We start from the raw sequence: 57,671 nt of genomic DNA on the forward strand, positions 1-57,671 counted from the left end.
GTCTCCACGCGGTCGAGCGCTGCGACTCGCGGCAGCCCCTCACCCCACCCCTCTCCCCGCAAGAGCGGGGCGAGGGAGCGCGCTGCCGGTGTGGCCGCACGTCGCCACGAACTCGTTCACCTGCATTCGTACCTGATCGAGGTGGGTGAACAGGCTGACGTGTTCCCCGCCGGCGATCGCCAGCAATTCGCCGTGCAAAGCCTCGCGAGCGACGCGCTCGGCGTGGGCGAACGGCACCACGGTGTCGCTGGTGCCGTGAATGGCCAGCAACGGCGGCGACAGGGCCGAGACGTCGATCGGCTCCATCGCACCGAAGTAAGCCGTGTCGCTGAGCGTGCCGGGCAGTCGCTCGGCCATTCGGGTGAACACGCTGGCCTGCAGTTCGCGCAGCATCGTGCCTGCGACCGGATCGGTCAGCGTCTTTGTACGCAGCGCCGGGTCGCGGATCGAGCGGCGGGCGGATTTTTCCGGACTGCGCAGCGCTGCCCAGCGCAGCAGCGCGACCAGTGGTGGCAGGCGGGCGATCAGTCGCATCATCGGCAGCCGCGTGCGAACCTGCTCGGGCACGTCGAGGGTGCCGGTGCAGCAGGAGATCAGCACGATGCCGGCGCAGCGCGTCGGGTGGCGCAGCGCAAAGTGCAGCGCCGATGGGCCGCCGGCGGAGACCGCGACGACCATCGCTTTGTCGATCTTCAGCGCATCGAGCAGCGCCGCGTAGAGGTCGGCTTGCGCCTCCGGCATCGCGCCGCTGGCTTGCGGTGTGCCGAGATAGCCCGGCCGCGACAGCGCCAGCACGCGAGTTGGCGGATCGTCGCCGAGCGCAGCGCGGGCGAGCAGCAGGCTCTGGTCGCATCCGCCCATGCCGCCGTGCAGCGCCAGCACGGCGGGGCCGGTGCAGCGGTCGATCAGTTCGATCGGGCCTCGATGAGTGGAAACAACGATGGGAGTGAGCGGGGATGCGCGCAAAGCCGCGCGCCCGCCGGAGACGGGAGCAGACATGATTGCCTCTTCAGAAAAGCGCGTGCGGCGTCAGGCGGCGAGGCGCGGAGCGAGGTGGCGGATCAGGGCCAATGCCTCGGCCGGCGGGCGTTGCTCGATGCGGCGATAGATCCGGCCATCGGGCCTGCGCGTCATCAGGCCGTGGTCGCACAATGCGCGGCGCAGCAGCGCGTGGTCGCCAAAATTGTGATGGCCGGCGAGTAGCGCCGTGAGTTGCTTCTCGCTGAGCTCGCGGCCGCGTGGGATCCGCGACCACAACACCCACAGCCCGAGTTCGGCGTGGCTCGCCTTCGACGGCCAGCGCAGCAGGCTGCCGGCGGCATCGAAGTGCCGTGCGACGCGCTCGATGCGCTGATGGTCGATCACCGGTGCCGGTTCGGGCGCACGCGCCAGACGATCGCCGGCTTCATGCTGGGCGCGAAAATGCTGGAAATTGCGGAAGCCTGCCGAGCGCGCCAACAGGTTCAGCATCTCGACATGGCCGAGCTTGTGGCCCTGCGCGTCGAGTTCGCGATTGAGCGCGCGCGCCAGCGCGGAGACATCCTGGGCGGCGTAGGGGAAAACAGTGCGGGTCATGACCTCATCCTCGATCGTGCCGAACGGACAAGTCGATGGTCGCTGACTTTCGACGCGGCACGGGACAAGTGTCTGCCGATCAGGAAACGTGGCAGGTTTAGCTCCCCTCGCGGGGCAGCGACGCCTTGGTGAACTGCCGACCAGTGCGCGGGGAAATACATCGGTCACGCCGACATTGCAAGCATCGCGTGTAAACGCGCGCTGAGCAGCGCTGCGTCGCGCGCTGCTTGACGGCGCCGGGCACCGCAAGTATCAACTCGCCGCATGATCAACGCGACCACCATCGCCAAAGCCCGCCGTCGCCGCATTCCCGCGGCTCGGGCCAACGCGCGCGTCTGACAGCGTTGCCCCTGCCGCCGGTCTCGGTCCGCGGCAGGTTGATCTCTCCCCCTCCAAACGCGAACTGATCCCGGCGGCTCCGCCTTCAACCAGGAGCCAGCCATGTACGTGCCGCCCGCCTTCAAGCCCGATCGATCCGCCTGCCTCGCCTTCGCGGCGGCGCGCGGCTTCGGTCTCGTCTGCGCCCATGACGGCCGCAAGCCGGTGGCGTCGCCGCTGCCGTTCGCGATCGACTATTCCAGCGACGGCACGCCGCTGCTGTCGTTCCATGTCGCGCGCGGCAATCCGCTCGCGGCGCTGGCCGACAGCCGCACGCCGTGGCTGATGGCGGTGAGCGGGCCGGGTGCCTATGTGTCGGCGGACTGGTACGCCTCGCCGGATCAGGTGCCGACCTGGCTGTATCAGAGCGTGCATCTGACAGGTCCGGCGGCGGTGATGTCGGAGGCGGAACGCGACGCGCATCTTGACGAGGTCAGCGCTGTCTTCGAAAGCTCCCTGGCGCCGAAGCCGTCGTGGCGGGCGTCGAAGATGACAGCCGGACGACTGAACGCGATGAAGAAGGCTATCGTGGGCGTGATGATGCGGGTGGATGTGGTGGAGGGCAGCTTCAAGCTGAACCAGCACAAATCCGACGCCGATCACATCGCGGTCGCAAATGCACTGGCGGCGCGGCCCGATCCGGCCTCGCAGGCGATCGCCGCGCAAATGATCGCGCTGCGGCCGCAACTCGATTACAACTCCGCGGCGCTGATCGCCGAGCCGGCCCTGTAAGGAACCGAAGATGACCCTGACGGATACCCCGACCACCAACGCCGCCACCGCCGGCAAGCCGGCCGTGTTCATCGACGGCGCCGCCGGCACCACCGGGCTCGGAATCCGCGAGCGGCTGGCGCGCGACGGCCAGGTCGTCGTGAAGGACATCGCCGAGGACAAGCGCAAGGACCCGGCCGCCAAGCGCGCGCTGATGGCCGAGGTTGATCTCGTCATTTTGTGCCTTCCCGACGATGCCGCCAAGGAAACCGTCGCGGTGATCGACGGCATGGGCAGCGAGGCGCCGAAGGTGCTCGACGCCTCGACCGCGTTCCGCGTCGCGCCGGACTGGGTCTACGGCTTCGCCGAACTGGCGCCGGACCAGGCCGACAAGATCCGCGGCGCACGCAAGGTGTCGAATCCGGGCTGCTATCCGACCGGATCGATCGCGCTGCTGCGGCCGCTGGTGGATGCCGGGCTGATCCCGGCGGACTATCCGATCTCGATCAACGCCGTCAGCGGCTATTCGGGCGGCGGCAAGTCGATGATCTCGGCCTATGAGGCCGGCACCGCACCGGCGTTCGAACTCTACGGCCTCGGCCTCGCGCACAAGCATCTCGCCGAGACGCAGAAGTACTCGGGCCTGACGCGGCGGCCGATCTTCATTCCGTCGGTTGGCAACTTCCGTCAGGGCATGCTGGTGTCGGTGCCGCTGCATCTCGACACGCTGCCGGGCAAGCCGTCGGTCAATGATGTGCACGCAACGCTGGCGAAGCGCTATGCGGGCAGCGCCTATGTGTCGGTGGCACCGCTCGACAGCGCCGCCAATGCCGGCGGCCGGATCGAGCCGGAGGCGCTGAACGAGACCAACAAGCTCGAGCTCTACGTGTTCGGCAGCGAACCGCAGCATCAGGCCGTGCTGGTGGCGCGGCTGGACAACCTCGGCAAGGGCGCGTCCGGCGCGGCGGTGCAGAACCTGCGGCTGATGCTGGGCCTGCCGGACAGCGACGACTCCAAGTAAGGGCTGCGCATGACCACGGCTTTCGACGCCGACACGCTGGCGTTCTATCAGGGCAACGCCGCCGACTACGCGGCGTGGAGCAAGCACCGCCACGTCCGCCTCAACGCGTTCCTCGAGCGGTTGCCGGCGGGCGCGGCGATCCTCGAACTCGGCTGCGGCGCCGGCGCGGATTCGGCGCATATGATTGCGCAGGGCTTTGCGGTCCGCCCGACCGATGGGTCGCCGCAGATGGCGGCGCAGGCCGCGCAGCGGCTTGGCCGCGAGGTCGAGACGCTGCTGTTTCATCAGCTCGATGACATCGCGCTGTACGATGGCGTCTGGGCCAATGCCTGCCTGCTGCACGTGCCGCGTGACGAACTCGGCGGCGTGCTGACGCGGATCTGGCGGGCGCTGAAGCCGGGCGGCTGGTTCTATGCCAGCTACAAAGGCGGCGAGGGCGAGGGGCGCGACAAGCTGGCGCGCTACTACAACTACCCGACCGAGGCCTGGCTGCGCGAGCGGTACGGCGAAGCCGGCGCGTGGTCGTCGCTGGCGATCGATGCCAACCAGGATACCGGCTTCGACAACAAGCCGGCTGAGATCCTGCATGTGACCGTGCAGAAAGCCGCCTGATACCTCTGGTACTTACCAGAACTGATCAGTCCGGCTCACGCCCCCTGTCTAGCTTGCTAACGCTCTGAGTGTTGCGCCAAGCTGTCCCCACGATGTCGGCATGCGACGTCGCGTTGTGCATTATTGCACGTTAGGGGACGCCATGGATGTGTTGCAGCCGATCCTCGAGCAAGCTCCTGCGCCGCGCGCGACCAAACGGTTTCAGGTCGCGCTGATCAAGCCGTCGCACTACGACGATGACGGCTACGTCATCCAGTGGGTGCGCGCCTTCATCCCGTCGAACTCGCTGGCGGTGGTGTACAGCCTAGTCGAAGACTCGCGGCAGCGCCGGGCGCTCGGCGACGACGTCGAGATCGACATCACCGCGGCCGACGAGATCAACACCCGCACGCGGATTCCGCAGATCATCGAGCGTTTTCGCGCGCATCAGTTCTTCGGGCTGGTGTTTCTGGTCGGAGTCCAGTCCAATCAGTTTCCACGTGCGCTGGATATCGCGCGGCCGCTGCGGGCGGCTGGCGTTCCGGTGGCGATCGGCGGCTTCCACGTCTCCGGCTGCGTGGCGATGCTGCCGGGCATTCAGAAGGACCTGCAGGACGCGCTCGATCTCGGCGTGACGCTGTATGCCGGCGAGCTCGAAGGCCGCTGCGACGAGCTGCTGCGCGATGCGGCGGCCGGTCGGCTGCAGCCGATGTACAACTATCTGCACGACCTGCCGGCGTTGGAAGGCGCGCCGACGCCGCTGCTGCCGCGCAAATATCTCAAGGGCACGTTCAGCCTGCAGACCTCGTTCGACGCCGGGCGCGGTTGTCCGTATCAGTGTTCGTTCTGCACCATCATCAACGTGCAGGGCCGCAAGTCACGCGGGCGTAGCGCGGACGATATCGAGCGGCTGGTGCGCGCCAACATGGCGCAGGGCGTCAACTGGTTCTTCATGACCGACGACAATTTCGCCCGCAACAAGGACTGGGAGCTGATCCTCGATCGGTTGGCAGCGCTGCGCAAAGAGTTCGCCGCGGCCGGGCAGAAGGACATCAAGCTGGTGATCCAGGTCGACACCCTGTGCCACAAGATCGACGACTTCATCGAGAAGGCGCGGGCGGCCGGCGTGGTGCGGACGTTTCTTGGGTTGGAGAGTATCAATCCGGAGAATCTGGCGTCGGCGAAGAAGCGGCAGAACAAGATCACTGAGTATCGCCAGATGCTGCTGGCGTGGAAGCAGGCCGGGGTGATCACTTACGCCGGCTACATTCTCGGCTTTCCGCACGACACGCCGGCGAGCATCGCCGAGGACATCGCGATCATCCAGAAGGAACTGCCGCTCGATATCCTGGAGTTCTTCTGCCTGACGCCACTGCCGGGCTCGGAGGATCACCAGCGCCTGTTCAAGGAGGGCGCGCCGATGGATGCCGACCTCAACCGCTTCGATATCGAGCATGCCGTCACCGCGCATCCGAAGATGAGCCGGGACGAGTGGCAGGGCACATACTTCAAGGCGTGGGATCTGTACTACTCGGCCGAGCACATCGAGCGTCTGCTGCGCCGCGCGGCCGCCACCGGCGGAGGGGTCTCAAGACTGGCGTCGATGATCTTCCTGTTCTCGTCGATGGTGAAGATCGAGCGCGTCCACCCGCTGCAGGGCGGCATCCTGCGGCTGAAGTATCGGCGCGATCGCCGGCCGACGCTGCCGACCGAGACGCCGTGGCTGTTCTACCTGAAGCTGGTGTTCGGCACCGCCTTCAAGCTCGGCCAGAGCCTGCGGCACTGGCTGTGGATCGACAGCCTACGCCGTAAGATCCTGAGCGACCCGGACCGCGCCGGCTACGTCGACGCGGCGATCACCCCGGTCGATGAGCATGAGGTCGATGAGTTGGAGCTGTTCACCCACAGCCAGGCCGCCCACGACGCCGTCGAGCACATCCGCAAGGTCGAGAAGCTGACTCACGCGAAGTCGGTGGCGTAGGGCGCACCCTCCGCGCCTCTCGAGATTCCGGGCTCGCGGGCTTGCGCACGCGCCCCGGAATGACTCGCGGAGAGGATATTCTCAACGCGCAGATGCCGTGCTTAAATTCCGGCTCGGTTAGCATTTTGCGGAGGCGGCATGACGTCGACGCCGGTTCTGGTGATTTTGAGCGCGGCGACGGCGCTCGGGCTGTATCTCGGGCTGTTGTATCTGCGCGGCGAGCGCAAGCAGGGGCTGGTGGCGCTGCATCTGCTGCTCGGATTCGGCGGGCTGGAGACACTGGTGATGCTGCTGCACGGCACGCCGGATGGCGCGACTGCCACCGGCAGCCTGTCGTTCGGCAAGGTCGCAGCCGGACTGTTCGCCGTCTCCGCATTTTCCGGCTTCATCGCCGCGCTGGCGCGGCGTTCGCCGGTGGCCGCCAACGTGTTGCTCGGCACTCACGTCACCGTCGGGCTGGCCGGCTTCGCGCTGGTGCTGGCCTGGGTGACGGGGACGTAGCTGACGTGTCATTGCGAGCGTAGCGAAGCAATCCAGCCGCGCTGCAGGGGGCTGGATTGCTTCGCTTCGCTCGCAATGACGGGGAGGGGCCGTTCTACGACCGCACGCGCACGTAACTTCCCGGCGCGTCCTCGATCGGCGGGAAGGCTTCGGTGCCGACGGCGCGGGCAGGGACCCGCTCCGCGTCGAACTGTTCGATCCAGGCGCGCCAGTCTGGCCACCACGAGCCCTTGTGCTCCTGCGCGCCCTTCAGCCATTCGGCGACCGAGCCGGCGTGGATGTTGTCGTTGGTCCAGAACTGGTACTTGTTCGCCGCCGGTGGGTTGATCACGCCGGCGATGTGGCCGGAGCCGGACAGCACGTATTTGACGGGCCCGCCGAAGAACTGCGAGCCGTACAGCACCGATTCCGCTGGGGCGATGTGGTCCTCGCGGGTGGCGAGGTTGTAGATCGGCACCTTGACCTTGGTGAGGTCGAGCTGGGTGTTGTCGAGCACCATGGTGCCGGCCGACAGCTTGTTGTCGAGATAGCAATTGCGCAGATAGTAGGAATGGTTCGCCGCCGGCATCCGGGTCGCGTCGGAATTCCAGTGCAGCAGATCGAACGCCGCGGGCGGCTGGCCTTTCAGATAGTTGTTGACCACGTAGGACCAGATCAGGTCGTTCGGCCGCAGCATGTTGAAGGCCATCGCCATTTTGGCGCCTTCGAGCACGCCGGTCGACTGCATGTCGCGCTCCAGCGCCGAGATCTGCTCCTCGTCGACGAACACCGTGAGATCGCCCGCATGGGTGAAGTCGACCTGGGTGGTCAGGAACGTCGCCGAGGTGACGCGCTGGCGCCGCCGTTCGGCCAGCCAGGCGAGGGTGGACGCCAGCAGCGTGCCGCCCACGCAATAGCCGATGGTGTGCACCTTGAGCTCGCCGGTGACCTTCTCGACCACGTCCATGGCGGTCAGCGGGCCGAGCTTCATGTAGTCGGCGAAGCTCTTGTCGCCGAGGCTCTTGTCCGGGTTGACCCAAGAGATCACGAACACGGTCAGGCCCTGGTCGACGCAGAACTTGATGAAGGATTTTTCTGGCTTGAGGTCGAGGATGTAGAACTTGTTGATCCACGGCGGCACGATCAGCAGCGGCGTGCGCAGCACCGTTTCGGTCGACGGCGCGTACTGGATCAGCTGCATGATCTCGTTCTGGTAGATCACTTTGCCGGGCGTGGTGGCGATGTTGACGCCGACCTCGAGGTTGCTCGGATCGGACTGGCGGATTTTCAGATGGCCTTTGCCGGCGACGATGTCTTCGGCCAGCATCTTCATGCCGCGCACCAGATTGTCGCCGTTGTGCTCCAGCGTGGTCCGCGTCAGCTCCGGGCTGGTCGCCACGAAGTTGGAGGGGGACAGCGCGTTGGTGATCTGCTGAATATAGAACGCGGCCTTCTTCTTGGTGTGCGGGTCGAGCCCGTCGGCTTTGTCGACCAGCTCGTTGGCCCATTGCGAGGTCAGCAGATAGGCCTGCATCAGAAATTCGTAGAAATGATTGCTGCGCCAGGACGGATCAGCGAACCGTTTGTCACGCGGCGGTGGCTCGATGGTCGGCTCGACCTTCTCGCCGGACAGCTTGCGCGAGGCATTGCCCCACAGATCCAGATAGGACTTGCCGAGCTTGGCCTGCAGTTCGGCGGCGCGCGCCTGGTCCGAGGTCCAATACTCGGCGACGCGGGTGAGGGTCTTCACCATCTCGGTGAGTTCGGCAGGGGGCTGTCCGCTGTCGGCCGGCTCCCGCGGCTTCAGCATCGCTGCCAGCGCTTGGCCGCCGGTTTCCATCGCCTGCGCCAGATTACGCGCGAAAGCCTCGGGATCGAACTTCTTCGCGGTCGCTGTTTCTGGTAGCATGTCACTCATCGGCGGACGCTTCATCCCTGCTCAAGATCTTACACGTTTTTGTCTTTATGCCGCCGATGATGACATAGTTCTGTAAATGTCGCTGAACTGGATGTGCTGCACTGCGACAATTTGCGCTTGATTTGGCCACATTGGCATCTCACTGACTCGGCGTGCTGCGGGTGTGCTTGCAGCTGGAATAAGGTTTTACGGCGCCGCGGGTTCGGCTATGTGACGATTCATGCTTGGGCGCGCGGCCGTTCGCCGCCGCAAGGTCGGGGATGACGGTTTGCGGGTGACCACACAGAGGGCGATGGCGATGCGGCCGATTCCGACGCAAAAGGCCGGTCAGCAGCAAGGGCGCGGCGTCCTGGCGACGGCCGCCTTGCTGGTCGCCGTCGGGCTGGGCGGCCTCGGACTGGGTGGCTGCTCGATCTCGCTGTCCGACATGCCGATGCTTGGCAGTAGCGATAGGGCTGAGAAGCCGAAAGACGCCGAGGGCTTCCCGGCCGTCAACGACCTGCCGGCCGGCCGCGACGAGGCCGTGCTGGCCCCCGCCGAACGCAACAAGATCGAGCAGGAACTGATCGCGGCCCGCGAGCGTCAGGCCAATGCCAATGCGAGCGCTAGCACCGCGGCCGCCAAGGCGGCGGCCGCCAAATAGTCGTCAACGTCGCCGGTGCACGAACGGCGGCGGTGGCAGGTCACCGTTCGCAGGCCGGCGCAGCACAAACACCGTCCTCGATCCGATCCGCCGCAAAATCGTGCCAATGGGAGCGTTTCTGCGCCTGAATCGGATTCCCCTCCGATCAAGAACGCGGTAACGATCCTGCCGCACCCCGGAGTCGAGGACCATGGAAGAATTCTACCGTATCCGCCGTTTGCCGCCTTATGTGTTCGAGCAGGTCAACCGGGCCAAGGCGGCCGCGCGGAACGCCGGGGCCGACATCATCGACCTGGGTATGGGCAACCCTGACCTGCCGGCGCCGCAGCATGTGCTGGACAAGTTGAAGGAGACGCTCGGCAAGCCGCGCACCGACCGCTATTCCGCCTCCCGCGGCATCACCGGACTGCGCAAGGCGCAGGCAGCCTATTACGAGCGCCGGTTCGGCGTGAAGCTGAACCCCGACACCCAGGTGGTCGCCACGCTGGGCTCCAAGGAAGGCTTCGCCAACGTCGCCCAGGCGATCACCGCGCCCGGCGACGTGGTGCTGTGTCCGAACCCGAGCTACCCGATCCACGCCTTCGGCTTCCTGATGGCCGGCGGCGTGATCCGCTCGGTGCCGTCCGAACCGACACCCGACTTCTTCGCCGCCGCCGAGCGGGCGATCATTCATTCGATCCCCAAGCCGATTGCGCTGATCGCCTGCTATCCGTCGAACCCGACCGCCTATGTGGCCAGCCTCGACTTCTACAAGGACCTGGTGGCGTTCGCGAAGAAGCACGAGATCTACATCCTCTCCGACCTCGCTTATGCCGAGGTGTATTTCGACGACGCCAACCCGCCGCCGTCGGTGCTGCAGGTTCCGGGCGCGATGGACGTCACCGTCGAGTTCACCTCGATGTCGAAGACGTTCTCGATGGCCGGCTGGCGCATGGGCTTCGCGGTCGGCAACGAGCGCATCATCGCGGCGCTGGCGCGGGTGAAGTCGTATCTCGACTACGGTGCCTTCACGCCGGTGCAGGTCGCCGCCACCGCGGCGCTGAACGGCCCGGACGACTGCATCAAGGAGATGCGCGAGACCTACAAGAAGCGCCGCGACGCGCTGGTCGAGAGCTTCGGCCGGGCCGGCTGGGAGATCCCGCCGCCGTCCGCCTCGATGTTCGCCTGGGCGCCGCTGCCGCCGGCGTTCCGCGAGCTCGGCAGCATGCAGTTCGCCACCCTGATGGTCGAGAAGTCCGGCGTTGTGGTGTCGCCCGGCGTCGCCTTCGGCGAGCACGGCGAGGGCTACGTCCGCATCGCGATGGTGGAAAACGAGCAGCGCATCCGCCAGGCGGCGCGCGGCGTCCGGCGCTTCCTTGAAAGCGGCGTCGAAACGTTGCACAACGTGGTTCCTCTCGCCACCCGGCGATAGGGCCAGGTTCCCGGAGGCCGCGTTCGCCGGCCTCCGTTTTTCAGCAGCTTCAGACGACAGGTTCGGCGCCCGATGGACGCGCTCAGAGTGGGTATTGCGGGTCTCGGCACCGTGGGCGCCGAGGTGGTCCGTGTCATCGAACGGCAGCAGCGGACGCTGGCAGCGCGCTGCGGGCGGCCGATCCGCGTGGTCGCCGTCACCGCCCGGTCGAAGACCAAGAAGCGCGGGCTCGACCTTGCCGGCATGACCTGGGCCAAAAGTCCGCTGGCGATCGCCACCGATCCGAACGTCGATTGCTTCGTCGAACTGATCGGCGGCGCCGGCGATCCGGCCGGTCCGGCGATCGAGGCGGCGCTCGCCGCCGGCAAGTCGGTGGTGACCGCCAACAAAGCCCTGATCGCCAAGCACGGCCTCAAGCTCGCCGGTCTCGCCGAAAAGCACGGCGTCGCGCTCAACTACGAGGCCGCGGTCGGCGCCGCGATCCCGGTGATCAAGACGCTGCGCGAGGGGCTCGCCGGCACCGACATCCACCGCGTCTATGGCATTCTCAACGGCACCTGCAACTACATCCTGACCCGCATGGAGCAGGAGGGGCTGTCGTTCGACGACTGCCTCGCCGATGCGCAGCGGCTCGGCTATGCCGAGGCCGACCCGACCTTCGACATCGACGGCCACGACACCGCGCAGAAGCTGTCGGTTCTCGCCAGTCTCGCCTTCGGCACCAAGGTGTCGGAGAGCTCGGTCTATGTCGAAGGCATCCGCTCGATTGCGCCGGAAGACCTGCGGGCGGCCGCCGACCTCGGCTATCGCGTCAAGCTGCTCGGCGTCGCGGTGCGGACCCCGAAGGGTATCGAGCAGCGCGTGCATCCGACCATGGTGCCCAAGACCTCGTCGATCGCGCAGGTGATGGGCGTCACCAATGCGGTGTCGATCGACGGCGACGGCATTGCGCCGATCACGCTGGTCGGCGCCGGCGCCGGCGCGGCCGCCACCGCCTCGGCGGTGGTCGCCGATATCGCAGATGTGGCGCGCGGCATTCGCGCCCAGCCGTTCGGCCGGCCGGTGGCCAAGCTCGCCGCGATCAGCAAGGCGCCGATGCAGCGCCACGAGGGCGGCTACTATCTGCGTCTGATGGCCCGGGACCATGCCGGAACCGCGGCGACGATCGCGACGCGATTGGCCGAGCAGGACATCTCGATCGAATCGATCGTGCAGCGCCAGCCGGAACGGATCACGGACGGCAACGGCAAGCCGGCTAAGGCTGGTCCGGTGCCGGTGATCCTGATCACCTACGCGACCAGCGAAGACGCGGTGCGCCGCGCCCTGCAGGCCGTGCAGCGCGACAAGGTGATCAGCGGTCGGCCGCAGGTCATCCGTATCGAGAAGAACTAGACGCCGGGGATACCGTGTAGCCGCGCCGCTGTGGTGCGGACTGAGTTTTAGGAGAGGGCTGACATGTCGACCACCATTTCCGTTCCGCCGCAATTGTTGCTGGAGCGCATTCTGACGCTCGAGATCGTGCGCGTGACGGAGCGAGCGGCGGTGTCGGCGGCCCGCCTGCGCGGCCACGGCAACGAGAAGGGCGCCGACCAGGCCGCGGTCGACGCGATGCGTCGCGAGCTCAACAAGATGCCGATCGAAGGCACCATCGTGATCGGCGAGGGCGAGCGCGACGAAGCGCCGATGCTGTTCATCGGCGAGAAGGTCGGCGCCGGCATCGACGGCGGCCCGAAGGTCGACATCGCGGTCGACCCGCTCGAAGGCACCACGCTGTGCGCCAAGAACATGCCGGGCTCGATCGCCACCATGGCGATGGCCGAAGGCGGCACGCTGCTGCACGCGCCCGACGTCTACATGCAGAAGATCGCGATCGGCCCGGGCTACGACAAGAACGTGATCGACATCGATGCCCCGCCGGAAGACAACATCCACCGTCTGGCGCAGGCCAAGGGTGTACCGACTCACGGCATCACCGTGCTGGTGCTCGACCGGCCGCGCCATGCCGAGCTGATCGCCAAGATCCGCGCCACCGGCGCCGGCGTGCAGCTGATCACCGACGGTGACGTCGCCGGCGTGATCCACTGCGCCGATCCGGAGAACACCGGCGTCGACATCTACATGGGCACCGGCGGTGCGCCGGAGGGCGTGCTGGCCGCGGCGGCGCTGCGCTGCATCGGCGGCCAGATGCAGTGCCGGCTGCTGCTCGACACCCATTCCAAGCGCAACCGCGCGGAGTCGATGGGCATCGAGGATCCGAACTTCGTCTACCAGATCGAGGACATGGTGAAGGGCGACTGTCTGTTCGCCGCCACCGGCGTCACCGACGGTTCGCTGCTGTCCGGCGTCAAGTTCCGCAAGGACGTGATCCAGACCGAGACCGTGGTGATGCGCTCGGTGACCGGCACCGTCCGCTACATCAAGGCCGATCACCGCCAGTTCGCGAAATTCCACCTGGATTGAGGAGTGCCGTCATGGCCGTCGTGATCCGTCCCGTCGGCCGCGATGAACGCGCCGCCTGGGAGCCGCTCTGGGCGGGATATCTCGCGTTCTACAAGTCGACGCTCGCGCCCGGCACCAATGATGTCACCTGGGCCCGTTTTCACGATCCCGCCGAGCAGATGTACCTGCTCGGCGCCTACGTGGACGGCAAGCTCACCGGCATCGTGCAGTTCCTGTATCACCGCTCGTCTTGGGCAGCGGGTGACTATTGCTATCTGCAGGATCTGTTCGTCGACGATAGCGCCCGGGGCCTCGGCCTCGGCCGCAAGCTGATCGAAGCGGTGTACGAACGCGCCAAGGCCGACGGCTGCAGCCGTGTGCACTGGCTGACCCAGCCGGGCAACACCACCGCGCGCCTCTTGTACGATCGCATCGCCGACGATTCCGGCTTCATGCAGTATCGCAAGGTGTTTTAAAAACACCCGCGCCGGTCATTGCGAGCCAACGGGTCCGGCCTTCGGCCGGCCCGATGACAGGCTCCGCGAAGCAATCCAGCTCCGCGCCTGGCGCTGGATTGCTTCGTCGCTTCGCCCCTCGCAATGACGGAGAGGACGCGTACCAAGGGAGAGACACAATGGCCGCAAGAGCCGACGCGACGAACGTGCAAGCCCTGATCTTCGACGTGTTCGGCACGGTGGTCGACTGGCGCACCAGCCTGATCGAGGACTTCACGGCCTGGTCGAAGAGCCGCGGCCTCAGCGGCGACTGGACCGGGCTGGTCGATGCGTGGCGGCAGGCCTACGTGCCGTCGATGGACGAGGTGCGGAAGAACCCGGGCCGCGGTTTCATCAAGCTCGACGATCTGCACCGCCGCTCGCTCGAGCAGCTCGCGCCGCAGTTCGGTCTCGCCAATCTCAGCGATGCAGATCTGACCTACATCACGACCGGCTGGCATCGGTTGAAGCCGTGGGCGGATTCGGTTCCGGGGCTGACGCGCCTGAAGACGAAGTACATCATCAGCCCGCTGTCGAACGGCAATGTCGGCCTGCTGACGCGGATGGCGAAGAATGCCGGACTGCCGTGGGACCTCATTCTCGGCGGCGACGTGTTCGGCCACTACAAGCCCGATCCCGAGACCTATCTGGGCGCCGCGCGTCTGCTGAACCTGCAACCCGAGCAGGTGATGATGGTCGCGGCCCACAACAACGATCTGGCGGCCGCGCAGGCGCTCGGCCTGAAAACGGCGTTCATCCCACGTCCCACCGAATACGGCCCGCTGCAGAAGATCGACTTCGAGGCGACCGGTGATTGGACCGTCGTGGCGAACGATCTCAACGGCGTCGCCGACGCGATGGGCTGCTGAACGCAGCGTGTCCCGGACGCGCTGCAGCGTTCTTCACGCTGCTGCGCAGATCCGGGACCCCGGTTGAGAGCTTGCACCGGGGCCCGGATCTGCAGCGCATCACGCTGCAAGGGCAGCGCGCTGCGCAGCGTCCGGGGCACGGTTTGCCTCTCGCGCCAGTCGTGCTTATCTGCGGGGACCATGACGCTTCCCGCATCCGCGTTGCCGCCCGAATCGGTGTCGGCGTTTCTCGGTGTGACACGCTCGGCCACCGGCAAGCTGTGGCGCGACCGGCTGGATGCGCGCGCCACCGCGAAAGCGCAGGCGATTGCGCAGCGCTATCAGCTGCCGGAGATGCTGGCGCGGGTTCTGGCCGGGCGCGGCGTCGAGATCGACGCGGTGCCTGATTTCCTCGATCCCACCATCCGCAAGCTGATGCCGGACCCGGCGACGGTGACGCAGATGGAGGCAGGCGCGAGGCGAATCGCCGACGCCGCGTCGCGCGGCGAAAAGGTAGCGATCTTCGGCGATTACGACGTCGACGGCGCGACCTCGTCGGCGTTGCTGGCCTGGCATCTGCGGCATTGCGGTCTCGATCCGCTGATCCACATTCCCGACCGCATTTTCGAAGGCTACGGGCCGAACGTCGATGCGATCCGGATGCTGGCAGAGAAGGGCGCGACGCTGCTGGTCACGGTCGACTGCGGCACCACCAGCCTCGAGCCCTTGGCCGAAGCGCGGCGGCTCGGGATGAGCGTGGTGGTGATCGATCATCACCAGACCGCCGACGAGCTGCCGGAGGTGGAGGCGCTGATCAATCCGAACCGGCCCGACGATCTGTCCGGGCTGGGCTATCTCGCGGCCGTCGGCTTGGTGATGATGACGCTGGTCGCGGTCAATCGCGAGCTGCGGCATCGCGGCTTCTGGAGCGTCGAGCGGCCGGAGCCGAACCTTCTAGACATGCTGCACCACGTCGCGCTCGGCACCGTCGCCGACGTCGCGCCGCTGATCGGGCTCAACCGCGCCTTCGTCGCCAAGGGACTGATCGCGCTGCGCCGGCGCGACCATGTCGGTCACACCGCGCTGATGGATGTGGCGCGACTCAACGGGCCGCCCGAGGTCTGGCATCTCGGCTTCATGCTCGGGCCGCGAATCAACGCCGGCGGGCGGATCGGCCGCGCCGATCTCGGCGTGCGGCTGCTACTCGAAGCCGACGTGTCGGAAGCGGCGCGGATCGCCGCCGAGCTCGACCGGCTCAATGCCGAGCGCCGGGTGATCGAGCAGCAAGCCGAAGCCCAGGCCGAGGCGGAGGCGATCGCCTCGCTCGGCCTGGAAGACAAGGGCGCGGTGATCGTCACCGCGTCCGAGGGCTGGCATCCCGGCGTGGTCGGCCTGGTTGCGTCGCGGCTGAAGGAGAAGTTCGGCCGGCCCGCCTTCGCGATTGCGCTGGAGCCGGGCGGCATCGGCACCGGCTCCGGCCGCTCGATCGGCGGCGTCGATCTCGGCCGCGCGGTGCGGCAGGCGGTGACCGAAGGCCTGCTGATCAAAGGCGGCGGCCACGCGATGGCGGCGGGCGTGACGCTGCGCAAGGAGCGCCTCGCCGAGTTTCGCGGCTGGCTCGAAACCACGCTCGCCGCCGATGTCGCCAAGTCGCGTCACGTCAACGAGCTGTCGATCGACGGCGCCGTGTCGGCGCGGGGCGTCACGCCGGAATTCGCCGCCACCCTCAACCGTGCCGGCCCGTTCGGCGCCGGCAACCCCGAGCCGATCATCGCGCTGCCGGCGCATCAGCTGGTCTACGCCGACGAAGTCGGCCAGGCGCATCTGCGGTTGCGCTTCAAGTCCGGCGATGGCGCGATCGTCAACGGCATCGCGTTTCGCAGCGTCGGCCAGAAGCTCGGCCAGGCGCTGACTGAGAACCGCGGCCAGCAGCTTCACGTCGCAGGCTGCCTGTCGGTCGATCGCTGGCAGGGCGCCGAGCGGGTGCAACTCCGGGTGATCGATGTCGCCGTGCCGGATCCGGGGCCGGCGATGATCAGGTAGCGCGATGATCAGGTGAAACGCGAACGGCTCGCCTGCCGCCGCGAATGCTCTGATTTGTGCGTGCCGCTCGGCGAATCGAATCGCGCCGTGTCCTGCGACCCAGCTAGTAGAAATACGAAGTCCTGGCCTGGAAACTGTTGGCGAATGCGGGAGGCCACGTAGTTTTCCCAGGTGTGGGCCCGATTATTTGGTTGTGTTGGTTGTCGCTACGCAATTCAAAGTAATCGATGCGTAGTTATTCTGAGAAGTTCCAGTTCGTTTACTAATTATTTCAGCGCGCGTGTGAATCTACCGTTGCAAGACGGTAGCCGAGTCGAGCGGATCACTTTCCGTCGTCGGCGTGTACTTCCGGCTTGCTGCGAACGCCGAAGTCATCACCTCACGCTCTCCCTTAAGTCGGCGAGATATCTGGGCGGCTGTTGCCGTGCCGGTGAACGTCGACGCGCGCGGAAGGTTTTGCGGTGCAATCCAGAAGGAAAGAACACTGAAGATGCTGTCGTCGCTGCTGAACCTCAAGACGTCCTACAAACTCGCGGGCATCCTGTCCCTGATCGCGCTCGTCTCGATCGCCGCTTACGGGCTGATTGCCCGCAATCTGGCGATCCTTGCACAAAACAACGACATGACCACGCATACTTACAAGGTCATGGAAAACGCCAAGATGATCGTGTCCGCGATGGTCGATGGCGAGACCGGCGTGCGCGGCTACCTGATCAGCGGCGAAGACAAATTCCTCGACCCCTACCGCGCCTCCGACAAGCTGTTCAGGACGTCGTGGGACGAAGCCAAAAAGCTGACGTCGGACAATCCGGCGCAGCAGAATCGGCTCGATCAGATCGCTGCGTCTGCAGCGGACTGGCGCAGCAACGTCGCCGAGCGCGAGATCGCGTTGATGAAGAATCCGCAGACGGTCAACGAGGCGCGGGCGCTCGAAACGTCGGGCGCCGGCAAGAAGGCGATGGACGCGATCCGCGGTCATGTCCGTGATCTCGTCGATGCCGAAGCGGCGCTGCTGTCGGTCCGCGCCGAGGGCGCCGCCGCCGCGTTGTCGTCGTCCTATACGGCGATCATCCTCAGCGCCGTGGTGATGCTGGTCATCATCATCGCCGGCCTGCTGTTCCTCGGCCGCGCCGTGACGCGAGGCATCGTCGACATGACGACGGCGATGGGCCGGCTGGCGCAGAACGACCTCACGGTCGAGGTGCCGCACGCCGATCGCCGCGACGAAATCGGCAAGATGGCGATGGCAGTGCAAGTGTTCAAGGACAATGCCGTCCGCGTCCGTCAGCTCGAAGCCGAGCAGCAGGAGGCCGAGCGTCGCCAGGTCGCGCAACGCAAGGCCGAGATGATGAAGATGGCCAACGGCTTCGAAGCCGCGGTCGGCGAGATCGTCAACACGGTGTCGTCGGCATCGACCGAACTGGAAGCCTCGGCGACCACACTGACACTGTCGGCGGACCGCGCCCAGCACCTCAGCTCGACCGTCGCGGCGGCGTCGGAGGAAGCCTCGACCAACGTCCAGTCGGTGGCCTCGGCGACCGAAGAACTCAGCTCGTCGATCAGCGAGATCAGCCGTCAGGTTCAGGAATCCGCCCGGATCGCGGTGGATGCCGTGAACCAGGCGCGCAACACCGACGATCGCGTCAGCGAATTGTCGAAGGCGGCCACCCGGATCGGCGACATCATCGAACTGATCAACACCATCGCCGGCCAGACCAACCTGCTGGCGCTCAATGCCACGATCGAGGCTGCCCGCGCCGGCGAGGCGGGGCGCGGCTTCGCGGTGGTGGCGTCGGAGGTCAAGGCGCTTGCCGAGCAGACCGCCAAGGCCACCGGCGAAATCAGCCAGCAGATCTCCGGCATTCAGTCCGCCACCAACGACTCGGTGACCGCGATTAAGCAGATCACCGGCACCATCGAGCAGCTCTCCGAGATCGCCTCGACCATCGCGGCCGCGGTCGAAGAGCAGGGCGCGGCGACGCAGGAAATCTCGCGCAACGTTCAACAGGCCGCGCAGGGCACCCAGCAGGTGTCGTCGAACGTGATCGACGTTCAGCGCGGCGCGACCGAAACCGGCTCGGCATCGTCGCAGGTGCTTTCGTCGGCGCAGTCGCTGGCCAAGGAAAGCACCCGGCTGCGAACGGAAGTCGGCCTGTTCCTCGACACGGTGCGCGCGGCGTAACGAACGAGCCCGGCGCCGGGGTTCTGCCGATCCGGCATCCCGGCGCCGATTCACAACAGCCGAAGTTGTTACATCAAAAACCGTCATCGCCGGATTTGATCCGGCGATCCAGCTTCTTCATTGATGGATTGCCGGGTCAAGCCCGGCAATGACGATAGGGGATCGTACCGCGAAGCGCTCCGATGCCGCTAGGTACAGATCTCGCCCTGCATGATCTTCTCGCGAAACAGCTCCACCGCTTTCGGGTTCAGCGCACCTTCTTCGGGCAGCACCAGCGGCAGATCGGGCGGCGCCAGAATAGCGAATTGACGGCCCCATTCGTAGACCCACGCCAAGCCATCCTGAAACATCACCTCGTCGTCATAGCGCGGCAAGCGGCCGGAGCGGGCCTCGGCGAAGCCGCGCCGGAACGCGGTGTTCCAGACGATCTCCTCGAGCGGAGCCTGAAAGGTTTCGGCCTGCGGGCGGACGTCGGTCACGGCGCGATCCAGCGACAGATCCAGGACTGAGGGCGGAGGCAGGGAGTATCCCATGCCGCTCGCCACTCCGCATTCGGACTTTTGGCCGATCCCGTCACGGCGGTGGGCTGCGCCCCGGCAGCAGCGCCAGCGGCGTCAATCGGCGGACGATCGGCCGTGCCATGTCGCGAAACTTCGCATTGTGCAACAGGATGCCGCCGATCAGGCCGATGAAGCAGCCCAGCACCGTGTCGATGAAGCGAGCCTGGATGATCGCGCCGGGCTCTGCGTGCCCCAGCGACGCGGCATCGGCGAGGAAAATCGTCAGCGGCGTGATGAAGATCACCGCGAATCCATAGTGACGGATCACCGCTGTCTCGATGACGAACGACAGCGTCATGATCGACAGCGCGATGCTCCATTTCTCCAGCGGCAGCGACAGCAGCACGATGGCGACGCCGAGGCCGAGCACGGTGCCGAGGATGCGGTGGAGCTGCCGGTTCCAGATTGCGCGCACCGATAGGCCCTGGATCACCGCGAGACAGCTCACCGGCACCCAATACGGCCGGTCGAGCTGCAGCGCCTGGGCCAGCGCCAGCGCGACGCCGACCGCGGCGCCGATCAGCACCGAGTCGAGCACCACGACGTCGAAGTCGAGCGGCTGCAGCGGCTCGACCGGCGCCGGAGTTCGGATACGTAGGGCGATCAGCGAATACAGAAAGGCGATCAGGGTCGACAGCAGGCTGCCGAGCGCGAACAGCCCGGCCTTGAGCGGTAGCTGCATCAGGTCGCTCGGCGTGTAGGCTGCGATCGAGGCGGCCATCACGAAGAACAGGCTGCCCGGCGGCCCGACCCGAAAGTAGCGGCAGACCATCGTCACCAGGATGGCGGTCAGCGTGATCGCTGGCACCAGAAGAACGGGCAGCAGGTGGACGATCAGCCCGACCACGTAGCAGCCGAGAAAGCCGAACGCGCAGGCCATCATCGTTACCATGCGATGATGCAGCGGCGTGCGCGGCAGATACAGGAACGCCATGCCGCCGAGCGACGACACCAGCCCGTAGTCGAGGTGATCGAAGTAAGCGCCGATCAGCATCGGCACGCCGGCGGCGAGCGCGACCGAGGCCGGCATCTGCCAGGGCCGATCGCTCGGGTTGATCGTGACCAGCGCGCGCCATTCCTCGTGCGCCAGCGCCTTCAGTCGGTGCCACGTCCAGTGATGTCGCATCGGCGCTCAGAGACCCTGTCGAAGTCGTGCCAGCACTTTGAGGCCGCCATAGCCGTCGGCCGGCGAAAGACCGGTCCTTGTCTGGAAATCGCGCACCGCCTTCATGGTGTCGTTGCCGACGCGGCCGTCGGTGCCGCCCGTGTCGAAGCCGGCACGCGTCAACCGGGTCTGCATCTCCTGCACCTCGGCCAGGGTCAGCGCGCGCTCGGAGCCGGGGAAGGGCTGCGCGAACGAGCCGGCACCGAGGATGCGGTCGCCGAGATGGCAGATCGCGAGCGCGTAGTTCATCGACGGATTGTAGCTGCGCACCGCATAGAAGTTCGGCCCGAGCAGGAATTGCGGGCCGCCCGCGACCGGCACCCACATCGTCGCGCTGGCCTGCGGGTCCGGAAACGGCTCGCCGTCGACCCGGGTGACGCCGGAGCGCGACCACGCCAGATAGGAGCGGCTGCCGCTGATCGATCCGCCGGGACCGCGCACCTCGTAGCCCCAATGCTCGCCGCGGTGATACTTGCCGCGGTTGACCAGATATTTTGCGGTCGAGCCGAGCGCGTCATCAGGCCGTCCGAACGGCGAGACGCGGCCGTCGCGGTCATAGTCGATGCCGACATTGAGCCAGACTTCCGGCATCCATTGGGTGTGGCCCATCGCGCCGGCCCACGAGCCGCGCATCTCCTCCGGTGTCGACCAGCCCTTGTCGACGATCTTGAGCGCGTTGATCAGTTCGGTTTCCCAATAGGCCTTGCGGCGCGGCTCGTTCCAGGCGAGCGCCGCGAGCGAGGGGAATACAGGGCGCATGTGGTTCTGCTGCACCAGCGGATCGCCATAGGCGCTCTCGACGCCCCAGAGTGCCAGCAGCGTGCCGCGCTCGACGCCGTAGTCCCGTTCGATGCGGCCGAACAGCGCCTCGTTCTTCTTCAGCGCCTCGCGGCCGTTGATGATGCGCCAGTCGGACACGCGGCGGTTGATGTACTGCCAGAGCTGCTCGTTGAATTCGGGCTGCTTCTGGAAATTCTTGAACACGCTCATGTCCGGCTCGAGCCGGCTCATCACGCGGTCCCAGGTCTGCGGCGAGATTCCCTTGGCGAGCGCGCGGGCGCGAAAGCCGTCGCGCCATGCCTCGAAGCCGGCAGGCGCGGCCTGAGCCGCGAACGGCAGCAACGTAGCCGCGCCGAGCACGGATTGCAGCAGGCGGCGGCGGGTCGGTTGGAAGCGGGAATCGAGCCGAGTCATCGCTGCAGTGTAGCGGCTTTGGCCGAGGCCGACAAAACAGCCGGACGTCGACTGGGTGACAGGGCGGGTGGGCCGGAGCGAGAAAGTTCCTCTTCTCGGGCGCGGCACAATGCCCCGCGACATTCTCTTGCGGCGCGGCGGTGCGTGCCCACTTCGTAGGCTCCATTCAGTCCCACCGGAGCACGGCGTGCAGGATTCCGAACAGCTCAGCCCGGCCGATCAATCCGGCCGGTCGTCGACCAGCGTCGCGCCCGCCTCGGACCATGAGGCTCGCAAGCAACTGACGTCGCGGCGCCTGCTGGTGGTGGTCAATCCACATAGCCGTTCTGGCGCCCGGGCGATCGGACTGGCAGGTGCGCGGCTCAGTTCTGCCGGCTTCGACCTGGTGCTGTCAGCGCCCTGCAGCCGCCATGAGGTCGGCCCGTGGATCGAGGCGCATGCCGACGGCGCAGAGGCCGTCGTCGTTGCCGGCGGTGACGGCTCGCTCAATGCGGTGGCCGAAGCCGTGGTGAAGACCAAGCTGCCGCTGGGGATCATCCCGGCCGGCACCGCGAATGATCTGGCGCGCTCGCTCGGTCTGCCGCTCGACATGGAGGCCGCGGCAGACGTAATCGCGGCCGGGCATCGCAAGCAGATCGACCTCGGCGACGTCAATGGCCACAAGTTCTTCAACGTCGCCAGCGTCGGCCTCAGTGCCGATCTGGCGCGCGAACTGAGCGGCGAGATCAAGCGACGCTTCGGCCGCGTCAGCTACGCGCTCACGGCAGCCAAGGTCCTCGGGCGGGCGCGGCCGTTCCGCGCGTCGATCGTCTCGGAGGAAGGCACCGTGCAGGTCCGCACCATGCAGATCGCCGTCGGCAACGGCCGCTACTATGGCGGAGGCATGGCGGTCGAACACACCGCCGAGATCGACGACGGCCAGCTCGATTTGTACTCGCTGGAGTTCGGCCGCGTCTGGAAACTGCTGGCGTTGGCCTATGATTTCCGCCGCGGCCGCCACGGCCTGTGGCGCGAGGTGCGCTCGGCCAGAGGCTCTTCGTTCGAGGTGCGGACCCGCAAGCCGCGCCCCGTCAATGCCGACGGCGAGTTGGTGACGTTCACGCCGGCGCAGTTCTCGCAGCTCCGCAAGGCGGTGACGGTGTTCGTGCCGCAGGCCGACGCGAACTAACTCGGTCTCACGGCAAGGGCTCGTCGGGCCCCGCGCGCGCCACCGCCGGCGTGGCAGGCGCGGGGGTGAGATCGCGGCCGCGGCCGCCGATCAGTTGCTCATAGGACGCGACCAGCGTGGTGTAGGGATTGACCCAGAGCCAGCCGTCCGGCGTGAACACCTGGACGTCGAAGTGCAGATGGCGCGTCGTTCCGTTGGGGAAATCGAGATAGTTGCTGACGACGCCGAACCGCTCGCCCTCGGCCAGCCGTCGGCCGCTCAGCACGCCGTCCTCGTCCAGCCGGGCCGGGTTCATGTGCATGTAGCGAAACCGGATGTGCTCTCGCTCGGTGTTGACCTGAAGCGTGACCGCCTGCTGCTTCGCAGACCGGATCACCACGCCGTCGCGCACCGCGACCACGCCCTGCTGCTTGACGTCGCAATCCGGCTGGTCCGGCAGGCATGAGCCAGGACGGATGTCCTGGCCTTGATGGCCGTAACCCAGCGCGCATTGGCCGACGCCGAAGCTTCGGCTCTCGCAGAAATTGTCGCGCCACGGATAGGAGAACGGGCCGGTGCCGCCATCCTCCGCGCGCGGGGTGTAGGACTGGGAGCGCGCATAGGCCGGCGTTTTCTCGATCGGAAAGCGGATCTGCGCGTACACGGTCGAGTCCGGCCGTCCGTCCTGTTTGCGGAAGCCGGAGCCCGGGATGATCTCGCCGCTAGGCCAATAGGTGAAGTCGTCGGATAGGGCGAGCGGACGCTCCGCTGGCGTCGCGGGCAGATCACGCAGCGGGCGCTGCGGCTGGCCGCCGGCGACGTGCAGTGTTCGGAGGAAATGCTCGGCGACTGGAGCGGCCTCGCGGCAGGCGAGACGGCGCTGGCGCGGCACCGAGTCGAGACATTGGATCGACACCACATAGGCCGCGCCGAAGCGGGAGAAGGCGTAGCGGACATAGCCTTCGCGGATGAAGCGCCGCAGGTCCGGATACTGCGTGGCCAGCGCCTTGACGGGCTCGCCCTTGCCGCCGGGCGGATCGCTGATGTCGTAGATCAGCTTCGATCCGGTGATCTGCACTTCGACCGGGCGCGCGAAGATGCGCGCCGGTAGGTCGACGCCGGCGTTGGAGTCGAGCGTGAACACCGCGTCGTAACCCGCTGGGCCGGCATCGAACATTGCGCTCTGGAAGCCGCCCTGGGCGGCCGGCAGCGCGGCACTGTCGGGTGTTGGATCGGGATCGGCGCCCAGCAGCGCGGCGGTATCGACCGGGAGCAAGGCCGGGACCGCGCTGTAGGCGATGCCGGGGAAGAACCGTCCCGTGATGGCGTTGAGCCGCACCAGCGCCGGGGTGCGGCGGGGGTCATAAGCGGGCAGGCCGTGGCGGCCGCTGAAGACGAAGTCGGCCGCAACGGTCGCATAGGGGGACAGTTCGGCGCGGAGTTGGTCGAGAGCGGCTCGCCAGTCGATGCGCAGCGCCGTCAGAGTCGGCGTGCTGAACTCTTCGGCTCTCGCTGGGGCGGCGGCGAAGGCCGCGACCAGCAGCAGGCCGCCGATCCTTCGCAGCGATGTTGGACCGACTGCCCCTCGGCTCAAGCGACGTGCCTCCTGTTCGTGCAGGAGGTAAATCTAGCGATATTTTAGGCGATTGGCCAAGTAGGGGGCGCTACAGGGTTGATGCGCTTGGTTAAAAAGACGAAAGCCCGCCGGTGCGCGGCGGGCTTCGATCCAGTCCGGACGATGAGGAAACAACCTCAATCCTTGGCGCGCTCGACGTAGGAGCCGTCTTCTGTCAGCACCACGATGCGGGTGCCGGTGCCGATGTGCGGGGGGACGGCGGTGCGGACGCCGTTGGACAGCACGGCCGGCTTGTAGGACGACGACGCGGTCTGGCCCTTGGTGACCGGCTCGGTGTCGACCACTTCGAGCGTGGCGCGTTGCGGCAAAGTGATGGCAACGGCGGTGGTGTCGTGCATCGACAGCTTCACCACCATGTTCTCCTGCAGATACGGCGCGGAGTTGCCGACGACGTCCTTGGCGACCTGAACCTGGTCGAAGGATTCCGGCTCCATGAAGTGGAAGCCTTCGCCGTCTTCATACAGGAAGGTGTAGTTGCGCTCTTCGATGGTGACCTTTTCGACCTGGTCGGTGGTCTTGTAGCGCTCCGAGATCTTCACGCCGTCGCTGATTCGGCGCATTTCGATCTGGCTGACCGGGGTGCCCTTGCCGGGATGGATGTTTTCGGCCGACAGGACGACGTAAAGCTTCCCATCTTGCTCGAGGACGTTGCCCTTGCGAATAGAACTGGCGATGACTCTCAAAGGAATGTTTCCTGTGGTTCAGGTCCGGGCCCGATCCGGGCATTGGTATCCCGAGGCCTGCGAAGCGGTTTCGGGCCGCAACATACTCATTTGGCCCGCTTATGCCAGCGTTTTGCGCTTTTCCGCGGGATCGACTTGAGATGCAGGAACCAGCCCCCGTGTCGCCCTGGTGGGACCGAGCCAAATATCTGGACCGTCAGCCGTTTTTGCGCGCGCGCAGCGCTGTGACGCGGGCCATTCGCGACTGGTTCGCGGCTGCGGATTTCGCCGAGGTCGAGACTGCGATCCTGCAGCGTTCGCCCGGCAATGAAACCCATCTGCACGCCCCCAGGACCGAACTGCTCGGGTCTGATGGTGAGCGCAGCACGCTGTTTCTGCGGACCTCGCCGGAATTCGCCTGCAAGAAGCTGCTGGCGGCCGGCGAGGCGCGGATCTTCGAATTCGCCCGCGTGTTTCGCGATCGTGAGCGGGGCCGGCTGCATCTGCCTGAGTTCACCATGCTGGAGTGGTACCGCGCCGGCGAGCCTTATGAGGCGGTGATCGCCGATTGCGTCGCGCTGATCGGGCTGGCGGCGCGCACCACCGGCGTTGGCGCGTTCGGGTATCGCGGCCGCAGCGCTGATCCGCTGGCGCGGCCGGAGATGCTCACCGTTGCGGACGCGTTCGATCGCTATGCGGGGATCGATCTGCTCGGCACGATCAGCGGCGGCAAGGGTGATCGCGATGCGCTGGCACGCGCGGCGGACAGCAAGGTGCGCGTCGTTGCAGACGACACCTGGTCGGACATCTTTAGCAAGGTGCTGGTCGAACATGTCGAGCCGCGGCTCGGGGAAGGGCGGCTGACCGTGCTGCACGAGTATCCGGCGCCGGAAGCGGCGCTGGCGCGGAGCAAGGCCGGCGACCCGCGCGTCGCCGAGCGCTTCGAGGTCTATGCCTGCGGCGTCGAGCTCGCCAACGGTTTTGGCGAACTCACCGACGCGGCCGAGCAGCGGCTGCGCTTCACCGCCGAGATGGACGAGAAGCAGCGCCGCTATGGCGAGCGCTATCCGCTCGACGAGGACTTTCTCGCCGCGGTGGCGCGGATGCCGGAGGCGAGCGGCGTCGCGCTCGGCTTCGACCGGCTGGTGATGCTGGCGACCGGTGCCGCCAGCGTCGATCAGGTGGTGTGGACGCCGCCGGCCGGTGAGGCGTCATGAGCAAGGTGACCCGGTTGCAATCGGCCGCTGCCACGACGCTGCGCAGCGCCGACGATCTGGTGACGCAGGGGCTCGCGCCGGAAGAGGCGCGCGACGATCTCGACCGCGTCGCGCAGCGCTACGCCATCGCGCTGACGCCCGACGTCGCTGCGCTGATCGACCCCGATGATCCGAACGATCCGATCGCGCGGCAATACATTCCGCAGGTCGACGAACTGGTGTCGCTGCCGATCGAGCGCGACGATCCGATCGGCGACGTGCCGCATTCGCCGGTCGAAGGCATCGTGCATCGGCATCGCGACCGTGTGCTGCTGAAGCTGGTGCATGTCTGCGCGGTGTATTGCCGGTTCTGCTTCCGCCGCGAGAGCGTGGGACCGGGCAAGGACAATGCGTTGTCGCGCGAAGCGACAACGGCGGCGCTGGACTACGTCCGCGCGCACCCGGAAATCTGGGAAGTGATCTTCACCGGCGGCGATCCGCTGGTGCTGTCGCCGCGCCGGCTCGCCGAGATCATGGCCGAGCTCGCCACCATCCCGCATCTCAAGATCATCCGCTTTCACACCCGGCTGCCGGTGGTCGATCCGGCGCGGATCGATTCGGCGCTGCTGCAGGCGCTGCGCGTGCCCGGCAAGACGGTGTGGATGGCGCTGCACGCCAACCATCCGCGCGAACTGACGCCGGCTGCGCGTGCCGCGTGCGCGCGGCTGATCGATGCCGGCATCCCGATGGTCAGCCAGTCGGTGCTGCTGCGCGGCGTCAACGACGACGCGGCAACGCTCGAGGCGCTGATGCGCGCCTTCGTCGAATGCCGGATCAAGCCGTATTACCTGCACCACGCCGACCTAGCGCCCGGCACGGCGCATTTGCGCACAACGCTGGCCGAAGGTCAGGCGCTGTTGCGCGCGCTGCGCGGTCGGGTCTCCGGGCTATGCCAACCGGAATACGTGCTCGACATCCCGGGGGGATACGGAAAGGCGCCGGTCGGCCCCAACTATTTGACGGCGGTTGATGGAACCGACGCGAATTCGCGCTATCATGTCGCCGACTATTGCGGCGACGTGCATCTGTATCCGCCCGCGCCCGAATGAGCGTCGGTCGGCCGCAACCGCGGACGGCAACCGCCGGGGCGAATGGGCGTTGAGATTCGGTTCGGCTTCGCGCGTCTCGCCGGGCGCGCGTAGCCGGGAAGACCGGCGAAGGACGCAAGCCGCAGGCTGCGCGGCTCACTTGTCGGACGATCGGGCGTGAGCCGAGGATGATCGTTCGTTTCGGAAGGAATATCCCATGAAGAAACTGATCATCGCCACCACGATCCTGACCCTCGCGGGCGGCGCGGCCGCCCTGGCGCAGTCCGGCTCGGGTGGAGCCGGCGGGTCGGGCGGCATGAGCGGCGGCGCGGGCGGCGTCGGCGGTCCGGCCAATCCGAGCGTGCCGCCGGCGCTGTCGTCGGATCAGCGCGTCACCGGGCAGGCGCCGGTCGGCCATCGCCAGCCGCGGCGCGGCGACGTGTCGGAGCCGGCCGGCTCGCTGGATCAGCAGGACCCGGCCGACGCCGCGCTGGATCGCAAGATCAAGAGCATTTGCCGCGGCTGCTGAGCCGCGGCAAACGCCGTCTCGTCCCTCAGGCCTTGTTGCGGGCGGCCAGCGCCAGCGCGATCAGCGACGTGCCGCCGAACACCAGGTTGATGCCGACCAGCAGGCCTATCGCCCAGGCGGCCGTGCCGGGCCATCCCGAGATGATGATGAACGCCACCAGGATGTCGAGCACGCCGGCGGCGAGCATCCAGCCCCAGCGCTCCGACATCCGGCCGCGATGCTGGAGGGCGTACATGATGGTCGCGACGCCTTCGGCCAGGAAATAGACGCCGATCACGAAGGTGAGGGTGAGGATGCCCTGCACCGGCTGGGCGATCAGCAGTACGCCGACGATCACTGCCAGAATGGCGGAGATCAGCGACCACCAGAAGCCTGGTGCCTGACGGGCCCAGAAGCTGAAGGCGAGGCCGGCCACGCCGCTGATCAGGAACAGCCATCCCAGCAGAATGGCAATCGTCAGGCTCGCCAGCAGCGGCAGCAGGATCGCGGCAAAGCCGAAAACCAGCAGCAGGATGCCCTCGATCAGATAAGCCTTCCAGTGCTTCTGAATCGTCGCGTCGACGGCAGCCTGAAGCCGCTCGGTATCGTTCGGGAGTGTCATGTGAATCTCCTGCACCTTGGACACGACCCGACCATACCTCGCGAATGGTGACGCAACGGAAAATGTTCGGCGCTGATTTGCGCAGGCGGACCGGCGGAGGCGCATGGGCGTCGGCGCGTTGCCGGGCGACGTCACGACCGTCGCGCTTGGACGCAGACGGTCTCCTGCCTTGCTTTATCTCAACATTCCAACACCTGAATGCGGTATAGTGATGTTGCTGGCGATTGGCGCGCAGCTGATTCGCCGGGCTTCTAAGCTGAGGACGTGATGCCCTTGAGGCGAAGACCAGCCTGTACGGTTTGCGGAATGCGCACCGCGCTGGCGCGCATCTCTCCCATCGAACTGGTCCATGAGCTGCGCACATTCGAATGCCGAGGCTGTGGCCAGGTCGACCGTTATGCCGTCAAGGGCGGCCCGGACTCCTATTGGCTGCTGCTATCCGATTCCGGCAGCCCAAGCGCGCGGGCTGACAGCAGCGCCGGCTAAGTATCTTCAGCCGCGCAAACGCTACGCTTGATCCGCTTGAGATGGCTTCGATCAGTTGAACGCTGAGCCGGCCGAGGACAGATGATCTGCTGAGCTTGCGGGTCGGCCTGAGCGTGCGGAACGTAGTTAACGCGGCTTAACCAACGATGGCTCGCGTCGCGGCCCGAAAGAGGCGCGCAGACTGGCTGAACCAAAATAGCAAGAGGGGATGGCGCTCCCTAGCGGAATCGAACCGCTCTCTCCACCGTGAAAGGGTGGCGTCCTAACCGATAGACGAAGGGAGCGAAGCCGCACGGCTGGTGATTCAGATCGGGAATCGCCGGGCCCGCGGAACGCACGGTCTATAACGCATTCGTCAGCCGGATCAACACGATGTGCCGATCGGCAGGCAGTGCGGCCGTGTCGTCGGGCAGGTCCCGGCGGCAGCGGCGGGCGAACGTATAGTGGCGTTTGCGCGCCCCGGCAAGTCCGCTGCGCCAAGAACCGAAGATACCCCGAAATTTCGATCAATTTTGCAACGTTTTTTCAATGTCGCCGACCTAGACCGGCAGCGACGGAGAACGGCATGGCGAGAGAACGCAGCAAACGGGAACAACGCCGATCGGTTCGGCAGAACGGCTGGATCACGCTCGACGGCGGATTCGCGGCGCGGCCCTGCGAGGTGATCGATCTGTCTGCGACCGGCGCGAAGCTGACCATCGCCGACGCGATATCGCTTGGTCCCAAGCTGCGCCTGGCGTTCTCGCGCGATGCCCGGACCGGGCGCAATTGCGAAGTCGTCTGGCGCGACGGCACCACCGTCGGGATCAAGTTCGTCACCTGAGCCGACGCGGCAACGGCGCAGTCGCCGCAGAATCATCCGCCAGCAAAAAAGGCCCCGCTCGAAAGCTGGGCCTTTGTTGATGGTCGTGCGAAGATGTGGTGGTGGTGATCAGCGGCCGAAGAACAGCCAGAGAAGAATGATCACCGGGATCGGTACACCGAGCATCCAGAGAAGTAGTCCACGTCCCATTGTCAGCCTCCGTTGATTTCACAACCAACGCCATCCGATAGCGCTGGTTCCGAGAGGCCGTCAGGTTTTAAACCATAGGGTTGTGGAACAAATCGTCGTCGCGCTGCGCGCCGCGACGAACTAATCGTCGATGCTTACCAGTGGCCCGTGTTCGGCATGGACAGCCACGGCTCCTGCGGCGGCAGCGCCGCGCCTTTCTGCAGGAATTCGATCGAGTGCAGATCAGGCGAGCGCACGAACGCCATCTGGCCGTCGCGCGGCGGACGGTTGATGGTGATGCCGAGCTTCATCAGCCGCTCGCAGGTCGCGTAGATGTCGTCCACTTCGTAGGCGAGGTGGCCGAAATAGCGATCCTCGCCGTAGCTCTCTTCGTCCCAATTGTAGGTCAGTTCGATCGTTGGGGCGGGGCGGCCGGCCGACTGCTTCACCAACTCCTCGTCGTCCGACGCGCACAGAAACACCAGGGTGAAGCGGCCCTTGTCGTTGTCGATGCGACGAACCTCCTTGAGGCCGAGCGCGTCGCTGAAGAACTTCAGCGCGGCATCGAGATTGCGGACGCGCAGCATGGTGTGCAGGTAACGCATTTGGTCTTGATCTCCAGTGAGGCGATGGCTTCGATCTTGCGACGAAAGCGCGGTGATTGAAAGCGCCGGCGGCCGGCTGCGCGGGGAATGCGGCGCGCATGGCGCGGAGCGATCGGCAAACCGGGCCCCGCAGCAGTGCTGCGGAGCCCTTCGCTGATCGGCAATCGCGTGCATGGGGAGTGCGGCGAAAAAGCAACTCGCGCGGAGGTCCGCCGACGAAAAAGAGCCCCGCCTTGGAGGGCACGGGGCTCTTTCGGGGGAGGTCATCCGTAGAGACACTCAGACTATCGGCGTGGTCACTCACGGTTGCAATTCAAAAAAATGTGGGGTCGAATCCGAGCATGCGGAACCGGGGCGTTTGCGTCCCGTTCGAGTCCTCGACAGTTCGTCGCGCCCCGTTGTCGGCTCGCAGCCGGCTTGCGACGCAGGTGGCGAACTGCGATGGACCGATCTCCGATGGACTGGTCTACCGTGGATCGCCAGTCGTGCGTCGACGTGTTTCGGAATGCAGCAGCCATGATCGCACCCGACCTTCGCAGCGGAGTTGAACAGCTCGGCGACATGATCGCGCATGCCAGGGTGATCGTGCCGTTCACCGGGGCGGGGATCTCGACCGAATCCGGCATCCCGGACTTCCGTTCGCCAGGCGGGCTGTGGACCCGCAATCGCCCGATCCCGTTCGAGGAGTTCGTGGCGCGGCAGGATGCGCGTGACGAGGCCTGGCGGCGCCGGTTCGCCATGGACTCGACCTTCGCGGCGGCACGGCCGGGCCGCGGCCATCGGGCGCTTGCCGCGCTCTACAAGGCCGGCAAGATCCCGGCGGTGGTGACGCAGAACATCGACAACCTGCACCAGGCGTCCGGCTTTGCGCCGCAGGATGTGGTCGAACTCCACGGCAACACCACCTACGCGCGCTGCATCGGCTGCGGCAAACGCCACGAACTCGACTGGGTGCGTCAATGGTTCGAGCGCACCCGCAATGCGCCGCATTGCACCGTCTGCGACGAGCCGGTGAAGACTGCGACGGTGTCGTTCGGCCAGGCGATGCCGCCTGACGAAATGCGCCGCGCCACCGAACTCGCACAGCACTGCGATCTGTTTCTGGCGATCGGCTCGTCGCTGGTGGTGTGGCCGGCCGCGGGCTTTCCGATGCTCGCCAAAGAGTCCGGCGCCAAGCTGGTGATCATCAACAACGAGCCGACCGATCAGGACGACATCGCCGATCTGGTGATCCGCGCCGACATCGGCGAGACGCTCGGACCATTCGTCGGAAACTGAATCCCCGTATGATTCGCAGGTAATCAACCCTGTTCATAGTCGTTGTCGCCCGCGTTTTTTATCTTTGCCGAGCGGGCCGGGGTGTTATCTTCGAATCACAGATTCGCGGCGGCACGATCCTGATAAGTCTCTGCACCAAAGATCACGGATTGCTGGCGCCGCATAAGCGGCATGATGTTTTTTGACGCGCGGGGTCCGGGGTCATGGGGTCGGACGGATTTGAGTCCAAAAAGCCAGGCGGCATGCCGGCAGTCGGCGTCGGACGGCCGGTGGCCGTCGAGTTCGCGCATCGCGACGGCGTCGGCAGTGCCTTCGCCGGGCTCGGTGACTCCGCCAGTCTGGTCGAGATCAGCGGCGTGATCAAATGGTTCGACGCCTCGAAGGGCTACGGCTTCATCGTCCCCGACAACGGCGCCGCAGATGTGCTGCTGCACGTCACGGTGCTGCGCCGCGACGGCTATCAGACCGCCTATGAGGGCGCCCGCATCGTCGTCGAATGCGTGCAGCGGGCCAAGGGCTATCAGGCGTTCCGTGTCGTCTCGATGGATGAATCCACCGCGATTCATCCGGCGCAGATGCTGCCGGCCCGCACCCATGTCAGCGTCACGCCGACCAGCGGGCTCGAGCGCGCGCAGGTGAAGTGGTTCAACCGGCTGCGCGGCTTCGGCTTCCTCACCTGCGGCGAGGGCACGCCCGACATCTTCGTGCATATGGAAACCCTGCGCCGCTACGGCATGACCGAGCTGCGGCCCGGTCAGTACGTGCTGGTCCGGTTCGGGCCGGGCTCCAAGGGCATGATGGCCGCCGAAATCCAGCCGGAACACGGCGCGCCGGGGCTGTCGTCGCACTGAGCGGCCGATCGACGGACTGATCACGCGAGCCCGTCTTGGCCGGGCTTGTCCCGCGTCCATGCCTTTTCATATCGACCGCTGCAAGACGTGGATGCCCGGCGTGAGGCCGGACATGACGCGCCAAGATGCTTGTGCCCGTTGTCCGCGGTCAGGCCGGCCGGATAGCCATCCCCAATTTGTGATCCGCTCCGCGCGATGATCGGCGGATCCAGCTCGCGGGCTCTGGCATTCCGCAGGGGGACCGGGCTAGGGTCGGCCGATCCTTTCCGCATGCGAACAGGCTGCCCGATGATTGGCTACGGACTTCGATGGACCCGCGCGTGGAGCGCGCTCGCCGCTGTGCTGATGTTGTGCGCCTTTGCGGCGGGCGAGGCGCGCGCGGCGAAGATGGAAACGCTGGAGATCGCCAGCCAGACCGGCGTGCACGTCTTCAGCGTCGAGATCGCGACCACGGAGAAGGAGCGCGAAACCGGCCTGATGTATCGCAAGGAGCTGCCCGACGGGCAGGGGATGCTGTTCGACTTCCGCCCCGAGCAGCAGGTCTCGATGTGGATGAAGAACACTTACGTCTCGCTCGACATGATCTTCATCCGCGCCGATGGCCGAATCCTGCGCATCGCCGAGAACACCGAGCCGATGTCGACCCGGATCATCGCGTCCGGGGGCCCGGTCGCCGGGGTGCTGGAAGTGGTCGCCGGCACCGCCAAGAAGCTCGGCATCGCCCCGGGCGACCGGGTCGGGCACCCGCTGTTCAAGGGGCGCTGAAGCGGCGGCTTGATGGGCTGGGCTGAAGCGTGTATCGACGGCTCATCGACACGGCCCGGGGTATAGCGCAGCCTGGTAGCGCGGCAGTTTTGGGTACTGCAGGTCGTTGGTTCGAATCCAGCTGCCCCGACCAGTGTTTGAGCCGCTCTACGGCAGCGCCGCGGGGCTGAGAGCCCGCTTCCGCTTTCGATCGTCAGCCTGGCCCGGCACCCGCCGAGGACGCCGTCTGCGCAGGGGGCACGGCTGCCCCATCCGCATCCGCTGCTGCGACGCTCGCTGCGGAGGCGGCCATGCCGGCCGGTTGGGCGACCGCAGCCTTGGCGGCCGCGGGCTTCAGCGGTTTGTCCTGCTTCTTCGACCAGGTGATGTAATAGGCGACCACCGTCATCAGCGCGATGCCGGAGACGCTGACGACGATCTGCGCCAGCAGCGAGCCCGAGCTCATCAGCAGCTCGAAATGCGCCACGAAGGACAGGAAGACGCCGACGCAGAACACCGCGAGCGACTGCTGGCCGCATTTGATCAGCGGATCGAACACCTTCCATTCCAACCCGGCCCAATCCTTCGGCACGAAGCGGATCACCAGCACGACCAGCACGGCGAAATGCAGGAACCGATAGGGCGCGAGGTTGGTCTTGTCGTTGGGATTGAAGGCGTCGAACAGCCAGGTCGGGAACAACTCGCCGAACGCCGGAAACCGGCCGGCCATCGTCATCACCAGCGCGAACAGCATGTAGGCGATGCAGAACCACAGCATGGCGTTGGAATTGATGATCGAGCGCGAGCGGGTGGTGCCGCCGAGCGCGCACCAGGCGCCGAACACGAACAGCAGCTGCCAGCAGAACGGGTTGAAGTACCAAGTGCCGGCCGGATAGGCGGGCAAATTCCAGCCGAAATGCCGCGCCGCAAAGTACAGCGTGAACGAGGCGATCATCACCGCATCGGGCCGGCGCAGCATCAGCCACAGCACCGGCGGAAACAGCCCCATCAGCACGATGTAGAGTGGCAGCACGTCGAGATTGACGGGCTTGAACTTCAGCAGGAGCCCTTGGCGCAGCGTCTCGATCGGGCTGTCGACCAGGCCCGCGACGTTGAACTCGTTGATGATGTCGGGATCGCTGAAGCGCTGCGCGACGAAGCCGATCGCCACGATGTAGATCACGAACAGCACGATGTGGGCGACATAGAGCTGCCAGACCCGCTTGGTCAGGCGCGTGCCGCCGACGATGAAGCCGCGCTCCAGCATCATCTTGGCGTAGACGAACGAGGCGGTGTAGCCGGAGATGAAGACGAACAGATCGGCGGCGTCGGAAAAGCCGTAGTTCCGGGTGGTGATCCAGTTCACCACGTTGTCAGGGATGTGATCCAGGTAGATCGCCCAGTTGGCGACCCCGCGAAACAGGTCCAGCCGCAGGTCGCGCCCTTTTCCGGGCAGAATGGCCTGAATTTGCATGAGGCGGTTCGTCCGTCTTTGTTCGGAAGCCTATGTGGTCCAGGACTGCTCGATTGTCACGACGCCGGGGACAGAATATACCCAATCAGGACTGGAAATCGCCAAGCAGGGCAACACGTGTGCGGGGCCTGACAACGGCCGCGCTCCGGGAACGTTACACGATGAGCCGCGCTTTCACCAAACCACCGCAATGCCGCAGCTGACAGGCCAGAACCTTCGATGACCGCACGGATTTTCAAGCCCGCCAAGAACGCCATGCAGTCCGGGACCGCGAAGACGCGGGAATGGCAGCTCGACTACGAGCCCGAAGTGCCCCGGCAGATCGAACCGCTGATGGGCTGGACCTCGTCCAGCGACATGCAGCAGCAGATCAGCCTGCATTTCCACACCCGCGAGGAGGCCATCGCCTATTGCGAGCGCGAGGGCATTCCCTACCAGGTGATCGAGCCGAAGCCGTCCGAGCGTCGCCGCGCCGCCTATGCGGATAATTTCGCGTTCCGCCGTCCGGAGCCGTGGACGCACTAAATCGGGGCGCCCACTCGCGTTCGTAGACTGGTGCTTCGGCGGCGATTCGCTGCCCGCAACCCAGCGCACACCACGTTTTTATCCGGCCGGGCAGATCATTCGCCCGGCCGTATGACTTCTCGGCACAAGCCCCACTTGCGGCGGTTTGCTAGCCTGCTCGCATCAGTCGGATCACGCGAGGTTAGGGTTGCGTCCCGCGCCTGCGCGGTGACACCATGCACCCAACGCTTCGCCCGAAGCGAACCAGAACTGCCGGAAACGCCATGTCCCTGCATTCCACGATCGATCCCGGCTCGGCCGATTTTGCGCGCAACAGCGACACCATGCGCGCGCTGGTGGCCGAACTGAAGGACAAGCTCGCTGCCGTCGCCGGCGGCGGTGGCGAGGCGGCCCGCGCCAAGCACACCGCGCGCGGCAAGCTGCTCGCGCGCGACCGCGTCGACCTGCTGCTCGATCCCGGCACCGCGTTTCTCGAATTGTCGCCCCTCGCGGCCAACGGGCTCTATGGCGGCGACGTGCATTCGGCCTCGATCGTCACCGGTGTCGGCCGCGTCGCCGGTCGGGATTGCATGATCGTCGCCAACGACGCCACCGTGAAGGGCGGCACCTATTATCCGCTGACGGTGAAGAAGCATCTGCGCGCGCAGGACATCGCGCGGCAGAACAATCTGCCGTGCATCTACATGGTCGATTCCGGCGGCGCCTTCCTGCCGCAGCAGGACGAGGTGTTTCCGGACGAACGGCATTTCGGCCGGATCTTCTTCAACCAGGCCAACATGTCGGCGCAGGGCATCCCGCAGATCGCGGTGGTGATGGGCTCGTGCACCGCCGGGGGCGCCTATGTGCCGGCGATGTCGGACGAGAGCATCATCGTGCGCAATCAGGGCACCATCTTCCTCGGCGGCCCGCCGCTGGTGAAGGCCGCGACTGGCGAGGTGGTGTCGGCGGAAGAACTCGGCGGCGCCGACGTGCATTCGCGGCAGTCCGGCGTGACCGATCACTACGCGCAGAACGACGCCCACGCGATCGGCATCGCGCGAAAAATCGTCGGCACGCTGAAGCCGCCGCAGCGGCCGGTGCTCAACATGCGTGAGCCGCGCGAGCCGCTGTATCCGGCCGAGCAGCTCTACGGCATTGTGCCGGCCGAGAGCCGCAAGCCGTTCGACGTGCGCGATATCATCGCACGGGTTGTCGACGGCTCGGAGTTCGACGAGTTCAAGAAACTGTACGGCACCACTTTGGTTTGCGGCTTCGCCCATATCTGGGGCTTCCCGGTCGGCATCATCGCCAACAACGGCATCCTGTTTAGCGAAAGCTCGCTGAAGGGCGCGCATTTCATCGAGCTGTGCTGCCAGCGCGGCATTCCGCTGGTGTTCTTGCAGAACATCACCGGCTTCATGGTCGGCAAGAAGTACGAGGCCGGCGGCATCGCCCGCGACGGTGCCAAGCTGGTCACCGCGGTCGCGACCGCCAATGTGCCGAAATTCACCGTGGTAATCGGCGGCTCCTACGGCGCCGGCAATTACGGCATGTGCGGCAGGGCGTACTCGCCGCGCTTCCTGTGGATGTGGCCGAACGCCCGCATTTCGGTCATGGGCGGCGAGCAGGCCGCGATGGTGCTGAGCCAGCTTCGTCGCGACAACATCGAGGCGAAGGGCGGCTCGTGGAGCACGGAGGAGGAGGAGGAATTCCGCTCGCCGATCCGTGCGCAATACGAAACGCAGGGCAGCCCGTACTACGCGACAGCGCGGCTGTGGGACGACGGCGTGATCGACCCCGCCGACACGCGGCTGGTGCTCGGCCTTGGACTGTCCGCATCGAGCAATGCGCCGATCGAGCCGACGAAGTTCGGCCTGTTCCGGATGTGATGAGCAGGACCTGATGATGACCAAACCAGCCCTGTATCGCCGCTTCCGCACGCTCTTGATCGCCAACCGCGGCGAGATCGCCTGCCGCGTCATCCGCACCGCCCGCGCCATGGGCCTGCGCACCGTCGCGGTGTATTCCGAAGCCGACGGCGGCGCGCAGCATGTCAGCGAGGCCGACGACGCCGTGCTGCTCGGCGCGGCGAAGGCGGCCGACAGTTACTTGAACATCGCGCGGATCATCGAGGCGGCGAAGCAAACCGGCGCCGAGGCGGTGCATCCGGGCTACGGCTTCCTGTCGGAGAGCGCCGAGTTCGCCCAGGCTTGCGCCGACGCCGGGCTGGTGTTCGTCGGCCCGACGCCGGACATGATCACCGCGATGGGCTCGAAATCGGGCTCCAAGGCGCTGATGGAGAAGGCCGGCGTGCCGCTGGTGCCGGGCTATCACGGCGCCGCGCAGGACGATGCGACGCTGGCAGGGGCCGCCGACAAGATCGGCTTCCCGGTGCTGGTCAAGGCTTCGGCCGGCGGCGGCGGCCGCGGCATGCGGGTGGTGCGCAAGGCGGAGGAGTTGTCAGACGCGATCGCCAGCGCCAAGCGCGAGGCCAAGGCGGCGTTCGGCGACGATACGCTGCTGATCGAGAAATACGTCGACAATCCCCGTCACATCGAGGTGCAGATCGTCGGCGACAGCCACGGCAATCTGGTGTCGCTGTTCGAGCGCGAATGCACGCTGCAGCGCCGCCACCAGAAGGTGATCGAAGAGGCGCCGTCGCCGACGCTCGACGCCGCCGGGCGCGAGAAGGTCTGCGAAGCAGCGCGACGTGCGGCCGGCGCAGTGAACTACGTCGGCGCCGGCACCATCGAGTTCGTCTCGGACGGCAAGGACGTGTTCTTCATCGAGATGAACACCCGCCTGCAGGTCGAGCATCCGGTCACCGAATTGATCTCGGGCGTCGATCTGGTCGAATGGCAGCTGCGCGTCGCGTTCGGCGAGGAGCTGCCGCTCAGGCAGGATCAGCTGAAGCTCAACGGCCACGCTATCGAGGCGCGGGTTTATGCCGAGATCCCGGCCAAGAACTTCATGCCGTCGGTCGGCAGGATCACGACGTGGCGCACACCCGCCGAGGTCGATGGTCTGCGCATCGATGCCGGCTATCGCAGCGGTGACAGCGTGTCGCCGTACTACGACGCGATGCTTGCCAAGGTGATTGCTTGGGCGCCGACCCGCGCCGCTGCGATCGATCGGCTCGACCGCGGCCTCAACGAGACCGACGTCCGCGGCGTCACCACCAACATCCCGTTTTTGTCGGCGTTGGTGACGCATCCGGACGTGCGCGCCAACGCCATCGACACCGGCTTCATCGAGCGGCATCTGGCGACGCTGACGGCGACCGCGGAATCGCTCGGCGATCTCGAACTCGCCGCTGCAGTGGCGGCGATCCTGCGCAGCGAGGATGAAGCTGCAAAGGCCGACGCAGCGTCGCCGTGGCGCGCGTCGGGCTGGATGCCGGTCGGCCGGCGCAAGCGCAGCTTCCTGTTCCGGCGCGGGCAGGGCCATGAGCACACAGATCATCAGGTGCTGCTCAGCTATGGCGGTGGCGGCTCGACGCTGACGATCGATGGTCGCGAGCTTGCGTTCGGATCGTCGGCGAACGGCGACGGCATCGATCTGCTGCTGGACGGCGTGCGTTCGCGCATTGCGGCGGTGGTGGATGGACACGAACTCTATGTCCGCACGCGCAACGGCCGCTTCGACCTGCATCTGGTCGATCCGTTCTGTGGCGAGAGCGAGGAGGCGGTCGGCGAAGACAAAATCGTCGCGCCGCTGCCCGGCACGGTTGTCGCGCTGCTTGCCGAGGAAGGCGCGAAGCTCGAAAAGGGCGCGGCGATCCTCACGCTCGAAGTGATGAAGATGGAGCAGACCCTGCGTGCGCCGTTCGCCGGCACACTCAAGGCGCTGAAATGCAAGGTCGGCGACATCGTCGCCGAGGGCGCGGAGCTCGCCGAGCTCGAGGCCGACGCCGAGTCGTAATTCTGCGTCATGGCCGGGCTCGTCCCGGTCATCCACGTCTTCGGGCGTCGATCCGCTGTAAGGCGTGGATGCCCGGCACAAGGCCGGGCATGACGATGTACTTGTGGGAGTAGTCATGACCGACACCATCCGCATCGTCGAAGTCGGCCCGCGCGACGGGTTGCAGAACGAGAAGACGCCGGTCAGCGTGGCGGATCGTGTCGCCTTTGTTGAACGGCTGGTTGCGGCGGGGCTGTCCACTGTCGAGGTCGGCGCCTTCGTGTCGCCGAAGGCAGTGCCGCAGATGCAAGGCTCCGACGAGGTGCTGCGCGCGTCGCTGAAGCTTCCCGGCGAGTTTCACGTGCTGGTGCCGAACGAGAAGGGCTACGAGGCCGCGCGCGCCGCCGGTGCGCAGGTGATCGCGGTGTTCGCCTCGGCGTCCGAAGGTTTCTCTCGTGCCAACATCAATTGCAGCGTCGCGGAATCAATCGAGCGCTTCAAGCCGGTGATCGCCCGCGCCAAGGCGGACGGCGTCAAGGTGCGCGGCTACGTGTCCTGCGTGCTTGGCTGCCCGTTCGATGGCGACGTCCCGGTGCAGGCGGTGGTCGATGTCACGACGACGTTGCGCGATCTCGGCTGCTACGAGGTCTCGCTCGGCGATACCATCGGGGTCGGCACGCCGAAGAAAGTGCGCGAATTGCTGCACGCCTGCGCCGACGCGGTGCCGATGGCGTCGTTGGCGATGCATTTCCACGACACCTACGGCCAGGCGCTCGCCAATCTCTACGCCGGCCTGGAAGAAGGCGCCCACGTCATCGACAGCGCCGCCGGCGGCCTCGGCGGCTGCCCGTATGCACCGGGCGCCACCGGCAACGTCGCGACCGAGGACGTGGTGTACATGCTGGAAGGCATGGGGGTGTCGATGGGGGTCGATATGGACAAGCTGATCGCAGCAACTAACGGCATTGCGTCACTACTTGGACGACCGCCGGTCAGCCGCGTGGTGAATGCGCTGAACGCGAAGAAGAAGCGGGCGAGTTAGTTCGGCGCTTGTAGGGTGGGCGAAGCGTGCTTACCCTACAATCTCCGTGTCCCGCACGCGGTGCAGCGCGTAGCGCTGCTCCGCAGATGCGGGACCCCGGTTAGCGCTAGCGAAGGAACCGGGGCCCCGGATCTGCGCGGCGGCACTGCGTGCCGCAGCTTGTCCGGGGCACGATGTGCGGCAGCTTGTCTGGGCACACCTTCATCTCACACTCTCCGGCCCCATCACCAGATCCGGCAACCCGGTCGAAATCCCCGGGAAGAAGCATAGCAGCAGCACCGCCAGCATCATCAGCAGCACGAAGGGCAGGGTGCCCCAGATCACGTCGCTGAGCGGGATGTCGGGGGCGACGTTGCGGATGACGAAGATGTTGAGGCCGACCGGTGGATGGATCAGGCCCATCTCCATCACGACGGTCATCACAACGCCGAACCAGATGATGTCGAATTCGGCGGCGCGCAGCGGCGGCAGGATGATCGGCGCGGTCATCAGGATGATCGAGACCGGCGGCAGGAAGAAGCCGAGCATCACCACCAGCAGCAGGATCGCGGCCAAGAGTTCCCATCGCGGCAGGTTCATCGCCACGATGGCTTCGGCGGCGGATTGCGAGATGTGCAGATAGCTCATCACGTAGGAGTACAACAGCGACATGCCGATGATCATCATCAGCATGGTCGACTCGCGCACCGTCGAGGTCATGATCGGGGCGAGGTCGCTCGGCCGCCACACGCCGTAGATCAGCGCGATCAGCAGCAGCGCCAGCAGGCCGCCGAGACCGGCGGTTTCCGACGGCGTGGCGTAGCCGCCATACAGCGCGATCATCACGCCGGTGAGCAGGATGATGAACGGCAGCACCCGCGGCAGCGCGCCGAAGCGCTGCGCCATGGTGAACTTCTCGTCGGTGAGGATGGGCGAGTTGGTCCCGCTCTGCTCGTAGGCGCGCTTGGCTGTCGCGTATTCCTTGCGGAAGCGGATCACCGCATAGATGCCGAACAGCGTCACCAGCAACAGGCCGGGGCCGATGCCGGCGAGGAACAGCCGGCCGAGCGATTTCTCCGCCGCCACCGCGAACAGGATCATGGTGATCGACGGCGGCAGCAGGATGCCGAGCGTGCCGCCGGCTGCGATGATGCCGGCCGCGAAGCCGCCGGAGTAACCGCGCTTGCGCATCTCCGGAATGCCGGCCGATCCGATCGCCGAACAGGTCGCGGGCGACGAGCCGGCCATCGCGGCGAACAGCGCGCAGGCGAACACGTTGGCGACGCCGAGGCCGCCGGGCACCTTGTGCAGCCAGGCGTGCAAAGCGGAGTACAGATCCTGGCCGGCGCGGGACTTGCCGATCGCCGCGCCCTTGAGGATGAACAGCGGGATCGACAGCAATGTGATCGACGCCATCTCCTCGTAGACGTTCTGCGTCACCGTATCGAGCGACGCCGACGGCATGAAGATCGCCATGAACACCAGCGCGACGGCGCCGAGCGCGAACGCGATCGGCATGCCGGAGAACATCGCGACCAGAGTCGCGATGCCGTAGCTGATCCCAATGCCGAGAACTGTCACGAGCGAATCCAATGCTTGAGCGCTTGGGCGATCTGCAGCGCAATCTGCACGCACAGCAGCGTCATGCCGGCCGCCATCAACCCGTAAGGGATGGCGAGCGGCGGTGACCAGATCGAGTTCGACACCTGACCGTCGACGTAAGCCTCGTGCGTCAGCGTCCAGGACTTCCAGGCGAAGAACGCGCAGAACGCTAGGCTGGCGATGTCGACCAGCAGCAGCCGGATGCGATTGACGAGCGGCGACAGCAGCCCGGTGAACGCCTCGATGCCGATATGGCCGCGCTGGCTCTGCACGAACGCGGCGGTGAGGAAGGTGGCGCCGACCAGCAGGAACACCGCGGCTTCGTCCTGCCAGTAGGTGGCGCTGTGGAACAGGCTGCGCACCACGACGCTGTAACTGAGGATGCCGCAGGCGGCGATCAGCGCCAGCGCGGCGGCCAGCAGGATGGCGCGGTTGACCCACGCCAGCGCGTGGCCGAGCACGCCGCCCGTCTCACGATGGGCGGCGCTGGTCGGGTCGGCCTGACCCGCGGCAGGACCATGCATCATGCGGCGTCGGTGGCGAGCTTGAGCAGGTTGGCGCAGTTCGCGCTCTTCTTGGCGTAGTCCGGCCACGCGGTGTCGCGGGCGATCGCGCGCCATTTCTCGACCGTGGCGATGTCGAGTTTCTGCACCTTGGCGCCGGCCTTCTCGTAGACCTTGGCGACCTCGATATCGTCGTCCTGCGCGCCCTTGCGGCCGAATGCTTCGAGCTCGGTACCGACGCTGAGGATGATGTCCTGGTGGGTCTTCGGCAGCTTGTCGAAGATCGCCTTCGACATCATCAGCGGCTCGAGCATGAACCAGTAGGACGCGTCGGCGCCCGACGTCAGATGCTTGGCGACTTCTTCGAGCCGGAACGAGATCAGGCTGGTCGAGGAAGTGATGCCGGCATCGCAGGCGCCGGTCTGCATCGCCGCGTAGATCTCGTTCGACGGCACCGACAGCACCGCGGCGCCGGCCTGCTGCAGCACCATGTCCATCTCGCGCGAGCCGCCGCGCACCTTCAGCCCCTTGGCGTCTTCCGGCGCCAGCATCGGCTTGTTGCGGCTGGCGACGCCGCCGGCCTGCCAGACCCAGGTGATCAGCATGATGCCCTTGTCGGCGAGGAAGTCGGTCAGCGCCTTGCCGATCGGCTTGGTCTTCCAGGCGAGGCCCTGATCGTAGGTTTCGACCAGGCCAGGCATCAGGCCGATATTGGTCTCCGGTACTTCACCGCCCGCATAGGGCATCGGATACAGCGACAGATCCAGCGCGCCTTTGCGCATCGCGGAGAACTGCGCGTTGGTCTTGATCAGCGACGAGCCGGGATAGACTTCGCCGACGAGATCGCCGCCGGAGCGCTTGCTGATCTCGGCGGCGAACATCCGGCACAGCCGGTCGCGGAAGTCGCCTTTGTCGATGGTGCCGCCGGGGAACTGATGCGAGATCTTCAGCGTCGTGGCGGCATGGGCGGTTCCGGTTCCGAGCCGCAGAATCGCGGGCGCGGCCAGCATGGTCGCGACGACATGGCGACGTGAGATCATCATTTCACTCCCGGGAATTTGTTTGTTGGTTGTGATGGCTACCGCTTGCGTCGGCGGGTGGTCAAGCCGGCGCGTGATCAGCAGGCCGATTTGCGGCGACTATTCTGCGACGCAGTGCAACGCAGCTTGAGATGCTGCGCCGCACGCTTGGTGATTACTTGAGCGCGGCACCTGGCGAGACATGAAAGGTACGGTCTCGCGCCGAGAGCTTCACGAACGCCGCCGGCAGCGTCAGCGAGCGATCGGGTTCCCTCGGAGCTCACTCCCTAGGCGATAGTATTTGCGGGACGAATCGTGTTCGTCGGTAGATGGGTGCGGTTTAGGGGACTGTGGATGATAAGGATTGCGGCCGGGTGGGCGAGCGTGTGCGTGGTCGTCGGGTGTGCGGGCGCGGCCCAAGCAGCGGATGTGCCGGGGGGCAGGGCTTCCCTCGTCAAGGCACCGGGTGTTGCGGCCGCGGCGGATTGGAGCGGCTTCTATGTTGGTACGCATGTCGGCGCCGCGGCCTCGGACAACGCCTGGAACGGCGCTTCGGGGCCGGTGCTGGCGCTCCCGCCGCAGCCGCTCCCATTCTACGGCCACGGCGTCAGCGGCAATGTGATCTCGGGATTTCAGGCCGGTTATAATTTTCAGGCGGGACGTTTCGTCTATGGCGTGGAAGCCGACGCGAGCTTCGGCAACATCGGCGGCGTGGCCGGGTGCCTCGGCGGAACGTTCGCCTGCACCAGCCGGATGGACGATCTTTGGACCGTCGCAGCCCGGTTCGGGTTCGCGGCCAGCGATGTTCTGCTTTATGCCAAGGCGGGTGCCGCCTGGACGGACGTCAAACGCCGGATGGCGAGCGGCGCAACCGCCAACGTTCTGGACGGCTCCGAGACCCGCGCCGGATGGCTGGTCGGCCTCGGCGCCGAGTACGCTTTCCTGCCGGGCCTGTCCGCCAAGATCGAATACAACTACGCCGATTTCGGCAGTCGCTCGCTGGCGATGACGGACCAGTTCGGCGCGACGTCCGATGTGACGGTCGGCCAGACCGCGCACCTGGTCAAACTCGGTTTGAACTATCGCCTCGGGGCGGCGTCGATCAGCGCGGCGCCGGCTCCCGGCGTGCCGTTGCCGCAATGGAGCTGGACCGGCATCTATATCGGCGCGCAGGCCGGCGGCGGCTTCGGCCGCAATCAATGGGAGTCCGCCAACGGCGCGCTGCTGGCGATCTCGTCGTCGGGCGGCTTCCCCGGCAGTGGCGACATTTCGGGGCTGTTCGGCGGCGGACAGATCGGCGCCAATCTGCAGGTCGGGCGCTGGGTCGTCGGCGTCGAGGCGTCGGCGGCTGCGGCGGATATCGGCGGCTACGCGAAATGTGCCACGGATGTCGCCGTCGGCAGCAACTTCGTCTGCCACAATGCCATCACCTCGCTGGGCACTGTCGCCGGACGCTTCGGGCAGAGCTGGGGCAATCTGCTGATCTACGGCAAGGCCGGCGCCGCCTGGGCCACCGGCAACAGCGAGGCGCAACAGTCCGGTTTTGCCAGCCGTTTCACCGAGAGCGGGACGCGCTGGGGCTGGATGACCGGCACCGGTCTCGAATACGCGCTGAGCCAGAACCTCTCGGCCTTCGTCGAATACAACCACGTCGATTTCGGCACGCGCGACACCCGCTACGCCGATCAGTTCGGCAACGCCTCGGTGGTCGGCTTCAACCAGAAACTGGATCTGGTGAAGGCCGGCATCAACTACCGGCTTGGTTGGGGCGCGCTAATGCTGGAAGCGGGCGCGGCCACGCCGCTATTCGTCAAGGCGCCAACGCTGCCGCTCGGCTGGTCTGTCGAAGCCGGCACGCGCTATTGGGGCAGTTCCGGGCGGATGCAGAAGGATCTGAACGACAACGCCTCGCCGAGCCGGCTCAACTCGCGCCTGATCTATGCCAATCAGACCGGCCACGCGCTAGAGTCGTTCGTCCGTTTCGATCACACCTCGGGTGTTTTCGCCAAGGCCAATCTCGGCCTCGGCCATCTCGTCGGCGGCCAGCTCAACGACGAAGACTTCCCGAACCAGGTGACCTATTCGAATACGATTTCGGACATGCGGAACAGCCGGCTCGCCTTCGGTAGCGCCGATGTCGGCTACAATATCATCAACGATGGCGGCCGCAAGCTCGGTGGCTTCGTCGGTTATCGTTCGCTGTACCAGACCGGCAACGGTTTCGGCTGCCTGCAGATCGCCACCGACATCACGTGCAACGTGACGGTCCCCACGCAGTTTCTTGGTCTCAGCGAAACCGAATCCTGGCGGGGCGTCGCGCTCGGTCTCAACGTCCGCGCACCATTGAGCGAACGGCTGCGGCTGGAGGTCGATGCAGCCTATCTGCCCTACGTCAATCGGGCCGGCTTCGATAATCACTGGTTCCGGGCCGACATCAATCCGCAGTCGGAGACCGGCCACGGTTGGGGGACGCAGTTCGAAGCCATCCTGTCCTATGCCGTCACCGATCGTTTCAGCGTCGGCGTTGGTGGCCGCTATTGGTACTTCGCGACCAGCAGTGCCAGTACGATTTTCCCGGGCGAGACGGCCGTCGCGCCGATGCAGTTCTATTCCGAGCGCTACGGCGGTTTCGTGCAGACCTCGTACAAGTTCGGCGATGTCGATACGGCCGAAGCTGCGGCGCGCGGCATCGCCAAGGCGCCGCCGCAGACGGCGCCGGTGAATTGGACCGGCCTTTATGTCGGCGCCAGCGTCGGCTCGGGCTGGGGCCTTACCACCTATGCCGATCCGTTTCCGACCGCGCCGACGGGCGACCGCGTCGACCTGGGCGGTGCATTGCTCGGCGGCCAGATCGGGGCGAACTATCAGGTTGGTCATCTGGTCACAGGCGCCGAAGCGTCGGTGAACTGGGCGAACATTCGCGGCACCAATACGTGCTTCGGCGTGTATCCGGATCCGGTGACGGCCGGCTTCAACTGCGGCAGCAGGATCGATGCGATCGGCGCCTTCACGGCTCGCGGCGGCTACGCGTTCGATCGCACACTGCTCTACGTCAAGGGCGGCGCGGCGTGGGACCGGCAGCAGGATCAGTTCAACGCCATCGGCGTCGGCGGCACGATCCTCACTGACACCAGAACCAATTGGGGCTGGACGATCGGCGGCGGTCTCGAATACGCGCTGGCGCCGGCGTGGTCGATGGCGCTCGAATACAAGTACTTCGACTTCGGCGCGTCGTCGGTGTTCAGCACCTCGGCTCCGCCCGCATTGGCCGGCGTCAATCTGGCGCCGCAAAGCAACCGGCTGCAGACCGTGTCGCTCGGCGTCAATTACAAGCTGGGCGACTGGATGTCGGCGTTCCGCGACTAGGCCGGGCAGGCGAGTGCGGACGGGCCGCGCCGGTCCGTCCGCCGGTTGAGCCGCGTCGGGGGGCGCGCGGAACGGCGCGTCCGGCGCGGTTGTGGCCTTGCCGCCGAACCGCTACAACCGGGCCTCACCCGCGACGACGTCGATCTTCCCGAAGGACAATCCGATGCGTTTCGCTTTCCCCGCCGGCGCTCCGCTGGCTCTCGCCGTCGTCGCCGCCGTGTCGGTCGCCGTGGCCATTTTGCCGAGTACACCCGCCATGTCCGAACCCGCCAACATCGTCACCACGCCGTCGGGCCTCAAGGTCGAGGACACCAAGGTTGGCACCGGCGCCTCGCCGACGCGCGGCCAGATCTGCGTGATGCACTACACCGGTTGGCTGTATCAAAACGGAGCCAAGGGCGCGAAGTTCGACTCGTCGGTCGATCGCAACGAGCCGTTCGAATTTCCGATCGGCATGGGCCGCGTCATCAAGGGCTGGGACGAGGGCGTCGCCAGCATGAAGGTCGGCGGCAAGCGCACGCTGATCATTCCGCCGGAACTCGGCTACGGCGCGCGCGGCGCCGGCGGCGTCATCCCGCCGAACGCGACGCTGATCTTCGAGGTCGAGCTGCTCGGCGTGAAGGGCTGCCGTCCGGCCAAATCAGGGGTGCCCGCAATACACCAGGATGCTGCTGGCGGTGGTGCCGCAGGTGGCGGTGAGGGCGCCTTTCTCGACGCGCAGCGTGTCGGCGAAGCGGCCCTTGGTGCCGCTGACGCAGACCGCCGACAGCAGCGTGTCGCCGGCCTCGCAGGTCACCGGGCAGCCGTCGGAGGCGCAGCTCGTCGAGGTGAGAGTCTTGACCGGACTGACGGCGATCTGGGCCACCACGCCTTCGGATGGATCGCTGGTGACCGTCTCCTCGTGCTTCGAGTTCTTGGCGGCGAAAATGATCACGGCGGCGGCGACGAGCGCCACGGCCAGGGTCGGAATTTTCATGGGCAACCTCATTCCTCGAAACGGCGCTATGCCGGGAACCAAATCAGCATAGTCCGGGGTGGAAGAATTGGAAGTGATCGCTATCAAACGCGCCGGATCGGAATGACTGAACTACCAAGTGGTACTATCGTCCGAAGTGCGTACGATTGGCATCTGGACTTGCGGGCCAGCGTCATGGTGTTGGTGGATCGCTTCGTGTTGAATGCCTGCGAGTCCGATGTTGCAAGATGAATAGTCAGCCCGATACCTCTGAACTAACGCCGCCGCATCATCTGTCGATGGATCGCATCGCGCATGTGACGCTGCGCGCCGGGGCGATTTTGGCGCAGAGCGGGGCGTCGGTGCGCGTGGTGCATGAGGGCGCGCAGATGATCGCGCGCGGCCTCGGCGTCGAGGTGATGGGAATGCGCTCGGGTTACGCCTCGTTCGAGATCACGCTGGAGCGTGGCCACACCACCATCACCCGCATGATGCAGATCGGACCGCACGGCGTGAACCACCGGCTCGACTTCGCCGTGCGCGATCTCGTGGTGCGCGCGGCGCGCGGCGGCATGACGCCGGAGGAGATCGAGAGCGAGCTCGACCGGCTGCTGCGCGACACGCCGAAGCATCCATGGTGGCTGGTGGCAATCGCCACCGGCGCGGCTTGCGCGGCATTCGGCCGGTTGCTCGGCGCCGATTGGCTGTCGTTCGGGCCGATGCTGGCGGCGGCGAGCATCGGGCAGGCGCTGCGGCACTGGCTGCTCGGCCGCCGCACCAACGTGTTCGTCACCGCCGCGATCATCGGCTGCGTCGCCGCCACGCTCGGCGGGCTCGGCGCCCGGCTTGCCGGCAGCGGCACCATGCAGCTCGCGATGATGGCCTCGATCCTGCTGCTGGTGCCCGGCGTGCCCTCGACCAACGCACAGACCGACGTGCTGGACGGCTATCCGACCATGGGCAGCGCGCGGGCGGTGTGGGTGATCATGATCATGGTGTTCGCGGTGACCGGCCTGTGGCTCGCCGAATTCGTGTTGAGGATTCCGACGTGACCCAGGATATCGTCGCGATGCTTCCGTATCTGGCGCACCAGGCCGCATTCGGCGCGGTCGCCGCGGCCGGCTTCGGCGTGCTGTTCAATTTCGGCGGTCGGCCGCTGGTGTGGTGCGCGGTCGCCGGCGCGCTGGCGCTCGCCATCCGCACCGTCAGCCAGAAGTCCGGCGTCAGCCTCGAGGCCGCGACGTTTCTGGCGGCGGCCGGGACTTCCTGCGTGGCGATCCTGCTGCGGCGCTGGCTCGGCCCCGCCTGCAACGCGATCGCGCTGGCCGGATGCATCCCGATGGTGCCGGGCGCGTTTTTCGGTCAGGCGATGCTCGGCTACATGTCGGTCGCGGCCGACACGTCGGGCCAGTCGGTGGGACAGCTCGTGGCTTCGGCCCAGGCCTTCATCCGCGTCGTCTCGATCGTCGGCGCGATCGGTGCCGGGCTGGCGATCCCGGCCTATCTGTTGCGGAGCCGGCAGTTCTGAGCAAGGGTGCGCCCCTACCGCGCGAGCTGGGTCCGAGAGTGAATTCATGAAGATCGCCTTCGCCATCGTCACCCTGTTCTCGGCGGGTGGACTGCAGCGCGACTGCATGGCGCTGGCAAGCCGCCTTGCCGCACGCGGCCATGAGGTGACGATCTTTGCCGAGCGGCGGAAAGGCGAGATCCCGGCCGGCCTGACCGTCGAACTGCTGCCCAACCTCGCGCTCAGCAATCACAGTCGCGATCTGAAATTCGCCCAGGCCGTCGCAAAGCGCTGCGCCGGGCAGTTCGACCGGCTGGTCGGCTTCGGCAAGCTGCTCGACCTCGACGTGATCTATTGCGCCGATCCATGCCTCGCCGTACGCCGCGTCGGCTGGCTGGCGAGCTGGAGTTCGCGGCGGCGGACGCAGCTGCGGCTCGAGGAGTCGAGCTTCAAGCAGGGACAGAAGACGGCGTGCCTGCTGCTGAGCGCCAATCAGGCGCGCGACTTCCGCGCCGCGTGGTCCACCGAGCCGAAGCGGATCGAGGTGCTGCCGCCGACGATCGACCGGGCGCGACGGCACCCGTGAGCGGCTGCGCGAGAATCTCGGAATCGGCGAGCAGACTCTGCTGTGGCTGGCGATCGCCAACCAGCCGAGCGTCAAGGGGCTCGACCGCACCCTGGTGGCGATGAAAGGCATCCCGCAGGCGCGTCTGGCGATCGCCGGCATTCAGCCGAACAGCAAGCAGGCCGGGCAGGTGCGCGGCTGGGCGCGCGGCGTCGGCGTCGCCGATCGCGTGGAGATGCTCGGTTTCCGCTCCGACATTCCCCAGCTGATGGCCGCGGCCGATCTGCTGGTGCATCCGGCGCGCTACGACACCACCGGCACGGTGATCATCGAGAGCCTGATCAATGGCCTCCCGGTCATCACCACCGCCGAATGCGGCTACGCGCCTCACGTGCGCAAGGCCGATGCGGGACTCGTGATCCCGAGCCCGTTCGCGCAAGAGGCGCTCAACGACGCGCTCGGCACCGCGGCGTCTGCGGGCAAGCGCAATCGCTGGAGCCGCAACGGCATCGCCTATGGGGCGACCGAGCAGCTCTATGACGGCCTCGACCGCGCCGCTGATCTGATCGAGAACCCGCGCCTGCTCAAGGGTGTCTGAGCGCGCGAGGCTTTGGTCGTGGCGCGGCCGGCGGCGAGGGCGAACGGCGTCAGCGTGCGACGGCCGCGTGTGGACAAGGCAAATAGCTTTGATCCTGCGTCTCAGTTTCGCTCCGCGCGGCCGCTGGCGGCTTGAACTTCCCTGCGAACGTTGCGCTTTGGCGCAACGGAACTGGGGAGATTGCGAATGCGTCCAATCGGAGGTGCGGTGCTAGCCGCGTTGCTGCTGTCGGGATGCGCGTCGGTGACGCGCGGCACCACGGAAAACATCTCGATCGCCACCACGCCGTCCGGCGCGATCGCCAACGTCACCGGCACCGAGGCGCCGTTCAGCTGCGTGACGCCCTGCGCCGTCGAGGTCAACCGCAACGCCGACATCACCGTCAGCCTCAGCAAGGCCGGCTACGAGCCCCAGATCATCCCGCTGACCCGCGAAGTCACCGGCGGTGGCGGCGCGGGCTTCGCCGGCAACATCCTGCTCGGCGGCGTCGTCGGCATGGGCGTCGACGCCGCGACGGGCGCCGCGATGGATCACAAGCCGAACCCCGTGGTCGTGACGCTGCAGCCGGTCGCCCCGCCGCCAGTGGCCGCGCCGGCGGTCAGGCATCATCGCAAGCCGAAGGTGCCGGTAAGCTGAAGCCGCGCGAGGTTCGCGTCGGCGTGTGATGGCGTCGCGCGTGACCATCTCCACCGCGTCGACCGAAGTGGATACGGGCCATCCCCGGATCGCAGCGCGCTCCCTCTCCCGCCTGCGGGAGAGGGCTGGGGTGAGGGCGCCCCAGGCAGTGAATTAGCGACTTACTGAGAAGTGATTCAGCGCCCCGCGGAGAGGAGTGCCCGCACCCGGATCGCTCCGCGATCCGACCTCTCCCGCAAGCGGGAGAGGTTACGCCGCCGCTGGGGCAGCTCCGAACATATCGCCAATCTGACGGGCGGAGGTCGTCCTCAGAGCCAGTGGAAACCCTTCGCCATCAGCCCGGCAAGGCCCAGCGCGACGGCGATGATGGCCGTGAAAGTAATGCGGAAATCCGTTCTGGCTTGATCGCGCAACGACCGGACATCCGTCTTCACGTCCGCCATCTCCCGGCCAACGTGCTCCAGTGCCGCTTCGACTTTGGCGAGACGCGCTTCCATGCCATCAAATGTGCCATCGCCCGAAGCGACTTTCAATGGCTTCGCTTTGCCACTCATGATTTGGCTGCCGATCGATAAGGGAAACAGTATGTTCTCTACGCTTCAAAAGGTGCAAGCCGACGGAGGCGCGATCGAAAAGTCTGTTAGTGAACTATGTAGATTTGTTCACTCAATTGCGGCCGTGGCTCGCGCGCAAGCGGGAGCTTCGGCTAATGAGTCGACAAAGTCGGCGAGCTGCGGCCCACAGAACAGCCGAGGCCCGAGTTCCACCCAAGAAATGAGCAGAGGCGCCGGCGTCGCCGGAAACATCCGGCTCGGCGGCGTCGTCGGCATGGGCGTCGATGGATGCCCGCGACAGGCGCCGCGATGGGTCACAAGCCCAACAGTCGTGGTGACGCTGCAGCCGGTCGCCCCGCCGCCCGTGGCCGCGCCAGCGGTTAGGCATCATCGCAAGCCGAAGGTGCCGGTGAGCTGAAGAGCGGGGCGCCAACTTATGCCGGTAAACGAAGCTTCGCGCGATGCGCCCTCTAGAACCTATATCCAACAGCGCCCATTCCGCGGACGGAAAACATGATCCCGTCTTGTGATGAAGAACCCGCTGAGGCTATTCCCGGGCTTAAAATTGACGTCTGATCCTTCCGGAAAATCTCTGCATCGACGGCCGCGCGAGCGAAGAGTACCCCGAAATTGCGCTCGATTCCGATACCAAGCAACGCGGAAGGAAGCCAACTGCTAGTTGACAGCGCGGTCCTGGATCCGGAAGGTCCGTAAGAGTAACAAAATCTACTCGGATAGTAGCTGGCGCTTCGGCAAAGTCCGGGAATGCTACTCTCGTCGATTGTGAAGGTCTCTTTGATCTGGGACGCACCAAGTCCCACCTTTCCAAAGATCAGCCAGTCCTCAAAAGTCGCACCGGCACGAAATGACATGTGAAACCCGGCTTGATTTCGAAATGTGTACTCTGCGGATCCCGAAAAGTTCTGGCTTGTGAAGTAATCTGTGACTGTTGAACTCGCAGATTTCGATGTCTCTTCACCAAGAAAACGGCCCGAGAATTCGACGCCCGCTATACCGGATGAGCCCACGGGAATATTGAACCCGGCTAGTGCAATGACGCCGCTGCCGATCGGGTTGCTGTCAGGTGTTAACGCATAATATCCATAGTTTAGTTGAGAAGATGCGGACGCGTTTCGGCCCGTAGAGATCCCGTACCCGCCGCCGATCGCTGCGTAGTAACCTGAGAATGACGAGTTTGGCGGAGCGACTTCTCTAGTCGGAATAGGGTTTCTTGATGCGCGAACGGCGGCCATCGCGCCTTCATTAACTGTAGTTCGAGTTGTGGTTTCGGTCGCTGGCTGGTCACCTGTGCCGCGCGCAATTGCCTCAAAGCATGCGAGGCGCTCTCGGCTGCTTGAGCGTGACGAGCAGAATTTCAGATTTTCAGAGACGTCTGCAACAACATTCGTTGCCATAACGCAGGGTGCAAGTGCTCCCACTATCACAATGAAAGTTCTCACTTCTAATCACCTTCGCAGCAATGAATGAGCAAGCATATCAAATCAGTGTAGACTGCTTGTGCTCAGGTTATTATGTGGCCAATAGACAGCTAATCTTTCAAATATCCGAACTGAATTCGCAAGCACTCATAAGGGATGATAAGGGCTGCCAACAGTTGCAATGGCAACGGCTTAAATTGCGGCGGTTCTCGATTTCGGAGGGCTGTGGACGATGTCGGTTGGAGCCCGACATCCGGCTAACGCTCTCAAGCGTGTCGCCGGTGCCACCCGCATGGTACCGCGTTGGAAGCGGAAAATCCTCAGTGGCGATCCCAGCAGGATTCGAACCTGCAACCCGCGGAGTAGAAATCCGCTACTCTATCCAGTTGAGCTATGGGACCGTCGGGGATGCTTCTAGCACCGCGGATACAAAAAATCCGCCCCCGAGACAACTCTCCGCACACCATATCCGAACCATTTGCCGCGCTGCCGCGTCCAACCGGGGCGGCGCGTTGTGTTCGGCGCGCGGGCACGCGAAGATGCGAATCTGATGGATCGGCGATCGACATCGGGCCGGCACGGCCCTGCGCGCGGACCGGCGCGTCCGAACGGGCTCGCGCGGCGCCATCAGGGCGTCATTTTACAGGCATTTGGTTTCGTCTCGGAACGCGGCATTCGTTCGCGGCAGGGGAGTTCGACATGATCGGTTGGGTTCGCACCATTGCGTTGTGCACGGCGCTGGCGCTCGGCAGCGCCTCCGCCCTGGCCGCCGACAAGGCTTTCAAGCGGGACGATCTGGCGGATTCGGCGATCAAGCTGGAGGCCCAGATCAAGAGCGAGGCGGGGGCGGTCGCCAAGCCGGCGGCGAGCCTGAAGGCCGATGCCGATGCCGCGCTGAGGCGCGGGGATTACCGCACCGGCTTGCAGATCATGGGGCAGATCGCGGCGGTCGATCCGGCCGACGGCAGCAATTGGCTGCGGCTGGCCAAGACCGTGTTCCAGATCAAGGCGCCGACCAGTTCCGAACAGACCTTCCTGCTCGAGCGCGCCTCGACCGCCGCCTATATCGCCTATCAGCGCGCCGGCAATGCCGGCGAGGAGGCCGATGCGCTGGCCGTGCTCGGCCGCTCGATGGCCGACCGGCGGCTGTGGCGGCCGGCGCTCGATACGCTGCGGCTGTCGCTCGATTTGCGCGAGGTCGCGGACGTGCGCGGGCGCTACGAGAAGCTGCGCGACGATCACGGCTTCCGGCTGCTCGATTACACCGTCGATTCGGATTCGGCGTCGCCGCGGGCCTGCTTCCAGTTCTCCGAGGACCTCGCCAAGCGCACCGACTTCGCGCCGTATCTGGCGCTGGCCGGCACCGACAAGCCGGCGCTGACCTCGGAAGACAAGCAGCTCTGCGTCGAAGGCCTCAAGCACGGCGAGCGCTACAACATCAATCTGCGCGCCGGCCTGCCGTCGACCGTCAAGGAGACGCTGCCGAAATCGGCGGAGTTCAACATCTATGTCCGCGATCGCAAGCCGCTGGTGCGGTTCACCGGCCGCGCCTATGTGCTGCCGCGCACCGGCCAGCGCGGCATCCCGCTGGTCAGCGTCAACACCCCGACCGTGTCGGTGCAGGTGTTCCGGATCGGCGACCGCAACCTGATCAACACCGTGGTCGACAGCGACTTCCAGCGCACGCTGAGCCGCTACCAGCTCGACGACCTCGGCAGCCAGCGCGGCGCCAAGGTGTGGTCGGGCGAACTCGACACCGCCCCGGCGGCGCTGAACGCCGACGTGACCACCGCGTTTGCGGTCGACCAGGTGCTCGGCGAGCTGCAGCCCGGCGTCTATGTGATGACCGCCGCGCCGAAGGCCCCGGTGGCGAACACCGACGACGACGGCCAGCTCGCAACGCAGTGGTTCATCGTCTCCGATCTCGGCGTCACCGCATTCTCGGGCAACGACGGCATCCACGTCTTCGTCAATTCGCTGGCCTCGACCGATCCGGTCGGCAAAGCCGAGGTCCGGCTGATCGCCCGCAACAACGAGATCCTCGCCACCCGCAAGACCGACGAGTCCGGCCACGTGCTGTTCGAGGCCGGGCTGGCGCGCGGCGAGGGCGGCATGTCGCCGGCGCTGCTGACGGTGACGGGCGAGAAGGCCGACTATGCGTTCCTCAGCCTGAAATCCAACGCCTTCGATCTGTCCGACCGCGGCGTTTCCGGCCGCGCGGTGCCGGCCGGGGCCGACGCCTTCGTCTATACCGAGCGCGGCGTTTATCGCTCCGGCGAGACCGTGCATCTCACCGCGCTGCTGCGCGATGGCCAGGGCAATGCGCTGGTCGGCGGGCCGATGACGCTGGTGGTGGAGCGGCCGGACGGCGTCGAATATCGCCGCGCCGTGCTGTCCGACCAGGGCGCTGGCGGCCGCAGCCTCGACGTCGCGCTGAATTCGGCGGTGCCGACCGGCACCTGGAGGGTCCGCGCATTCACCGATCCGAAAGGTGCGAGCATCGGCGATACCACCTTCATGGTCGAGGACTATGTCCCGGACCGGATCGAATTCGATATTTCCACCAAGGACAAGCAGATCAAAGCTGATGCTCCTGTGGAACTGAAGGTCGACGGCCGCTTCCTGTACGGCGCGCCGGCTTCGGGCCTCGCGCTGGAAGGCGACCTGCTGGTCGCGCCGGCCGACGGCCGCCCCGGCTACGCGGGCTATCAGTTCGGCGTCGCCGACGAGGAGACCACCAGCAACGAGCGCACGCCGCTGGAGAACCTGCCCGAAGCCGACGCCAATGGCAGCGCGACCTTCCCGGTCAGCCTGCCGAAGCCGCCGTCCTCGACGCGGCCGCAGGAGGCGCAGATCTTCATCCGGATGCGTGAGGCCGGCGGCCGCGCGGTGGAGCGCAAGCTGGTGTTGCCGGTCGCGCCGTCGGCGGCGATGATCGGCGTCAAGCCGCTGTTCACCGAGAAGAACGTCGCCGAGGGCGACAACGCCAAGTTCGAGGTCGCCTTCGTGGCGCCGGACGGCACCGCGCTGGCGCGCTCCGGCCTGCGCTACGAGCTCTTGAAGATCGAGTCGCACTACCAGTGGTACCGGCAGAACTCGTCCTGGGATTATGAGCCGGTGAAGTCGACCAAGCGCGTCGCCGATGGCGACGTGGCGGTCGCGCCCGGCAAGCCCGGCCAGCTGTCGTTCCAGCCGGAGAGCGGCCGCTACCGGCTCGACGTCAAGACCGCCGATGCCGACGGCCCGATCACCTCGGTGCAGTTCGATGTCGGCTGGTATTCGGACGGTTCCGCCGACACGCCGGACCTGCTCGAGACCTCGGTCGACAAGCCTGAATACGCCTCCGGCGACACCATGACGGTGACCGTCAATGCGCGGACCGCGGGCCTGTTAACCGTGAACGTGCTCGGCGATCGCCTGCTGACTACGCAGTCGGTGGCGGTGAAGCAGGGCTCGTCGCAGGTCAAGCTGCCGGTCGGCAAGGATTGGGGCACCGGCGCCTATGTGGTGACGACGCTGCGCCGGCCGCTCGACGCGGCGGCGCAGCGCATGCCCGGCCGCGCCATCGGCGTGCAATGGGTGTCGATCGACAAGAAGGCCCGCACGCTTGCGGTGACGCTGTCGCCGCCGGCGCTGGTGCGGCCGTCGACGACGATGAAGCTGCCTGTGAAACTCGGCGGGCTCGCGCCGGGCGAAGACGCCAAGATCGTGGTCGCCGCCGTCGATGTCGGCATCCTCACTCTGACCGGCTACAAGCCGCCGGCGCCGGACGATTACTATCTCGGCCAGCGCCGCATGACCTCGGAGATCCGCGATCTCTATGGCCAATTGATCGACGGCATGCAGGGCACCCGTGGCCAGATCCGCTCCGGTGGCGACTCCGCCGGCGCCGAGCTGCAGGGCAGTCCGCCCACGCAGAAGCCGCTAGCGCTGTATTCCGGCATCGTTACCGTCGGGCCCGATGGCTCAGCGGAGATCAGCTTCGACATTCCGGACTTCGCCGGCACCGCGCGGGTGATGGCGGTGGCGTGGACCGCCACCAAGGTCGGCCGCGCCAATGTGGATGTCACTGTGCGTGACCCGGTGGTGCTGACCGCGACGCTGCCGCGCTTCCTGCGCAACGGCGACCGCGGCACGCTGGCGTTCGATCTCGACAATGTCGAAGGCGCGCCGGGCGACTATGCCATCACGGTCAGCGCGACCGGTCCGGTGAAACTGTCCGGTCCCGCCTCGACCACGATGAAGCTCGCCGCAAAGCAGCGTGGCTCGGCCTCGCTGGCGATCGATGGCGGCGGTGCCGGCACCGCGGCGCTCGCTGTGGCGATCAGCGGACCGAACGGGCTATCGTTGACGCGCAGCTACGCGCTCGACGTCCGTCCCGCCAACCAGACGCTGGCGCGTCGGTCGGTCCGGACGCTCGCCAAGCAGGAGAGCCTGACGCTGACCGGCGACATGTTCTCCGACCTGGTGCCGGGCACCGGCAGCGTGTCGCTGTCGGTCAGCCAGTCGCCGGCGCTCGACGCCGCCACCATTCTGAAGGCGCTCGACCGCTATCCGTTCGGTTGCTCCGAGCAGATCGC

General features: G+C 66.2%; 48 protein-coding genes, 3 tRNA genes and 2 pseudogenes (1 of these 53 running past the window's edge). 36 read left to right on the plus strand and 17 right to left on the minus strand.

Annotation, left to right across the window (positions count from 1 at the left end; genetic code table 11):
• Positions 1-39: 39 nt before the first annotated feature.
• Positions 40-999: an alpha/beta fold hydrolase gene (locus IP86_RS05745; RefSeq protein ID WP_054161564.1), complete on the minus strand. Its 960-nt coding sequence runs from the start codon at positions 997-999 to the stop codon at positions 40-42.
• A 30-nt stretch (positions 1,000-1,029) separates the two neighbouring features.
• The gene (locus tag IP86_RS05750; RefSeq protein WP_054161565.1) at positions 1,030-1,575 is read right to left on the minus strand and encodes a DUF2087 domain-containing protein; all 546 of its coding nucleotides are present in this window, start codon (positions 1,573-1,575) and stop codon (positions 1,030-1,032) included.
• A 441-nt stretch (positions 1,576-2,016) separates the two neighbouring features.
• Here IP86_RS05750 and IP86_RS05755 point away from each other — a divergent pair, with 441 nt between their 5' ends.
• The 5 genes from IP86_RS05755 to IP86_RS05775 all read left to right on the plus strand — a co-directional run bounded on the left by IP86_RS05755 (position 2,017) and on the right by IP86_RS05775 (position 6,758).
• The gene (locus tag IP86_RS05755; RefSeq protein ID WP_054161566.1) at positions 2,017-2,685 is read left to right on the plus strand and encodes an FMN-binding negative transcriptional regulator; all 669 of its coding nucleotides are present in this window, start codon (positions 2,017-2,019) and stop codon (positions 2,683-2,685) included.
• Positions 2,686-2,695: 10 nt separating this feature from the next.
• Positions 2,696-3,685 (plus strand): N-acetyl-gamma-glutamyl-phosphate reductase, encoded by a 990-nt coding sequence (gene argC, locus IP86_RS05760; protein WP_054161567.1) that lies wholly within the window; start codon positions 2,696-2,698, stop codon positions 3,683-3,685.
• A gap of 9 nt (positions 3,686-3,694) precedes the next feature.
• Complete coding sequence (locus tag IP86_RS05765) at positions 3,695-4,297, plus strand: class I SAM-dependent methyltransferase (RefSeq protein WP_054161568.1); 603 nt, start codon at positions 3,695-3,697, stop codon at positions 4,295-4,297.
• 142 nt (positions 4,298-4,439) lie between these two features.
• A complete protein-coding gene (locus IP86_RS05770) occupies positions 4,440-6,257 on the plus strand; it encodes a B12-binding domain-containing radical SAM protein (protein WP_054161569.1) in 1,818 nt (605 codons plus the stop codon).
• Between the two features lie 138 nt (positions 6,258-6,395).
• Entirely contained in the window at positions 6,396-6,758 is a 363-nt protein-coding gene (locus IP86_RS05775) for a hypothetical protein (protein ID WP_054161570.1), read from the plus strand.
• A gap of 94 nt (positions 6,759-6,852) precedes the next feature.
• On the opposite strand, the gene phaC is transcribed toward IP86_RS05775, so the two are convergent.
• The gene (gene phaC, locus IP86_RS05780) at positions 6,853-8,655 is read right to left on the minus strand and encodes a class I poly(R)-hydroxyalkanoic acid synthase (RefSeq protein WP_054161626.1); all 1,803 of its coding nucleotides are present in this window, start codon (positions 8,653-8,655) and stop codon (positions 6,853-6,855) included.
• Between the two features lie 274 nt (positions 8,656-8,929).
• On the opposite strand from phaC, the gene IP86_RS05785 reads away from it, so the two are divergent.
• From IP86_RS05785 to IP86_RS05820, 8 genes are all read left to right on the plus strand, one after another.
• Positions 8,930-9,298: a hypothetical protein gene (locus IP86_RS05785; RefSeq protein WP_245290543.1), complete on the plus strand. Its 369-nt coding sequence runs from the start codon at positions 8,930-8,932 to the stop codon at positions 9,296-9,298.
• Between the two features lie 190 nt (positions 9,299-9,488).
• The gene (locus IP86_RS05790; protein WP_054161571.1) at positions 9,489-10,709 is read left to right on the plus strand and encodes an LL-diaminopimelate aminotransferase; all 1,221 of its coding nucleotides are present in this window, start codon (positions 9,489-9,491) and stop codon (positions 10,707-10,709) included.
• Positions 10,710-10,781: 72 nt separating this feature from the next.
• Complete coding sequence (locus tag IP86_RS05795; RefSeq protein WP_054161572.1) at positions 10,782-12,101, plus strand: homoserine dehydrogenase; 1,320 nt, start codon at positions 10,782-10,784, stop codon at positions 12,099-12,101.
• Between the two features lie 63 nt (positions 12,102-12,164).
• Positions 12,165-13,169: a class II fructose-bisphosphatase gene (gene glpX / locus IP86_RS05800; protein ID WP_054161573.1), complete on the plus strand. Its 1,005-nt coding sequence runs from the start codon at positions 12,165-12,167 to the stop codon at positions 13,167-13,169.
• An 11-nt stretch (positions 13,170-13,180) separates the two neighbouring features.
• A complete protein-coding gene (locus IP86_RS05805) occupies positions 13,181-13,624 on the plus strand; it encodes a GNAT family N-acetyltransferase (protein ID WP_054161574.1) in 444 nt (147 codons plus the stop codon).
• Between the two features lie 158 nt (positions 13,625-13,782).
• The gene (locus IP86_RS05810) at positions 13,783-14,511 is read left to right on the plus strand and encodes a haloacid dehalogenase type II (protein ID WP_054161575.1); all 729 of its coding nucleotides are present in this window, start codon (positions 13,783-13,785) and stop codon (positions 14,509-14,511) included.
• A 180-nt stretch (positions 14,512-14,691) separates the two neighbouring features.
• Positions 14,692-16,533: a single-stranded-DNA-specific exonuclease RecJ gene (gene recJ / locus IP86_RS05815; protein WP_054161576.1), complete on the plus strand. Its 1,842-nt coding sequence runs from the start codon at positions 14,692-14,694 to the stop codon at positions 16,531-16,533.
• 490 nt (positions 16,534-17,023) lie between these two features.
• Positions 17,024-18,715, plus strand: coding sequence for a methyl-accepting chemotaxis protein (locus IP86_RS05820; protein ID WP_082363863.1), 1,692 nt, complete (start codon positions 17,024-17,026; stop codon positions 18,713-18,715).
• A 188-nt stretch (positions 18,716-18,903) separates the two neighbouring features.
• On the opposite strand, the gene IP86_RS05825 is transcribed toward IP86_RS05820, so the two are convergent.
• The 3 genes from IP86_RS05825 to IP86_RS05835 all read right to left on the minus strand — a co-directional run bounded on the left by IP86_RS05825 (position 18,904) and on the right by IP86_RS05835 (position 21,634).
• Positions 18,904-19,194 (minus strand): hypothetical protein, encoded by a 291-nt coding sequence (locus IP86_RS05825; protein ID WP_054161629.1) that lies wholly within the window; start codon positions 19,192-19,194, stop codon positions 18,904-18,906.
• Between the two features lie 94 nt (positions 19,195-19,288).
• Positions 19,289-20,401, minus strand: coding sequence for an FUSC family protein (locus IP86_RS05830; RefSeq protein WP_054161577.1), 1,113 nt, complete (start codon positions 20,399-20,401; stop codon positions 19,289-19,291).
• Positions 20,402-20,407: 6 nt separating this feature from the next.
• Positions 20,408-21,634, minus strand: coding sequence for a lytic murein transglycosylase (locus IP86_RS05835; protein ID WP_054161578.1), 1,227 nt, complete (start codon positions 21,632-21,634; stop codon positions 20,408-20,410).
• Between the two features lie 280 nt (positions 21,635-21,914).
• On the opposite strand from IP86_RS05835, the gene IP86_RS05840 reads away from it, so the two are divergent.
• Complete coding sequence (locus IP86_RS05840; RefSeq protein WP_245290547.1) at positions 21,915-22,802, plus strand: lipid kinase; 888 nt, start codon at positions 21,915-21,917, stop codon at positions 22,800-22,802.
• Between the two features lie 7 nt (positions 22,803-22,809).
• Here the strand turns inward: IP86_RS05840 and IP86_RS05845 are convergent, their stop codons facing one another.
• Both IP86_RS05845 and efp read right to left on the minus strand, forming a co-directional pair.
• Complete coding sequence (locus IP86_RS05845; protein WP_054161580.1) at positions 22,810-24,375, minus strand: M23 family metallopeptidase; 1,566 nt, start codon at positions 24,373-24,375, stop codon at positions 22,810-22,812.
• A gap of 158 nt (positions 24,376-24,533) precedes the next feature.
• Positions 24,534-25,100 (minus strand): elongation factor P, encoded by a 567-nt coding sequence (efp, locus tag IP86_RS05850; RefSeq protein ID WP_054161581.1) that lies wholly within the window; start codon positions 25,098-25,100, stop codon positions 24,534-24,536.
• A gap of 140 nt (positions 25,101-25,240) precedes the next feature.
• Here efp and epmA point away from each other — a divergent pair, with 140 nt between their 5' ends.
• The 3 genes from epmA (at position 25,241) to IP86_RS05865 (ending at position 27,892) form a co-directional block, all read left to right on the plus strand.
• Positions 25,241-26,296, plus strand: coding sequence for an EF-P lysine aminoacylase EpmA (epmA, locus tag IP86_RS05855; protein WP_054161582.1), 1,056 nt, complete (start codon positions 25,241-25,243; stop codon positions 26,294-26,296).
• Positions 26,293-27,384: a lysine-2,3-aminomutase-like protein gene (locus tag IP86_RS05860; protein WP_054161583.1), complete on the plus strand. Its 1,092-nt coding sequence runs from the start codon at positions 26,293-26,295 to the stop codon at positions 27,382-27,384. Before epmA ends, IP86_RS05860 begins: the two co-directional genes overlap by 4 nt.
• Before the next feature lie 196 nt (positions 27,385-27,580).
• Positions 27,581-27,892 carry a hypothetical protein gene (locus IP86_RS05865; protein ID WP_054161584.1) on the plus strand — a complete coding sequence of 104 codons (312 nt, stop codon included), beginning with the start codon at positions 27,581-27,583 and terminating at the stop codon, positions 27,890-27,892.
• A 25-nt stretch (positions 27,893-27,917) separates the two neighbouring features.
• Here IP86_RS05865 and IP86_RS05870 read toward each other — a convergent pair whose 3' ends face one another.
• Positions 27,918-28,493: an HdeD family acid-resistance protein gene (locus tag IP86_RS05870; protein WP_054161630.1), complete on the minus strand. Its 576-nt coding sequence runs from the start codon at positions 28,491-28,493 to the stop codon at positions 27,918-27,920.
• A 306-nt stretch (positions 28,494-28,799) separates the two neighbouring features.
• Between IP86_RS05870 and IP86_RS05875 the strand changes: the two genes are divergently transcribed.
• Complete coding sequence (locus IP86_RS05875; RefSeq protein ID WP_245290544.1) at positions 28,800-28,979, plus strand: hypothetical protein; 180 nt, start codon at positions 28,800-28,802, stop codon at positions 28,977-28,979.
• A gap of 209 nt (positions 28,980-29,188) precedes the next feature.
• Here IP86_RS05875 and IP86_RS05880 read toward each other — a convergent pair.
• Positions 29,189-29,263 (minus strand) — tRNA-Glu (locus IP86_RS05880).
• 281 nt (positions 29,264-29,544) lie between these two features.
• On the opposite strand from IP86_RS05880, the gene IP86_RS05885 reads away from it, so the two are divergent.
• Positions 29,545-29,802 (plus strand): PilZ domain-containing protein, encoded by a 258-nt coding sequence (locus tag IP86_RS05885; RefSeq protein WP_054161586.1) that lies wholly within the window; start codon positions 29,545-29,547, stop codon positions 29,800-29,802.
• 323 nt (positions 29,803-30,125) lie between these two features.
• On the opposite strand, the gene IP86_RS05890 is transcribed toward IP86_RS05885, so the two are convergent.
• Positions 30,126-30,575, minus strand: a complete 450-nt coding sequence (locus IP86_RS05890) for a VOC family protein (RefSeq protein ID WP_054161587.1) — start codon at positions 30,573-30,575, stop codon at positions 30,126-30,128.
• Between the two features lie 516 nt (positions 30,576-31,091).
• Here IP86_RS05890 and IP86_RS05895 point away from each other — a divergent pair.
• The 4 genes from IP86_RS05895 to IP86_RS05910 all read left to right on the plus strand — a co-directional run bounded on the left by IP86_RS05895 (position 31,092) and on the right by IP86_RS05910 (position 33,602).
• The gene (locus IP86_RS05895; protein WP_054161631.1) at positions 31,092-31,853 is read left to right on the plus strand and encodes an SIR2 family NAD-dependent protein deacylase; all 762 of its coding nucleotides are present in this window, start codon (positions 31,092-31,094) and stop codon (positions 31,851-31,853) included.
• 203 nt (positions 31,854-32,056) lie between these two features.
• Positions 32,057-32,704, plus strand: a complete 648-nt coding sequence (locus tag IP86_RS05900) for a cold-shock protein (RefSeq protein ID WP_054161588.1) — start codon at positions 32,057-32,059, stop codon at positions 32,702-32,704.
• A gap of 288 nt (positions 32,705-32,992) precedes the next feature.
• Positions 32,993-33,469: a DUF192 domain-containing protein gene (locus IP86_RS05905; protein ID WP_054161589.1), complete on the plus strand. Its 477-nt coding sequence runs from the start codon at positions 32,993-32,995 to the stop codon at positions 33,467-33,469.
• 56 nt (positions 33,470-33,525) lie between these two features.
• A tRNA-Pro gene (locus IP86_RS05910) sits at positions 33,526-33,602 on the plus strand.
• A gap of 60 nt (positions 33,603-33,662) precedes the next feature.
• Here IP86_RS05910 and IP86_RS05915 read toward each other — a convergent pair.
• Positions 33,663-34,922, minus strand: coding sequence for an OpgC domain-containing protein (locus IP86_RS05915; protein ID WP_054161590.1), 1,260 nt, complete (start codon positions 34,920-34,922; stop codon positions 33,663-33,665).
• A gap of 219 nt (positions 34,923-35,141) precedes the next feature.
• Between IP86_RS05915 and IP86_RS05920 the strand changes: the two genes are divergently transcribed.
• The 4 genes from IP86_RS05920 (at position 35,142) to IP86_RS05935 (ending at position 40,368) form a co-directional block, all read left to right on the plus strand.
• Positions 35,142-35,447 carry an ETC complex I subunit gene (locus IP86_RS05920; protein ID WP_054161591.1) on the plus strand — a complete coding sequence of 102 codons (306 nt, stop codon included), beginning with the start codon at positions 35,142-35,144 and terminating at the stop codon, positions 35,445-35,447.
• 263 nt (positions 35,448-35,710) lie between these two features.
• Positions 35,711-37,315: a carboxyl transferase domain-containing protein gene (locus IP86_RS05925; RefSeq protein WP_054161592.1), complete on the plus strand. Its 1,605-nt coding sequence runs from the start codon at positions 35,711-35,713 to the stop codon at positions 37,313-37,315.
• Between the two features lie 16 nt (positions 37,316-37,331).
• Entirely contained in the window at positions 37,332-39,347 is a 2,016-nt protein-coding gene (locus IP86_RS05930) for an acetyl/propionyl/methylcrotonyl-CoA carboxylase subunit alpha (protein WP_197279648.1), read from the plus strand.
• A 115-nt stretch (positions 39,348-39,462) separates the two neighbouring features.
• Positions 39,463-40,368, plus strand: coding sequence for a hydroxymethylglutaryl-CoA lyase (locus IP86_RS05935; protein WP_054161594.1), 906 nt, complete (start codon positions 39,463-39,465; stop codon positions 40,366-40,368).
• 201 nt (positions 40,369-40,569) lie between these two features.
• On the opposite strand, the gene IP86_RS05940 is transcribed toward IP86_RS05935, so the two are convergent.
• The 3 genes from IP86_RS05940 to dctP are packed head-to-tail and all read right to left on the minus strand — an operon-like array spanning position 40,570 to position 43,492.
• Positions 40,570-41,928: a TRAP transporter large permease gene (locus tag IP86_RS05940; protein ID WP_054161632.1), complete on the minus strand. Its 1,359-nt coding sequence runs from the start codon at positions 41,926-41,928 to the stop codon at positions 40,570-40,572.
• Positions 41,925-42,476, minus strand: coding sequence for a TRAP transporter small permease (locus tag IP86_RS05945; RefSeq protein WP_054161595.1), 552 nt, complete (start codon positions 42,474-42,476; stop codon positions 41,925-41,927). Before IP86_RS05945 ends, IP86_RS05940 begins: the two co-directional genes overlap by 4 nt.
• Positions 42,473-43,492 (minus strand): TRAP transporter substrate-binding protein DctP, encoded by a 1,020-nt coding sequence (dctP, locus tag IP86_RS05950; RefSeq protein ID WP_054161633.1) that lies wholly within the window; start codon positions 43,490-43,492, stop codon positions 42,473-42,475. Before dctP ends, IP86_RS05945 begins: the two co-directional genes overlap by 4 nt.
• A 408-nt stretch (positions 43,493-43,900) precedes the next feature.
• On the opposite strand from dctP, the gene IP86_RS05955 reads away from it, so the two are divergent.
• From IP86_RS05955 to IP86_RS05985, 7 genes and pseudogenes are all read left to right on the plus strand, one after another.
• A complete protein-coding gene (locus IP86_RS05955) occupies positions 43,901-46,837 on the plus strand; it encodes an outer membrane protein (protein ID WP_245290545.1) in 2,937 nt (978 codons plus the stop codon).
• A gap of 163 nt (positions 46,838-47,000) precedes the next feature.
• Positions 47,001-47,459: pseudogene (locus IP86_RS27975) on the plus strand (FKBP-type peptidyl-prolyl cis-trans isomerase); the annotation flags it as partial.
• 581 nt (positions 47,460-48,040) lie between these two features.
• On the plus strand, positions 48,041-48,844 hold the full coding sequence (locus IP86_RS05970; RefSeq protein WP_054161599.1) for a threonine/serine exporter family protein: 804 nt from the start codon (positions 48,041-48,043) through the stop codon (positions 48,842-48,844).
• A 17-nt stretch (positions 48,845-48,861) separates the two neighbouring features.
• Positions 48,862-49,320 carry a threonine/serine exporter family protein gene (locus IP86_RS05975; protein ID WP_303626002.1) on the plus strand — a complete coding sequence of 153 codons (459 nt, stop codon included), beginning with the start codon at positions 48,862-48,864 and terminating at the stop codon, positions 49,318-49,320.
• Between the two features lie 46 nt (positions 49,321-49,366).
• Positions 49,367-49,885, plus strand: coding sequence for a glycosyltransferase family 4 protein (locus IP86_RS29300; protein WP_245290546.1), 519 nt, complete (start codon positions 49,367-49,369; stop codon positions 49,883-49,885).
• Between the two features lie 52 nt (positions 49,886-49,937).
• Entirely contained in the window at positions 49,938-50,462 is a 525-nt protein-coding gene (locus IP86_RS29305) for a glycosyltransferase (protein ID WP_245290549.1), read from the plus strand.
• A gap of 186 nt (positions 50,463-50,648) precedes the next feature.
• Positions 50,649-51,098, plus strand: coding sequence for a translation initiation factor 2 (locus IP86_RS05985; protein ID WP_054161601.1), 450 nt, complete (start codon positions 50,649-50,651; stop codon positions 51,096-51,098).
• A gap of 308 nt (positions 51,099-51,406) precedes the next feature.
• On the opposite strand, the gene IP86_RS05990 is transcribed toward IP86_RS05985, so the two are convergent.
• Positions 51,407-51,652: a hypothetical protein gene (locus IP86_RS05990; protein WP_197279650.1), complete on the minus strand. Its 246-nt coding sequence runs from the start codon at positions 51,650-51,652 to the stop codon at positions 51,407-51,409.
• Between the two features lie 223 nt (positions 51,653-51,875).
• Here IP86_RS05990 and IP86_RS29680 point away from each other — a divergent pair.
• Positions 51,876-52,070, plus strand: a pseudogene (locus IP86_RS29680) (translation initiation factor 2); the annotation flags it as partial.
• A 1,345-nt stretch (positions 52,071-53,415) separates the two neighbouring features.
• On the opposite strand, the gene IP86_RS05995 reads toward IP86_RS29680, so the two are convergent.
• Positions 53,416-53,492 (minus strand) — tRNA-Arg (locus IP86_RS05995).
• A gap of 298 nt (positions 53,493-53,790) precedes the next feature.
• On the opposite strand from IP86_RS05995, the gene IP86_RS06000 reads away from it, so the two are divergent.
• On the plus strand, positions 53,791-57,671 hold the 5' portion of the coding sequence (locus IP86_RS06000) for an alpha-2-macroglobulin family protein (RefSeq protein ID WP_054161602.1). The gene runs 1,333 nt beyond the window's last position; the window shows 3,881 of its 5,214 coding nt (coding positions 1-3,881); it begins with the start codon at positions 53,791-53,793; its stop codon lies off the right edge, out of view.

This window comes from Rhodopseudomonas sp. AAP120 (assembly GCF_001295845.1).
GTDB lineage: Bacteria > Pseudomonadota > Alphaproteobacteria > Rhizobiales > Xanthobacteraceae > Rhodopseudomonas.

Coding starts and splice junctions, on each gene's coding strand:
- IP86_RS05750 (WP_054161565.1), bottom strand. CDS start 1,575: ATGACCCGCACTGTTTTCCCCTACGCCGCCCAGGATGTCTCCGCGCTG.
- IP86_RS05755 (WP_054161566.1), top strand. CDS start 2,017: ATGTACGTGCCGCCCGCCTTCAAGCCCGATCGATCCGCCTGCCTCGCC.
- IP86_RS05920 (WP_054161591.1), top strand. CDS start 35,142: ATGACCGCACGGATTTTCAAGCCCGCCAAGAACGCCATGCAGTCCGGG.
- IP86_RS05895 (WP_054161631.1), top strand. CDS start 31,092: ATGATCGCACCCGACCTTCGCAGCGGAGTTGAACAGCTCGGCGACATG.
- IP86_RS05835 (WP_054161578.1), bottom strand. CDS start 21,634: ATGACTCGGCTCGATTCCCGCTTCCAACCGACCCGCCGCCGCCTGCTG.
- IP86_RS05875 (WP_245290544.1), top strand. CDS start 28,800: ATGCGCACCGCGCTGGCGCGCATCTCTCCCATCGAACTGGTCCATGAG.
- IP86_RS29300 (WP_245290546.1), top strand. CDS start 49,367: ATGAAGATCGCCTTCGCCATCGTCACCCTGTTCTCGGCGGGTGGACTG.
- IP86_RS05930 (WP_197279648.1), top strand. CDS start 37,332: ATGACCAAACCAGCCCTGTATCGCCGCTTCCGCACGCTCTTGATCGCC.
- IP86_RS05985 (WP_054161601.1), top strand. CDS start 50,649: ATGCGTCCAATCGGAGGTGCGGTGCTAGCCGCGTTGCTGCTGTCGGGA.
- IP86_RS05970 (WP_054161599.1), top strand. CDS start 48,041: ATGAATAGTCAGCCCGATACCTCTGAACTAACGCCGCCGCATCATCTG.
- IP86_RS05945 (WP_054161595.1), bottom strand. CDS start 42,476: ATGATGCATGGTCCTGCCGCGGGTCAGGCCGACCCGACCAGCGCCGCC.
- IP86_RS05975 (WP_303626002.1), top strand. CDS start 48,862: ATGCTTCCGTATCTGGCGCACCAGGCCGCATTCGGCGCGGTCGCCGCG.
- IP86_RS05820 (WP_082363863.1), top strand. CDS start 17,024: ATGCTGTCGTCGCTGCTGAACCTCAAGACGTCCTACAAACTCGCGGGC.
- phaC (WP_054161626.1), bottom strand. CDS start 8,655: ATGAGTGACATGCTACCAGAAACAGCGACCGCGAAGAAGTTCGATCCC.
- recJ (WP_054161576.1), top strand. CDS start 14,692: ATGACGCTTCCCGCATCCGCGTTGCCGCCCGAATCGGTGTCGGCGTTT.
- argC (WP_054161567.1), top strand. CDS start 2,696: ATGACCCTGACGGATACCCCGACCACCAACGCCGCCACCGCCGGCAAG.
- IP86_RS05860 (WP_054161583.1), top strand. CDS start 26,293: ATGAGCAAGGTGACCCGGTTGCAATCGGCCGCTGCCACGACGCTGCGC.
- IP86_RS05915 (WP_054161590.1), bottom strand. CDS start 34,922: ATGCAAATTCAGGCCATTCTGCCCGGAAAAGGGCGCGACCTGCGGCTG.
- IP86_RS05770 (WP_054161569.1), top strand. CDS start 4,440: ATGGATGTGTTGCAGCCGATCCTCGAGCAAGCTCCTGCGCCGCGCGCG.
- epmA (WP_054161582.1), top strand. CDS start 25,241: ATGCAGGAACCAGCCCCCGTGTCGCCCTGGTGGGACCGAGCCAAATAT.
- IP86_RS05865 (WP_054161584.1), top strand. CDS start 27,581: ATGAAGAAACTGATCATCGCCACCACGATCCTGACCCTCGCGGGCGGC.
- IP86_RS05790 (WP_054161571.1), top strand. CDS start 9,489: ATGGAAGAATTCTACCGTATCCGCCGTTTGCCGCCTTATGTGTTCGAG.
- IP86_RS05775 (WP_054161570.1), top strand. CDS start 6,396: ATGACGTCGACGCCGGTTCTGGTGATTTTGAGCGCGGCGACGGCGCTC.
- IP86_RS05885 (WP_054161586.1), top strand. CDS start 29,545: ATGGCGAGAGAACGCAGCAAACGGGAACAACGCCGATCGGTTCGGCAG.
- IP86_RS05900 (WP_054161588.1), top strand. CDS start 32,057: ATGGGGTCGGACGGATTTGAGTCCAAAAAGCCAGGCGGCATGCCGGCA.
- IP86_RS05795 (WP_054161572.1), top strand. CDS start 10,782: ATGGACGCGCTCAGAGTGGGTATTGCGGGTCTCGGCACCGTGGGCGCC.
- IP86_RS05745 (WP_054161564.1), bottom strand. CDS start 999: ATGTCTGCTCCCGTCTCCGGCGGGCGCGCGGCTTTGCGCGCATCCCCG.
- IP86_RS05990 (WP_197279650.1), bottom strand. CDS start 51,652: ATGAGTGGCAAAGCGAAGCCATTGAAAGTCGCTTCGGGCGATGGCACA.
- IP86_RS05925 (WP_054161592.1), top strand. CDS start 35,711: ATGTCCCTGCATTCCACGATCGATCCCGGCTCGGCCGATTTTGCGCGC.
- IP86_RS05810 (WP_054161575.1), top strand. CDS start 13,783: ATGGCCGCAAGAGCCGACGCGACGAACGTGCAAGCCCTGATCTTCGAC.
- IP86_RS05830 (WP_054161577.1), bottom strand. CDS start 20,401: ATGCGACATCACTGGACGTGGCACCGACTGAAGGCGCTGGCGCACGAG.
- dctP (WP_054161633.1), bottom strand. CDS start 43,492: ATGATCTCACGTCGCCATGTCGTCGCGACCATGCTGGCCGCGCCCGCG.
- IP86_RS05890 (WP_054161587.1), bottom strand. CDS start 30,575: ATGCGTTACCTGCACACCATGCTGCGCGTCCGCAATCTCGATGCCGCG.
- IP86_RS05765 (WP_054161568.1), top strand. CDS start 3,695: ATGACCACGGCTTTCGACGCCGACACGCTGGCGTTCTATCAGGGCAAC.
- IP86_RS05935 (WP_054161594.1), top strand. CDS start 39,463: ATGACCGACACCATCCGCATCGTCGAAGTCGGCCCGCGCGACGGGTTG.
- glpX (WP_054161573.1), top strand. CDS start 12,165: ATGTCGACCACCATTTCCGTTCCGCCGCAATTGTTGCTGGAGCGCATT.
- IP86_RS05905 (WP_054161589.1), top strand. CDS start 32,993: ATGATTGGCTACGGACTTCGATGGACCCGCGCGTGGAGCGCGCTCGCC.
- IP86_RS05805 (WP_054161574.1), top strand. CDS start 13,181: ATGGCCGTCGTGATCCGTCCCGTCGGCCGCGATGAACGCGCCGCCTGG.
- IP86_RS05870 (WP_054161630.1), bottom strand. CDS start 28,493: ATGACACTCCCGAACGATACCGAGCGGCTTCAGGCTGCCGTCGACGCG.